Raw genomic sequence first — 56,281 nt, 5'->3', positions numbered from 1 at the left:
TGCCGGCGACGGACACGATGCCGTCGTTCGCCCCGAGAACCCCGGCCCGGAGCCAGTTCAGCTTCCCGCCCACGTCCTGGTGCGGTTCGTGGGCGTGGCCCACGGCGTCACCGTCGATCGTTTCGGTCACCCGACAAGTGAAACACGAACGGAGAATCGTGGCGAGACTTGTTCTTTTTGTCAGGTACGCCTAATTAACGCGTGCCTTACCTAAGCCGGTCCTGTGTGGACTCTCAGCGATCCTGGGTCATGATGGGCCCATGGAGGATCAGGTTTGGCAGCCACTGGTGACGGTGGAGGGCCTCCCGCTGACGGGCGGCGAAGGCCGGTTCCGGCTGTTGGAGACGGCGGAGAGCGGCCTGGCGTACTTGATCCACTACCCGGCGGGGGTGGCCTCACCGACGCACGCGCACGACCACGACTCGATCGTGTACGTCCTGTCGGGCCGCATCCGCGGCACGGTGGACGGGGTCGAGGCGGAGCTGGAACCGGGGGCTTCGATCCTGCACCCACGCGGGGTGGACCACCACGTCGAGGCGTTGACGGACTCGATGTGGGTGGAGTTCAAGTCCCCGCTGCCCAGGCGTCCCCCGATCGCCTGAGCCGTGTCGACCCGCCAATCACGCGTGTCGACTCCCCAATCACGCGTGTCGACCCTCCGGTCACGCGAGCCGACCCCCGGAAAGCGGAAACGCCCGGCCCCGCGGATGCGGAACCGGGCGCTCCCTGGAGTGAAGCTCAGGCGTCCAGCTCGGCGAGGGCCTGCTTGGCCTTCTCGAGCTCGGCCTCCAGCGCCGCGACCTTCGCCGCCTGCGCCTCGCGGGCCTGGTTGATCACCTCGTCGATCGGGCCGGACAGGTCCGCGTGCAGCTCCTTCGCCGCGCGCGAGACGGCCGCCGCCGGGATCTCGAGGCCCTTCGCGACCCACTTCGAACCGTTCTTCAGCTCGGCCTGCCATTCGCCATCGGCGGTGCCGGTGACGGTCAGGATCAGCTCGACCGTGCGGGTCTTCTTCGCCGTCGACGCCGTCGACGCGCCCTTCGGGCGGCCGCGCTTCGGCTTCGGGGCTTCTTCGGCGACCGGCTCGGCCGGGCTTTCCGAAGAGGCCGGGGACGCGGACTCGGTGACGGTCGCCTCGTCGGCGGAAACCTCCGGAGTCGAAGCCGGAGCCTCGGCCGGAGCCGAAGCCGTTTCCTCGTCGTGCGTCAGGACATCCACGGTCATCGTCGTGTCGTCTCCTTGCCCGGGAAGGGGGTGTGGTTCGCGGCACAGCGTAGAACATGCGTTCGAGCCGCGCCACTCGGGGGTGTCATGACAGAGCCCTTCCGGCGCGAAGCCGGAAGGGCTCTGACGAAGAGAACGCTAGCTCACTCCTCGGACTTGCCCGTCTTCAGGCCCGTCGAGATCAGGTCCATCACCGACGAGTCGGCCAGCGTGGTGACGTCGCCGACCTGCCGGTTCTCCGCGACGTCGCGCAGGAGACGGCGCATGATCTTGCCCGAGCGCGTCTTCGGCAGCTCCGGCACGACCATGATCTGGCGCGGCTTCGCGATCGGCCCGATCTCCTTCGCGACGTGGTTGCGCAGGGCCTGGATGGCCTCCTCGCCGCCGTCGACGGCGTTCCCGCGCAGGATGACGAACGCGACGATGCCCTGCCCGGTCGTCGGGTCGGTCGCGCCGACGACCGCGGCCTCGGCCACCGTCGGGTGCGAAACCAGCGCCGACTCGACCTCGGTCGTCGAGATGCGGTGGCCGGACACGTTCATCACGTCGTCGACGCGGCCCAGCAGCCAGACGTCACCGTCGTTGTCGTACTTCGCGCCGTCGCCGGCGAAGTAGAAGCCCTGGTCCTTGAAGCGCGACCAGTAGGTGTCGCGGAAGCGCTCCTCGTCGCCCCAGACGCCCCGCAGCATCGACGGCCACGGCTTGTCGAGCACGAGGTACCCGCCGCCGCCCGGGCCGACCTCGGTGCCCTGGTCGTCGACGACCTTCGCGGAGATGCCCGGCAGCGCCTTCTGCGCGGAGCCCGGCTTCGTCGAGGTGACGCCCGGCAGCGGCGAGATCATGATCGCGCCGGTCTCGGTCTGCCACCACGTGTCGACGATCGGCGCCTTGCCCGCGCCGATGTTCTCGCGGTACCAGATCCACGCCTCGGGGTTGATCGGCTCGCCGACCGAGCCCAGCACCCGCAGCGACGACAGGTCGTACTTCTCCGGGATTTCCGCGCCCCACTTCATGAAGGTGCGGATCAGCGTCGGTGCCGTGTAGTAGAGGGAGACCTTGTACTTCTGGACGATCTCCCAGTGGCGCCCCTCGTGCGGGGTGTTCGGCGTGCCTTCGTAGACGACCTGCGTGACGCGGTTGGCGAGCGGGCCGTAGACGATGTAGCTGTGGCCGGTGATCCAGCCGATGTCGGCGGTGCACCAGTAGACGTCTTCGCCGGCCTTGTGGTCGAAGACGTTGTGGTGCGTGTACGCCGTCTGCGTCAGGTAGCCGCCGGAGGTGTGCAGGATGCCCTTCGGCTTCCCGGTCGTCCCGGACGTGTAGAGGATGAACAGCGGGTGCTCGCTGTCGAACGCTTCGGGAGTGTGCTCTTCGGACTGTCCGTCGACGAGCTCGTGCCACCACAGGTCGCGGCCGTCGGTCCACGGGACGTCGCCCTCGAGCTTGTCGCCCGTGCGCTTCACGACGATGACCTTCTCGACGGTTTCGGCGCCTTCGAGCGCTTCGTCGACATTGGCCTTCATCGGCGCGGCCTTGCCGCGGCGGAACTGCCCGTCGGAGGTGATGACGACCTTCGCGGCGGCGTCGTCGACGCGGGCGCGCAGCGCCGTCGGGGAGAAGCCGCCGAAGACCACGTTGTGCAGCGCGCCGATCCGCGCGCACGCGAGCATCGCGAAGATGGCCTCGGGGACCATCTGCAGCTGGATCGCGACGACGTCGCCGGCGGTGATGCCCAGCGACGTGAGTGCGTTGGCGGCCCGGGAAACCTCGGTCTTCAGCTCGGCGTAGGTGATGTCCCGCGTGTCACCCGGCTCGCCGACCCAGTGGATCGCGACCTGCTCGCCGTGCCCGGACTCGACGTGCCGGTCGACGCAGTTGTACGCGACGTTCAGCTTCCCGCCCACGAACCACTTCGCGAACGGCGCATTGGTCCAGTCCAGTACCGTGGTCCACTTCGTGTCCCACGTCAGCCGCTCCGCCTGCTTCGCCCAGAACGCTTCGCGATCGGCGTCCGCCTCGGCGTAGAGATCGGCCTGCGCATTGGCCTGAGCAGCGAAATCTTCACTGGGCGGGAACGTGCGGCTCTCGGTGAGCAGGTTGTCCAGGGCTGGGGACTGCTCGGTCATGGTTGCAAGGCCTCCTGTAGTGCGCCGAAACGACGGCTAGCGGCACGCTAGCGACGTTAGTCCGCCTTGTAAAAGGTTGCACCCACGTTGCCCTGTCGTTTCACCGAGCCAGGCGAGCCCCGGTGACTAAGCGTTCGCTCAGACGGGCCTTCGCCGCCGGCCACTCCGGTGCCAGCATCGAATAGGTGACGGTGTCGCGGGACGAGCCGTCCGGCCGGATCCGGTGCGCGCGCAGCACGCCTTCCCGAAGCGCGCCAAGTCGTTCGATGGCGCGTTGCGAACGGAGGTTGCGGATGTCGGTCTCCCAGCAGACCCGTTGCGCGTCAAGGGTTTCGAACGCGTGGGTGAGCAGGAGCAGCTTCGACTCGGTGTTCAGCCCGGTCCGCTGCCAGTCCGCGCCGATCCACGTGTGCCCGATCGAGAGGATCCGGTGCGGCGCGACGACCTGGTAGTACGAAGTCGTCCCGGCGACGCGGCCGGACGCGACGTCGATCTGCGCGAAGGGCTGCCGGTCGGGGTCGGCGAGCGCCTGCTCGACCATGCGCTCCGCCGCGGGGAGATCACCCGGCTGCCGGATGCTCAGCCACGCCCAGATGCCCGGGTCGGTGCCGGCCTCGAACAGGCCCTTGGCGTGCTCGGGCGTCAGCGGCTCCAGGCGGACGTGCTCGCCGGACAGGGTCGGTCGGGTGCTCCAGTCGCTCACGTGATCACCTTAAAGTCGGTTTTGGCTACCTTGGATAGCCAATTTCCGAGCATTTCCGAAGGCCACTTTGGCGTTGCCTATGCTCGGCTGACCACGACGAAGGGCGAGATCGATGGCCGAAGAGCGGGAAGAGCTGAGCTGGGAGCTGTTCGGCACCGCGAGCCGTGAACTGGCTCACACCATCGCCGACGACGGCTTCGCGCCGGACCTCATCCTGTCCATCGCGCGCGGCGGGCTGTTCGTCGCCGGCGCGCTCGGCTACGCGCTCGACGTGAAGAACCTGCACGTGATGAACGTCGAGTTCTACACCGGCGTCGACCAGCGCCTCGACCTCCCGGTGATGCTGCCGCCGGTGCCCAACCTCGTCGACCTGACGAGCAAGAAGGTGCTGATCGCCGACGACGTCGCCGACACCGGCGCCACGCTCAAGCTGGTCCGCGACTTCTGCCTCGAGCACGTCGCCGAGGTGCGTTCGGCCGTCGTGTATGAGAAGCCGCATTCCACGGTCAAGTGCGAGTACGTCTGGCGGCACACCGACCGCTGGATCAACTTCCCGTGGTCGGTGCTGCCGCCCGTGGTCTCCCGCGAAGGCCAGGTCCTCGATGCCTGATCCGCTCAAGCCCCTCCTCGACCTCGAAGGCGTCGCGGCGGCCGCGAAGTCCGCGCAGGACGCCGTCTTCGCGGTGCACCGCCTGCCCGCCAACCTCCGCGGCGGCGCGGCGACCGCGGCCGAAGCGTCGGTGCGTGCGGCTCGCGCGTCGGCGGGGATCGAAGGCGCCAACCCGGAGCTGCCCGCCGACGGTTCGGTGGCCGACCCGGTGCTCGCCGGCGCGCTGCGCGTCGCGGAGACGTTGGAGACGCTGCTCCCGACGTGGCGCCGCGCGCCGATGCAAGCGTTGGCCCGCATGCACGTTCTCGCCGCGGCCGACCTGGTCAGCGACCCGGATGCGTTGGGGCGCCCGCATTCCGGCGGTGGCCGGTTGGAGCTGCTGGCCCAGCTGGTGACCGGCGCGACGTCGGTGCCGGGCCCGGTCCTGACGGCTGTCGTGCACGGGGAACTGTTGGCGCTCAAGCCTTTCGGCAGTGCGGACGGCGTCGTGGCGCGGGCTGCGGCGCGGCTGACGATGGTCGCGACGGGCCTGGACCCGAAGGCGCTGAGCATTCCCGAGGTCGCGTTCTTCCGCCGTGTGCCCCGGTATCTGGAAGCCGCCGAGGGATTCGCGAGCGGGACGCCGGACGGCGTACGCGCGTGGCTGCTCTTCAACTGCGAAGCGTTCGAAGCCGGTGCGCGCGAAGCGAAAGGCATCTCGGATGCGGCTTCTTAAGCGGACAATTTCGCCGACCATTTCTCTTCGATGCGCCCGAACCGCCACACCGCCAGTGCGATCACCCAGGTGAGCACGAACAACCCGACGATCCCGAAGCCGACGTAGTCCAGGTCCACCGACGCGATCGCGGCCAGCGGCCCCGAGGTGATGTCCAGCTTCTCGGTGAGGATCGAGACGAGCTCGATCGTGCCGATGACGAACGCGACGGCGACCGACAGCGTCGTCACCGTGATGTTGTAGAAGATCTTGCGCACCGGCTTCGCGAACGCCCAGCCGTACGCGAAGTTCATGAAGCAGCCGTCCACGGTGTCGAACAGGCTCATGCCGGCGGCGAAAAGGATCGGCAGCACGAGGATCGCGTACCAGGGCAGCGCGAACGTCGCGGCGCCCGCGGCAAGCACGAGCAGGCCGATCTCGGTCGCGGTGTCGAAGCCCAGCCCGAACAGCAGGCCGACGGGGTAGATGTGCCACGGCTTGCGCACGGCCTTCGTCGCCCCGCGCAGCACGCGGTTCAGCAGGCCGCGGTTGTTCAACTGGTGCTCCAGCGCGGCCTCGTCGAACTCGCCGTGGCGCATCCGCCGGAACACCCGCAGGATGCCGATCAGCACGACGAGGTTGAGGATCGCGATCACGTACAGGAACACGCCGGACACCGACGTCCCGATCAGGCCGGTCGTCCGGTGCAACGCCGACGAGTCGTCCTCGACCGGCCCGGCCAGCGCGCGGACGCCGAGGGAGAGCAGCAGGCACAGCGCGAAGACGATCGTCGAGTGCCCGAGGGAGAACCAGAAGCCGACCGAGAGCGGCCGCTGGCCGTCGGCCATCAGCTTGCGGGTGGTGTTGTCGATCGCGGCGATGTGGTCGGCGTCGAACGCGTGCCGCATGCCGAGCGTGAACGCCGTGACGCCCAGCCCGATCCCGAAGACGCCGGACGCGCCGAGCGCGTAGTGCCGGGGCGCGACGAAGACCGCCAGCACCACCCAGCCCACGACGTTGAGCAGCAGGATGAACCCGGCCATCCCGCCGATCGACACCCACTCGCGGCGCGACAGCCCGCGCCGCGAGTCCTCTGTGCCCTCCATCGGCCACCCGCCTTCCCTCTCATCTGAGAGGTTAGACAGGTGAACAGATGAGATCTAGCTCGCGCGGACCCGCACCAGGTCGAGCGCCTTCCGGACGTGCCCGCCGGAGACGTGCAGAGCCTTGGCGGCGCTCTTGACGTCCTCCCCGGACAGCAAGTGCACCAGCGCCACCTTGAGGTCGCCCCCGGCCTCGGTGAGCGCGTCCGAGCAGTCCGCCATCGTCATGCCGGTGGCTTCCTGCAGGATGCGGATGGTCCGGCCGCGCAGCTTCGCGTTCGTCGCCCGCATGCTGACCATCAGGTTGGAGTAGGTCCGGCCCAGCTTGATCATCGTCGCCGTCGAGAACGACGTGAGGATCATCTTCTGCGCCGTACCCGCCTTCATCCGGGTCGACCCGGCGATCGCCTCCGGACCGGTGTCGACGGCGATGAGCACGTCGACGCCCGCCGGCTTGGCGGCCTTCGCGTTGCCCGACACCAGGCCGGTGTGGGCGCCCTGGCGCTGGGCCGCGAGCAGCGCACCCAAGACGTACGGCGTCCTGCCCGACGCCGTCAGCCCCAGCACGAAGTCGCCCGGCTGGACCATGGCGGCCATCTCGGCCGCGCCGGCGCCGTCGTCGTCCTCCGCGTTTTCGACGGCCTGGCGCAGCGCGCGCTCGCCGCCGGCGTGGTGCGCGATGAACCAGTCGGCCGGCACGTTGAACGTCGGCACCAGCTCGGCCGCGTCCAGCGTGGCCAGGCGCCCGGACGTCCCCGCACCGACGTAGTGCACCCGGCCACCGGCCCGCAGCGCGTCCACGGCGTAGTCCACCGCGCGCGCCACCTGGGGCAGCACCGCGGCGACCGCGCCGGCGACCGTGCGGTCCTCGGCGTTGATCGCGCCCAGGATCCCCGCGGTGGACATCAGGTCGATGTCCGTGGTGCGGGGATTGCGGGTTTCGGTCGGCGAATCGACGTGCACCGCCTGCACGGGGACGGTCATCATGCGCCTCACATTTTCTCCGGTCACTATTTGCCGGTTTCCCGAGGACGGCGACGACCGTCCGGCCTGACCCCCAGGCGGTGCGAGCCGACCGCGTCCCTGGTGGCGTCCAGGGCGTTGACCGACGCGTCCATGTGCCGCTGCGCGACGCCGATGAACAGGCAGTCGATGACGGTGAGCTGGGCGATGCGGCTCGCCGTCGCCCCCGAACGGAACGTGGTTTCCCGCGCCGCGGTCGTCAAAACGTAGTCGGCGACCTCGGTGATCGGGGACCGCGGGAAGTTCGTCACGGCGATGGTGATCGCGCCGTGCTCCCTGGCTACCCGCAGCGCCTCGACGGTGTCGGTGGTCGCGCCGGTGTGCGAGACGCCGATCGCGACGTCGCCCGGGCTCAGCACCGCGGCCGAGGTCAGCATGATGTGCGTGTCCGACCACGCGAAGCACACGCGGCCGATGCGGTGCAGCTTCTGCTGCAGGTCCGCGGCGACGAAGGCGCTGGCGCCCACGCCGTAGACGTCCGCGCGGCCGGCGCTCGCGACGACCTCGATCACGCGCTCCAGCGTGGCGACGTCGAGCTGGTCGGCCGTTTCCTCGACCGCACGCGCGTCGGCGAAGCTGACCTTGCCGATGACGGCCGCCAGGTCGTCGTCCGGGCCGATCTCGCCGCCGAGGTTGCGCGTGGTGCGCGCCTCGGTGCGCGCGGTGTCCGCGGCCAGCGCGATGCGCAGCTGCGGGTACCCGCCGACGCCGACGGCCTTGCAGAAGCGCGTCACCGTCGTTTCGCTCGTGTTGGCGGCCAGGGCCACCTCGGTGATGCTGCGTCTCGCGACGTGCGCGGGATCCTCCAGTACGACCTTCGCCACGCGCTGCTCCGCGCGGGCCAGGCCAGGGAGCAACGACCGGATGCGCACCAGCGGGCTGGAGTCCGCGTCCCGTGCGGCCATCTGGACCGATACGGGCTCGGACGGTGCCGTGCCGACTACGGATTCGGTATCACTCACCGTCGGAAAGTTACTAACCGTTGGCATCTGCGACAAGGCTACCCACACCCTTCAGTCCTCTCGCAACCCATCCGTGTCTGCGGATCTGGATTTGCGATTAATCACTGACCAGAAAGTCGCCAACCAGGTCGGTCTTGTTAACGAGGTCAAGCTAACGACTTGGCAACTTAGTGTCGCTGTGCAAACGGCAAGGAGACGGTTAACTGGGGTCAGAGTTGGACGGTGCGCGACAGGTCGGTCACCTTGCGCTCAACTGCCAACCCTCTGCGACGAAAACCGCGGGGTTCCGTTCACCGTCGAGGAGTGATCGGCCGCTCTCGGTGACTTTCACACCGTCGACCGAAACACCGCGGCCCGTGTAGTTCGGATCGGTGCTGTAACGCCAGCGGAGGCTCACCGACGCGCCTTGGGGCAGCACGCCGCTCGCCTTCCACCAGGCACGGTGTCCGTGTCCGGAGAGCGACGTCACATCTCCGGAGGGTGCGCCCGGCCCGGAAACCGATAGCGCGATCGGTTGCCAGTTCACCCCGTCGGTGGACGCCTGCAGCTGTAATGGATCAGTGCTTCCCTCGGTGTCCACGAAGGCGTAGAAGGACACGCGTGCTTGATCACTTTGCGTAGTAAACGGACGCGTACTGAGCGTGGCGGCGCTCGCGTTACCCAGCGTGCTCGTCCAGGCGTCCTTCCCGACGGCCGGCCGGACGGCCATCGCCCTGGCCAGCGACGTCGCCCAGACCTGACGCGCGGTGTTGATCGAGCCCCAGCTCCGGCTCGGGTGCACACGGTTGGTCAGCAGGATCGCGAAGGAGCGCGACTCGGGGTCGATGACCAGCGTCGTCCCGGTGAAGCCGGTGTGCCCGGCGGTGACCGGGGAGGCCAGCGCGCCCATGTACCAGGGCTGGTCGAGCTCGAAGCCCAGGCCGTGCGCGTCGTCCGGGAACTGCTGGTTGTAGTTCGTCAGCATCATCTGCCGCACGGTCTCCTCGCCGAGGATCCGGTGCCCGCGGTAGCTGCCGCCGTTGAGCATCGTCTGGGCGAGGACCGCCATGTCGGTCGCGGTGCTGAACACCCCGGCGTGCCCGGCGACGCCGCCGAGCGACCACGCGTTCTCGTCGTGCACGCTGCCGCGGACCATCCCGCGCGGCGGGTTCGCCTCGAACTCCGTCGCGGCGACCCGGTTCAGCTTCGACGCCGGCGGGTTGTACCCGGTGTCGACCATGCCCAGCGGCGCGGTGATCCGGTCGTGGACCACCTTGTCGAGCGGCTGCCCGGTCAGCTTCTCGACGACGAAGCCGAGGGTGAGCAGGTTGATGTCGGAGTAGAGGTAGGTCGTGCCCGGCTTGTTCTTCAGCGGGCTGTCGAGCACGGCCTGCCGGCGCGACGGGATGTCGGGGTAGCCGGCCCACAGGGACGGGATCGGGTCGGCGTCGAAGCCCGAGACGTGCGTGAGCAGCATCTTGATCGTGATGGCGGCCTTGTCGCCGGTGGCGAACTCCGGGAAGAACCGGCTCACCGGGGTGTCGATGGTGAGCTGGCCGCGTTCGACGAGCTGCAGCACGGCGATCGAGGTGAACAGCTTCGAGATCGACGCCATGTCGAAGATCGTGTCGTTGCGCATCGGGACCTGCTGGTCCGCCGGCAGCTCCGTGCCCGTGGCGTCGGCGTACCGCAGCGCGCCGCCGACGGCGTACCGGTCGACGACGACGCCGTCGTGGGCCAGCAGGCCGACCGCGCCGGAGAAGTGCGGGTGCCCGGTGGCGTCCGGCTTCGTCCAGCTCGCGAGGAAGTCCTCGGCGGCCTTGATCGGCGCCGGGTCGAGGTCGACGTCCTTCGGCCGGCCGTCGCGCAGAGTCGTCCACGGGGACGCGAAGCCCTGCTGCGGCCGGTCGAAGCGGCCCGCGTCGTCGTGGCGTCCGATGGCGCTGGCTCCCGAATCCGACACAGTCAACGTGGTCAGCGCGACCAGCACTCCGGTGGCCGCGGCGATGACCTTCCTAGCACGCACGAGTGCCCCCTCAGCGGTAGAGCAGGTAGTGGCGACGTCTCTTGTCGAACTCGGCGAGCTCGGCCCGCCAGGCCCCGGTGACCTCGTCGACGCCCGCACCGGCGTCGACCATGGTCCGGAGCCGGTCGGACCCGGAGAGCTTGTCGATGTAGTTGTCGGGGCGCCAGGCGAAGACGTCCGGGTGCAGCGCCTTCGCCGTGACGAGCATGGCGACCGCGGTCCGGATGGCGTCGAACGCCCGGGGGTCGTCGACGCTGACCTGCACGCCTCCGCAGGTCTGGTTGACGAACTTGCTGAAGGTCGGCACGAAGTAGATCTCGCGGAACTTCGCCCCGGGCAGCCGCAGGTCCTCGAGCTTCTCGCGCCAGCGCCAGTCGAGCCCGGGCGCGCCGATGATCTCGAACGGCCTGGTCGTGCCGCGGCCCTCGGAGAACACCGTGCCTTCGAACATGCCGGTGCCGGGGTAGACGAGCGCCGTGTCCGGGGTCGGCATGTTCGGGCTCGGAAGGACCCAGTTGAGCCCGGTCTGCGCGAAGAGCGTGTCGCGCTGCCAGCCGCGTACCTGGACGACGTCCAGCTTTGCGAGCTTCACGCCTTCGCCGGGGAGGAACTCTTCGGCGAAGAAGCGCGCCAGCTCGCCGACGGTCATGCCGTGCTGCTGGACGATCGGCTTCTTGCCGATGCCTGACGAGAACTTCGGGTCGAGCAGCGGGCCGGCCGCCCGGCCGCCGATCGGGTTCGGCCGGTCGAGCACGACGAAGGCGGCGTTGACCCGCGCCGCGGCCACCATCGCCGTGTAGAGCGACCAGATGTAGGTGTAGAAGCGCGCGCCGACGTCGGCGATGTCGAAGACGACCGTGTCGACGCCCGCCTTGGTGAACAGCGAAGCGAGCTTCGTCGCGTCGACGCCGTACGCGTCGTACACCGGGACGCCGGTCCTCGGGTCGGTGTAGTCGCCCTCGGAGCCGCCGGCCTGCGCGCTGCCGCGGAAGCCGTGCTCCGGCCCGAAGGCCGCGACCGGCCGCACGCCGGCCGCGACCATCGAGTCGACGATGTGGTCGCCGTTCAGCAGGACCCCGGTCGGGTTCGACAGGACACCGAGCTTGCGGCCCTTGAAGGACCGCCAGCCCTGCGCGGCCAGCTGCTCGGCACCGGTCAGGACGCGGCCCGGGTGGGCCTGGGGCTGCGCCTGGTCCTGGGGCTGGGCCCCGGCGACGGCCGAGCCGCCCGCGAAGACCGGGACCGCGAGCGCACCCGCGCCGAGGAAGTGGCGCCGGTTCAGGTTCACCAGGTCAGCCCGTGGCCGAAGGGGTACTTCACGGTGTGCACGTCGGCCCCCGCCGGGATGTCGACCGGCAGCTTCCCGACCGGCTTCGTCTCGCCGAGGATGACCTTGGCCAGTGCTTCCAGCGTCGGCCCGATGTAGCCGTAGGTCGCCAGCCAGGTCTTGACGGTGCTCGCGTAGCCCGCGTCGTACGGGATCTGCGCGGCGACCGCGACGACCGGCTTTCCGGTGGCCTGCAGGGCGTCGAGGAGCTTGGTCTGCAGGGGGAAGCCGCCGATGTTGTTGGTCAGCACGACGACCAGGTCGACGTTCTTGGCGTTCGCCACCGACTGCGCGATCTGGGCGTCCGTCGGGGCCTGACCGGTCTGGTACGCCGTCGCGGCCGTGCCGTGGGCGGTCAGCTTCTGCGCGAGCGTCGCCGTCGTGGTGGCGCCCCAGCCGGTGACGAGCGCCGTGGCGGGCTTCTGCTTCAGCGGCAGGAGGCCGGCGTCGTTCGCGACGGCCGTGATGCCGCGGTCGGCGATGTCCTGCGCGGTGGCGAGGTTCGCCGGCGTGCCGACGGTCTTCATCACCCGGTTCGGGTCGACGAACGGCGCGAAGAGCATGCCGCTCTTGAACTTCAGCGTCAGCACGCGCAGCACGCTCTGGTCGATCCGCTGCATCGGGATCTCCCCGGACTTCACGGCGGCGAGCACCGAGTTGACGGCGACCTCGAGGTGCACCGGCATGAGCAGCTGGTCGACGCCGGCCTTGAGCGCGAGGACCGGGATCTCGGCGTCGCTGTGCATTTCGCGCACGCCCTGCATCTCGAGGGAGTCGGTGATGACGACGCCGTTGTAGTGCAGTTCGTTGCGCAGCTTGCCGGTGACGATCGGCTTCGACAGCGTCGCGGGCTCCAGCGACGGGTCGAGGCTCGGGAACTGGATGTGCGCGGTCATGATCGAGTCGATGCCGGCCTGGATGGCGGCCTTGAACGGCGGCACGTCGGTGGCCCGCCACTGGTCTTCGGTGCTGTCGATCCGCGGCAGCCCGGTGTGGCTGTCGGTCGGCGCGGCGCCGTGGCCGGGGAAGTGCTTCGAGGTCGCGGCCACCGACTTCTGGAAGCCCTTGATCTCGGCGGTGACGAAGTCGCCGGCCAAGCCGGGCTGCCCGGCGAAGGACCGCACGCCGATGACCGGGTTGACGGGATTGGAGTTGACGTCCGAGTCGGGCGCGAAGTCCTGGTTGATCCCGACGGCCCGCAGCTCCTGGCCGAGGATGGTGGCGGCCTTCGTCGCGCGGCCGGTGTCCCGCCCGGCGGAGATGGCCATGGCGTTGGGGAACTCGGTGGCCGGCGCGCCCATCCGGGTCACCGTGCCACCCTCCTGGTCGGCGGCGATCTGCAGCGGGATGTGCGCCCCGCTGGTGATGGCGGCCTTCTGGAGGCCGTTGGACAGCTTCGAGACCTGCACGGGGTCGTCGAAGTTGTCGCGCGAGTCGTTGTTGAAGTAGATGACGCCGCCGAGGTGGTACTTCCGGATCACCTGCGCCGGGGTGTCGACGCCGAAGTCCGTCTGGTTCTTCGGGTTCACCTCGTCGGCCGTCTTGCCGTTCACCCAGGTGACGAACAGCTGCCCGACTTTCTGCTCGAGCGTCAGCCCGCGCAGCGCCTGCGTCGCGGCGGCTTCCGCCTGAGCGTCCGCGCTCATCCGCGGCGCGCTGGCCGCGGTCGCGACACCCACACCGGTGAAGGCGAGCACCCCCGCGACGGGCAGGGCGAGCGCATGGAACCTCCGATTTCGGGTCGTCACGACCAGCCTCCCAGAAAGTTGCCGGCGCTCGGCGGACGTCAGAAGTCCACTCGGAAGCGCCAATATCGGGAAGCTACTCACCGAATCCGTCGATGTCCATCGACCGACCGCACCAACGGAGGAGTTCGTACCCGGATCGGTAAGAAAGTCGCCGTTCGCAAGGTGCGAGGGGGCCGAACGGGTGGTGCGGCGGGGGCTGTTCCGCCCTACCCCGGACATAAACGAGGCGGCGCCCGTGGCCAAGGGCCAACGGGCGCCGCCTGCAAGCGCGAACTTCTCGGGCGACCAAGCGTGCAACTCTGGTCGTACCTACATGGACTCGGCGTGCGGCGTCCCGCTACGCAGTCCCTAGACGACGAGCCTCCCGCGGCGCGCTGCGCGTGGGTACCCGGAGTCCGCGCACGGAGGTTTGCCGGGGTGGAACAGGCTTCTCTTCTACCTGTTCCCTGGCCGACCGAACGTCCGCACCTACTTTCTACGCCGTGAGCCCGGTCACTTCAAGTGCGCGGATGGGTGCACCGGTACAGAGGCTGGATCGGGTGACACGGGCACCCTCCGCGACGGACAATTCGGGGCTGGGCCAAGCAAAGCGGAGACCGTACGGCCGTGTGGGTGGCGGCCCGGGCGGCTACCGGGACCGACGGCGACGATTGAGGCCGTACCAGGTCGCTCCGGCGGCCACCGCGCCGACGCCGAGGGCCACCATTCCCGCCGATCGTGTCGGGATCCGGCTGCGCAGCGACATGGGCCGGTCGAAGGCCAGGATCGGCCAGCCACGGTCGAGGGCCTCGCGCCGCAGGAGCTTGTCCGGGTTGACCGCGTGCGGGTGCCCGACGACCTCGAGCAGCGGGATGTCGGTGCTCGAATCGGTGTAGGCGAAGCACTCGGCGAGGTCGTAGCCGTGCGTGGCGGCGAGCTGCTTCGCGGCGACGGCTTTGTTGGCGCCGTAGCAGTAGAAGTCGACTTCGCCGGAGTAGCGGCCGTCGACGATCTGCATCCGCGTGGCGACGCTCTGGGTCGCGCCGAGCATTTCCGCCACCGGCGCGACGACCTCCTCGCCGGTCGCCGACAGCACGATGACGTCGTGCCCGTCTTCGCGGTGCCGCGCGATCAGTTCGGCCGCCTCCACGTACACGAGCGGATCGACGACGTCGTGCAGGGTTTCCCGGACGATCGACGAAACCTGCGCGACGTCCCAGCCGGCGCAGAGCGCGGAAACCTCGGCCCGCAGCCGCTCGGTCTTGTTCTCGTCGGCGCCGGCGAGGGAAAACACCAGCTGCGCGTAGGCGCTTCGCAACGCGGCGCGACGGTTGATCAATCCTTCTTTGAGCAATGGTTTGCTGAACGCCAGCGCGCTCGACGAGGCGATGATCGTCTTGTCCAGGTCGAAGAACGCGGCCACCGCGTGCTCCGGGCCCGGGTTCCGGATGCGCGACGGGGCGCTGCTCGGTTCGGCCACATGCCCAGGATAAGAGCTTGATCGCGGCACGTCCCGTTGATCCACCACCTGCGTGCCGTGTCGGGCGGAAAATCCATGACAGGAAGGCACTTCCGGCGCGCCGTGCCGTTATCGAACTGTGTGCCTCGCCCGGTGCGCGAACCGGCCACCGGCGGAGTTACAGTGAGGGAGCCCGGTGTCCAACCGGGCCGGTTCAGTCCGACCCCCCGGGGCTGAACCCACGGCGGCCCCCGTCCCTCCCCCCTGGCGGGGGCCGCCCTCTTAACCTTCTTCTTACCTTTCCGCTCGCGCCCCTCGGTGCGCGTCGTCTTGCCTTCCGCTTACCTTTCTCGATTCCGTTTCCGCGAGCCGGTTCGCCATTTCTTCGGCGCGGAGGAATCTTCGGACGCGGGTATTTCCCGCGTTTTCCGCCGCGCGTGCGTCGCGGGCGGGCGCGATCCTGCCACAGACCACCGGCAGAACCGGTCCACGAGCCGTCCGCGGGGCGGCAGTTGTCCACAACACCCCGGTTGTCCACAGCTGCCCGCCCGGCCCATTGCGCCCCCGGCCCGCCCCCCGCGACGGTGGAACCCGGGCCACCCACGGCCCGCACCGACGACGGGGGAGCAACGCATGACGGGGGAACGACCAATCGTGGTCGCCGCGGACGAAACCGTGCTCGACGAGATCCTGCGGGTGGCCGCGGTCGCGGGCTGCGAGCTCGACCGGGCACCGGACCTGACGGCGGCCCGCGGGCATTGGGCCCAGGCCCCACTGGTGGTCCTCGACGAAGAAGCCGCCCGGCTTTCGCCCGTCCTGCCCCGGCGGGGCGGGATCCTCCTGGTCTGCAAGGGCAGCCCGGGGACCCGGACGTGGGAGCACGCGTTCCGCGTCGGCGTCGAGCGCGTGATCTCGTTGCCCGAGGAGGAAACCGAGCTCGCCGGCGCGTTCGCCGACGTCGTCGAGACCCCGGCGGAGGAAGCCGGCCTGGTGCTCGCCGTGGTCGGCGGCCGGGGCGGCGCGGGCGCGTCCGTCTTCGCGGCGACGCTGGCGCTGGCGGCCGACCGGGATCCGGGCGGCGCCCTGCTGGTGGACTGCGACCCGCTCGGCGGTGGCCTGGACCTGTTGCTGGGCCTGGAAAAGGCGCCAGGGCCACGCTGGTCGGAGGTGCGGCTGAGCGGCCGCGTCTCGGTACCGGCACTGGCCGCTGCGCTCCCGCAGCGGAGGCATCGCGGCGGCAGCCTGCCGGTGCTGGCGTGCGGCCGGGAGGGCGAAGGCCCGGCGGTCGAGTCCCTGTCGGCCGTCCTCGCGGCCGGGCGTCGTGCGGGTCGCACCGTGGTCTGCGACCTCCCGCGCACCTTGGGCGAGGCGGCGGCGGAAGCGGTCGCCGTAGCCGACCTAGTGGTCTTGGTGGTGCCCGTGGAGTTCCGCGCCTGCATGGCGGCGAAGCAGGTGCTCCGGCCCCTGTCGGAACTCACGGCCCGCCTGGGTGTGGTCGCGTGTGGACGGTCCCGGGCCGGCGTCTCGCCCGTCCGGACGGCCGGTCTCCTCGGCCCGCCCCTGCTGGCGTCGATGGCTCCGGAGCGGGGCTTACCGGTGGCGATCGAGCGCGGCGAGTTCCCGGCCAAGCCGTCCGGCCCGCTGGCGACGGCGGCCGCCGACGTCCTGGCCGTGGCGCGTCGCGAGGCCCGGGCGGCGGCCCGATGACCGCCCGGCTCCGCCCACCGGGCCCGCCGCTGAGGGTGGCCGAGCTTCTGCTGCCCACGGTCCTGACCCTCGCCGGCCGCGGCCCGGTGAGCGCGGAGAACTTCCTGGCCGTGCTGGCCGGCACCCGGGTGACAGCCCTCCGCAGCCGGACCGAGGCGGCGAAGTCATGACTACCGACTTCGTGGACCGCGTCCGCAACCGCCTCGCTGGCGATCGCCGTCAAGCCGACCCGGTCGCCGTCGCGACGGCGGTCCGCGCGGAAGCCGGCGGTGCCCTCGGCCACGACGCCGTGCTCGACGCGGCCCGCCTGGCCCGCGACGAGTTCGTCGGCGCCGGCCCGCTGGCGCCGCTCCTCGAGAACCCGGCGACGACCGACGTACTGGTCACCGGCCCGGACGAGGTCTGGACGGACGGTCCGGACGGCCTCACCCGCACCGGAATCCGGTTCACCGGCGGCGAAGAAGCCGTCCGCCGCCTCGCCCAGCGCCTCGCGCTCGCGGCGGGCCGCCGGCTCGACGACGCACAGCCCTATGTGGACGGCTGGCTGCCCGGCGCCGGCCCGCACGGCCGCGTCCGCGTACACGCCGTCCTGCCCCCGGTCGCGGCCGGCGGCACCTGCCTGTCGCTGCGCGTCCTCCGTCCGGCGACGCACGACCTCACGACGTTGCGGGAGCTGGGCGCGTTCGACGCGAACGGCGCGAAGCTGCTGGAGATGGTCGTCTCACGGCGGATGGCGTTCCTCGTCACGGGCGGCACCGGCGCGGGTAAGACGACGCTCCTGGCCGCCCTGCTCGGCGCCGTCGACCCGGCCGAGCGGATCGTCTGCGTCGAGGACGCCGGTGAACTGCAGCCCGCGCACCCGCAGTTCGTCAGCCTCGTCGCCCGCCCGGCCAATGTGGAGGGTGCGGGCGCGGTGGAGCTGCCGGAGCTCGTCCGGCAGGCGCTGCGCATGCGTCCCGACCGCCTGGTGGTCGGGGAGGTCCGCGGCGCCGAGGTCGGTGCCTTGCTCACGGCCTTGAACACGGGCCACGACGGCGGCGCGTGCACGGTCCACGCGAACTCGCCGGCCGAGGTACCGGCCCGCATCGAGGCACTGGCGGCCCTCGGCGGCTTGGGCCGCGAAGCGGTGCACAGCCAGCTCGTCGCGGCGATCCGCGTAGTCCTCCACATGCGACGCGAGCCCGGCGGCCGACGCCGTCTCGCGGAGGTCGGCGTGCTCCGCTCGGAACACGGCCGGGCGCGAGTCGTCCCGGTGTGGCGCGCGGGCCGCTGGACGGTCGACCGGCACCTGTTCGTCACGAAGGGAGCGCTCGCGTGCTGATCCTGCTGCTCGTGCGCATCTCCCTGCTGGTGAACATCTTCCCGCGCCGGAGAAGGAGCCCGCGATGATCACGGCGTGGTTCCCGCTCTGCGTCGGCGCCGCCTTGGCGTGCTGGCCGGCGGCACCGACCCGGCTCCAAGCCGCGGTCGAGCAGCCGGCGACGGTCCGCATCCCGGACGTGTGGGCCGTGGTCCGCTGGCTGCTCCCGGCGGCCGTCGCGGGCTTGCTCGCCGGAGCCGGGGGCGCGATCGCCGCCGGCGTGCTGACGTTGGCGTGGCGCCAGGAGCGGCAAGCCCACCGGCGGGCGACCGCGGACCTCGAGATGGCGGCCCACACCGCGACGGCCTTGCGCACGATGGTGTCCGAACTGCGCTCCGGCGCCCACCCGGTGACGGCGGCGGAAGCGGCGGCCGAGGTCGTCCCGGCGGTGTCGGGCGACCTCCACGCGCTGGCGACGTCGGCCCGCCTCGACGGCGAGCTGCGGGCACCGGCCCTCCCGGAGCTGGCCGCGGCCTGGACGCTGGGCAAGCGCTACGGCCTGCCGATGGCGGACGTCCTGAACGCGGCCCGCTGCGACGCCGAAGCAAGCCTGACATTCGCCCGCCGGGCGCGCGCGAAGCTGGCAGGTCCCCGAGCCAGTGCGGCGGTCCTTACCTGCCTGCCCGCGTTGTGCGTAGTGCTCGGCCAGGCGATGGGCGCGTCTCCGCTGCCCGTGCTGACGGAAAGCGCGCCAGGCCAGCTGCTGCTCGTGGCCGGCAGCATCCTGCTCTGGGCCGGAACGGCCTGGTGCCGTGCCCTGACGGGCCGGGTGCGACTCCGATGAACCCGGCCGCGCTCCTTCTCTTCGCCGCGGGTCTCCTCATCTGGCCAAGCGACTCAGCCACCGCCCGGCGCTTCACCTGGCTGGCCGGCAGCGCGAGCCCCGAACCACGTAAGTGGTCCCGAGCGGTCCCGCACCTGGCGATCACCCTGGGCGGCGTATCGACGGCAGTGCTCATGGGCGGACTGCCCGGAGTGGTCGCAGGTGCGCTGGCGACCGCGGCCGGCTGGTGGGCGATCCGCCGCACCCGGCAGCCACGAGCACCCACCGTCGACCTGGCGGCCAAGCTCCGCCTCGCCGGAACGCTCGATCTCCTCGCGGCCTGCCTCCGCGCCGGGCTACCGGTCCCGTCGGCCCTCGACGCGGTGGCGGACACCGCGCCGGCCGCGGCAGGTGCGGCACTGCGCTCGACCGCCGGCCTGCTCGCCCTCGGCTCCGGTCCGGAAGAGGCCTGGGCGCCGGTGAAGGCCATTCCGGGCCTCGGCGAACTGGCGGCCACGGCGATCCGGACGTCCCGCTCGGGCGCGGCGTTCGCCGCGGCGAACACCGACCTGGCCGGACGCTTCCGCGAGGAGCTGGCCACCGAGGCAGAGGAGCGCGCGGAACGAGCCGGGGTGGCGCTGGCGCTCCCGGTCGGCCTGTGTTTCCTGCCGGCTTTCTTCTGCCTGGGCGTCCTCCCGGTAGTCCTCGGCCTGGCCACCCGCCTCGGCCCGCTCTTCTGACCCCGACAACCACCGAAGGAAGTCCCATGCGCACGTCCCACCGCAGCCCAGCGCCCGACGACGGCTCCACCACGGTGGAGTACGCGATAGTCACGGTCGCCGTCGCAGCGTTCGCGGCTGTCCTCTACACGCTCCTCACCGGTGACTCGGTGGTCTCATGGCTGACAAGCCTGGTCATGAAGGCCCTGACGGTCCCATCATGACCGGCGACGACGAAGGCGCGGTGACGGTCGAAGCGGCGCTCGGCCTGGCGGGCCTGACGGTGGTGACCGTCCTGCTGGTAGCGGGTCTAACGCTCCTGACAAGCCAGCTGCGCTGCACGGACGCGGCCCACGAGGCAGCGCGCCTCCTGGCCAGAGGCCAGCCCCACGAGGCAGCGGCAGCGGTACACCAGATAGCCCCACCAGGCGCGAACCTGGAAGCCCACCGAACCGGCGACGCGATAACGGTGAAGGTAAGTGCCCACCCAACAGGAGGCCTGCTCCCGGCGATCGACCTGAACGCAACGGCGTACGCAGTGGCAGAGCCAGGCGTGGAGGCCCCCGATGCGACAGGGTGACGCAAGCCAAGACGCCCAGCGCCCGGATGACAGTAGGAAGCCCAGCCGACCCGACCACCAGAACGCCGCAGGTGGCCGGCTCGCAACCCGTCAGGACAGCACCGATTCGGGACGGTCCCGCCAGACCACCACCGGTCAGCCGCGCGAGCCCCGGCAGGTCAGCACTGCGATGGGTCAGTCAGGCCGCCGGCACGTGGCTCGCCAGGAAGGCACCAAGGCGGCCAGGTCCCGCAGCCAGGCCGCCGCCGGATGGCAGCGCGCGGCATCGCAGGGGAGCGCTGAGATGGCCCGGGCTGGCGGGAACGTTGCCGGTCGGCAACGAGCGGCGCTGCATGTCAGCGCTGACCCGTGCCTTGCCGATCGCCGGAGCGCCGTCGGTCGGCCGCGCGCGGCTCGGCACGTTTGTACTGACCCGTGCCTTGCCGATCACCAGAGCACCGTCGGTCGGCAGCGCGTGGTTCGGCACGTCTGTACTGAGCAGGGTCGGGCTGGCCACCGGAACACCGTCGGCCGGCAGTGCCCCGCCCGGCAGGACGGCGGCGTGGCCACCATCTGGACAGCCATGGCGGTGGCCGCGCTGGCGGGAGTGGCGGTCCTCGGCTGCTGGCTCGGCGCGGCGGTCCTCGCCCGCCACCGGGCGGAGAGCGCCGCCGACCTGGGCGCGCTCGCCGCCGCCTCGCACGCCGCGGATGGTCCGGTCCGAGCCTGCGAGCGTGCCCGGTGGGTTGCCGATCGGATGGCCGTCAGCCTCCTGACCTGCCGGTGGCAGCGGCTGGATGCCTTCGTCGAGGTCCAGGCGCCGAGTCTCGACTTCGCCGGACTGCCGGGCCCGTCCGCGAGGGCCCGCGCCGGACCCGCCGGCCCACCACCGTGAGCGGCTGCCCCGCGCGACCACTGGACCCCGAGCACCCGCATTCGTAGCTGACCGGCCCGCGGTCCTCCGCCCGATGCCGGCCGCCACACCCCTAGCGGCGGCTCCAGCCGTCCAAGTCAACCGGGGCTACCCGTTCACCGGGACGCCACTCACCACCGCCGCCCGGCGGACGCCGACCGGTCGGTATGCCACGGTGACCGGCTGATCCGCCGGGGTGGACGATGAGCGGCGGATGGTCACGGGCAGCGGTCGGTCATGCACGGCGAGCGGTCGAAACCCCCGCTCACCTGGGCCGATAAGGGGCGCCCCGACTCCCGTCAGCGTGGCTTACGGGCTCTCGACGCTGGGGTTTCCCACGACGAACGGTCCTTGGGCGGTTGCCGTTCACCGTCGATCCGCGCCGTCGGGTTCGGTCGGGCGGTAGGGACTACCGGGCGTTCATCGCCGCGTAACCACCGGTTGTCGCGTGGGGGTTCCGGGCAATGTGCAACTTGCCGTTAAGTGAGATGTGCGACACCACGGCAGGGTTTAACGGGTCGCGGAGAACCAGATCCCCTAAGGCAGGAAAGACAATGTTGGACGCGAATTGGCCGGACAGCTGGCGCGGCGCCTTCCGCATCGAATTGCGGGCGGAGGCGATCGGTCTCGCCTGGCGCGGCTGGCCGGTGCTCCCGGGTGTCGACCCCGCTCCGCTGACCGGCGGCGACGACCTCACCTGGCGACGCCCGGTCCCGGCCAGTGACCACTGGCGCGAGCAGATCGGCACCCACGCCCACGAAGTCGCCACCTGGTTCTCCGACCGCACCCACAGCCTGCTCGTCGCGACCGGCACCGTGCTCGACGCCATCGAGGTCGACGACGAACTCGGCAAGCGCGCCTGCCGCCTGCTCCGCGCCCTCGGCCACCCCGCGCCCATCGTCGCGATGCCGAACGGCCGCTGGCTCTTCCTCACCACCGTCGCCGACCACATCCCGGCCGAGCTGGCGACCCGCGCGTCGATCCAGTGGCACGGCAAGGACAGCTACATCCCGCTGCCCCCGTCGCCGTTCCAGCACGGTGTCGTGCACTGGCGCGTCAAGCCCGAGGTCTGCGGCTGGCAGCTGCCGGACGCCGCCGAGGTGCACGACGTGCTCGTCCGCGCCCTGGCCGGTGCCGACGCCGCGCAGCTGGTTCAGACCACTGCGGCCTGACCCACCCGAACGACCGCCGCCGGCCGGTCCCAACCCGGCCGAGGCGGAGCAGGACACAACTCCATGAACCACCAAAGTGGCCGTCTAGGCACCGTGTTGACGCAACGCCCCGAGCACGGTGCTCAAGACAGCCACTGCCCCCGCCTTGTCCAGCGGATCGTTGCCGTTCCCGCACTTCGGCGACTGGACGCAGGACGGGCATCCCGCCGGGCACTCGCAGGAGACGATCGCCTCCCGCGTAGCGACCAGCCACGGGACAATCGCGGCATAACCGCGTTCGGCAAATCCCGCACCCCCGGGATGGCCGTCATGCACGAACACCGTCGCCTCCCCGGTGTCTTCGTGCCACGCGGTACTCACCCCGCCGATGTCCCATCGGTCGCACGTAGCGAACAGCGGTAGCAGGCCGATCGCCGCGTGCTCGGCGGCATGCAGGGCACCGGGGACCCGTGCCGGAACCAATCCGGCACTCCCCGGTGCCCTGCCACCCTCGTGAACGGGCCCCCGACCGTTCGCCAGGGATTCCTCCCCGGTCCCCACCGGCCCCACAGATTCGGTCCCCACCCGATGGCCCCCGGTCCCCGCCTCGCCATCAGCCGAAATGCCCGAGCCGCTCAAGCGACCATCAGTCGCGGTGCCGGCCGCAACGCCCGAGCCGCTCGAAGTCGCCAAGCCGCCCGCCGTCGCAGCGCCGGCCGAAGCGATCGACTCACCCGAGGGTGCCGGACCGCCGGCAGTCGCCGAGCCGTCAGAGTCGCCCGAAGTCGCCAGGCCACCGTCATCACCGGACCCGCGCGAACCACCAGCGCCCGAAGCCCGCGGCGCTCGCACTCCATCGGTCCCGAGCAACCCCGACGAGATCGTGTACCAAACCGCCCGCGTGCGCAGACTCTGCTCCGGCAGGTCGAGCGGCGTGTGGTCCAGCACCTCACCCGACGGACGTCGCCGCAGGTAGCCGACCACCTGGGACGTCACCGCCACCTCGCCGAGGCACACGCTCACCCCGCCGAACTCCTGCTTCTCCTGCGTGCTCAGCACCGCGATGTCCACGATCTCGCGCGGCGTCGTCGTCCAGTCCGGGTTCTCCGCGTGCACCATCGCCAGCCCCTGATCCAGGTCCAGCTCGTCGACCACGTACGACGACCCCTGGTGCAGGTACACCGCGCCGGGGTGGACCGCGAAGCACGCCGACCCCGGATCGACCGTTCCCAGCATCCGCCCGGAGTCCGACTCGACCACCGCGATCTGCTCGCCGCCCGTCCCGCGGATCCCGACTTCGGCGTGCGGCCGTTCCCGGGACGTCCAGTACCAGCCGCTCGACCGGCGCCGCAGCAACTGCTGCTCCGCCAGCTCGGTCAGCACCTCCTGCGCCGCCGCGCCGCCGAACATCTCCAGTTCCGGGAGGGTCAGCGGCAGCTCGGCCACCGCGCACGCGAGCTGCGGCGCCAGCACGTACGGGTTCGCCGGGTCGAGCACCGCCGTCTCGACCGGGCGGTCGAGCAGCGCCGCCGGGTGGTGCACCAGGTACGTGTCGAGCGGATCGTCCCGCGCCACGAATACCACCAGCGCCGAATCGCCCGAGCGGCCCGCCCGCCCGGCCTGCTGCCAGAACGACGCGAGCGTGCCCGGGTAGCCGGCCAGCACCACCGCGTCCAGCCCCGCGATGTCGACGCCGAGCTCCAGCGCGTTGGTCGTCGCGACACCCAGCAGGCGCCCCGTCAGCAACGCCGCTTCCAGCGCCCGACGCTCTTCCGGAAGATAGCCAGACCTATACGCCGCAACAGTTTCCACCAATGCGGGGTCCACTTCGGACAATATGCGACGCGCACCCAGCGCGGCCAGCTCCGCGCCCCGCCGCGACCGGATGAACGCCAGTGACCGCGCGCCTTCGACGACCAGGTCGGCCAGGATCCGCGACGTCTCCGCGCCCGCCGAACGCCGGACCGGCGCGCCGTTCTCCCCGGTCAGCTCCTCCAGCAAGGGCGGCTCCCACAACGCGACCGTCCGGGCGCCGCGTGGAGAGGCGTCATCCGTCACGGCGAGACAAGGCACCCCCGTCAACCGCGAAGCGAACGAAGCCGGCGAAGCCGTCGTCGCCGAAGCGAGCACGAAGACCGGCGAAGCGCCGTAATGCTCGGCAACGCGCCGAAGCCGGCGAAGCAGCAGCGCGACATGGGAGCCGAAGACGCCCCGGTAGCTGTGGCACTCGTCGACCACCACGCAGCCGAGCCGCCGGAAGAACGGGGCCCACCGCCCGTGCTGCGAAAGGATCCCGCGGTGCAGCATGTCCGGGTTGGTGAACACCCAGTTGGCGTGCGCGCGCACCCAGTCGCGCTCCACCATCGGCGTGTCCCCGTCGAACGACGCCGCCCGCACGCCCGGGATGTCCAAAGAGGACACGGACCGCAGCTGGTCCGCTCCCAGCGCCTTGGTCGGCGACAGGTACAGCGCGTTCGCCTTCTCGCCCGCGGCCAGCCGGGACAGCACCGGCAGCTGGTAGGCCAGCGACTTTCCCGACGCCGTGCCGGTCGAAATCACGACGTGGCGACCCTCGTACGCGTGCGAAGCCGCCTCCGCCTGGTGCGTCCAAGGGGCCGAGACGCCGCAGTCACGCAGCGCAGTCACGACGGCCGGATCCACCCACGACGGCCACTCTGCGTAACGCGCGTTTCGGCCCGGCAGGTCCGCGACGTGCGTGACCGGATCCTCGCGCGACGGGATGCCGGCGGTCACCCGCCCCAGCAGCCGCCGTCCCCGTGAGTCGTCCACCAGCCGAGCTTCGCACAGGGGTCCGACAGTTCTCGCATCCCCGAGCGATCCTCAACCGCGCCAACGGATCGGCGGATGAGTGATCGATCAAGTGAGGAGCCTCACAAGGTAACGGAATGTACCGTCACCGGGACGGCGTGAAGACGCTGGTTGCGATACCAATACACTCCCGCAATCCACACCCTCTGTGGTGAGCGTCATGTGAGACGTGCGTTGCTGCCCGGCTAGCGTGTCGCTCCGTACAGGGTCCATGCCAGCGCCGGCCGTGTCGAACCCTCGGCTCGTCGACGCTGGCGATCGGCGACGTCTCCTGGAGGACGAATGTCACGGCAGTTCCTCGCGGAGGGCGCAGGCAGTATTGCGCTCACCGGAGGTGGCTACACGATTGTCGGTGTAGTCGCCGTGGTCGCGCTTGCCGCACTCGTCATCGGCTACGTCCTGCTCAAGGAGGTGCTGGCCGCGGGCCAGGGCACCGCCAAGATGCAGGACATCGCCAAGGCGGTGCAGGAAGGTGCGGCCGCTTACCTCAAGCGGCAGCGGAACACCCTCGCCATTTTCGGCGTGATCGTGTTCCTCCTGCTCTTCGCACTTCCCGCCGACGACTGGAACGAGAAGATCGGTCGTTCGATCTTCTTCCTGGTCGGTGCGGCGTTCTCGTTCGCGATCGGCTACCTCGGCATGTGGCTGGCCACGCAGGCGAACCTGCGCGTGGCCGCCGCGTCGCGTGAGGAAGGCGGCCGCGAGATCGCGATGCGCGTCGCGTTCCGCACCGGTGGCGTGGTCGGCATGATCACCGTCGGTCTCGGCCTCTTCGGTGCCGCGGTCGTCGTGCTGGTCTACACCGGCCAGGCGCCCAAGGTGCTCGAGGGCTTCGGCTTCGGCGCCGCCCTGATCGCGATGTTCATGCGTGTCGGCGGCGGTATCTTCACCAAGGCCGCCGACGTCGGCGCGGACCTGGTCGGCAAGGTCGAGCAGGGCATCCCCGAGGACGACCCCCGCAACGCCGCGACCATCGCGGACAACGTGGGCGACAACGTCGGCGACTGCGCCGGCATGGCCGCGGACCTCTTCGAGTCCTACGCCGTCATGCTGGTCGCCGCGCTGATCCTGGGCAGCACCGCCTTCGGCGTGCACGGCCTGATCTTCCCGCTCATCGTGCCGGCCATCGGTGTCATCACCGCGGTCATCGGTGTCTACATCACCAAGGCGCGCCCGGGTGAGGGCGGTCTGGTCACGATCAACCGCTCCTTCTACATCTCCGCGGTCATTTCCGCGGTGCTGTCGGCGATCGCGGCGTTCGTGTACCTGCCGAGCAGCTTCTCCGACTTCGGCGCGGGCTTCGAGAACTCGGGTAACCCGGCGGTCATCGCGACCATCGCGGTGATCATCGGCATCGTGCTCGCGGCGGTCATCCTGAAGCTGACCGGCTACTACACCGGCACCGAGTACAAGCCGGTCAAGGACGTCGCGCAGACGTCGGAGACCGGTGGCGCGACCGTCATCCTCTCGGGCATCTCGGTCGGTTTCGAGTCCGCCGTCTACACCGCGCTGGTGATCGGCGCGGCCGTGTTCGGTGCGTACCTGCTGGGCGGCGGCGTCGCGCTGTTCGCCGTGGCGCTGGCCGGTACCGGCCTGCTGACCACCGTCGGCGTCATCGTCGCGATGGACACGTTCGGCCCGGTTTCGGACAACGCGCAGGGCATCGCCGAGATGTCGGGCGACGTCGACGAGAAGGCCGCGCAGATCCTCACGGAGCTGGACGCGGTGGGCAACACCACCAAGGCCATCACCAAGGGCATCGCGATCGCGACGGCCGTCCTCGCGGCGACCGCGCTCTTCGGCTCCTACTCCGACGCGATCACGAAGACGCTGTCGGGCATGGGCAACGGCGTCGTCACCGGCCTCGACGCGACGAAGTCGTTCGTCAACTCGATCGTCAGCCCGAACACGCTGGTCGGCGTCATCATCGGTGCGGCCGTCGTGTTCATGTTCTCCGGTCTCGCCGTCAACGCGGTCTCCCGCGCCGCCGGCGCGGTCGTCTACGAGGTCCGTCGCCAGTTCCGCGACATCCCGGGGATCATGGAGGGCACCACCCGCCCCGAGTACGGCAAGGTCGTCGACATCGTCACGCGCGACTCGCTGCGTGAGCTGACGACGCCGGGTCTGCTGGCGGTCTTCGCCCCCATCGCGGTCGGCTTCGGCCTGGGCACCGGCGCGCTCGCCGGCTACCTGGCCGGCGCGATCGCCTGCGGCACCCTGATGGCGATCTTCCTCGCCAACTCCGGTGGCGCGTGGGACAACGCGAAGAAGCTGGTCGAGGACGGCAACCACGGTGGCAAGGGCTCGTCCGCGCACGAGGCCACCATCATCGGTGACACCGTGGGTGACCCGTTCAAGGACACCGCCGGCCCCGCGATCAACCCGCTGATCAAGGTGATGAACCTGGTCTCGGTGCTGATCGCGCCCGCCGTCGTCCAGTTCTCGATCGGCCCGGACGAGAACACCGCGGTGCGCATCATCATCTCGCTCGTCGCGGTCGCCGTGATCGTGGCGGCGATCGTGGTGTCGAAGCGCCGGGGGACGGTCCTGACCGACTCCCCGACGGAGATCAAGGCCTGACGCACATCCCCGTCCACAGGCCCGGCACGCAGCGTCGCGTGCCGGGCCTGTGTTCGTCCCGGGGCTCCTGAAAAGCGCCGAGGCGTGTCGGGACATCCCACACTGGCTCGGCGACTTGCGAAGCGGCACCGAGTCGGTACCGTCGGGCCTTCCGGGACGTCGTCGAGCAGGAGGTCTTGTGCGGCCGCGGTCAACCGTCTTCGCCGCCGTAACCGCGACGATCACCATCGGCATCGCCGGTTGCGGGCAGCAAGCCGCGCAAGCGCCGGCGCGGGACCAAGGTCTGTCGGTGACGACCGTGGTGCCGCAGGCCGATCCCGCGGCGAGATGGGCGGACTCCTACTGCGGCGCGGTGACGCACCTGGTCCGCACCCTGGCGGCGTTGCCGGTCGTCGATCCGAGCACGCCTCAGCAGGCCTCCCGGACCTCCAGCGACCTGCTTTCCTCGGTGGTCGGCGGGCTCGACCAGAGCCTCGCCGGGCTGAACGCGCTCGGCGCGCCACCGGTGCCGTCGGCCGACAGCGGCCGTGAGGACGTCATCGGGCAGTTCGCCGACATCCGTGAGCACGCCGAGAACGCGCGTCAGCGCATCGACGCCGTCCGCGGCGACGCGGCGGCGACCAAGGAGGCCCTCGGCGAGGCCAAGGCCACGCTGGACCGCATCGACGCGCTCGACTACCTCAAGGGCCTGAAGGACGTCCCAGCCCTCGAAGCGGCGGAGCAGCGCGCTCCCGCCTGCCGTCAGCTGGATCAACCGCCTCGGTGAAGATCGGCGTGACTATCGCCACGAATCGAACTTGTGTTCTAGTATGGCGCGGTGGATCGGACGATCTCCCTCTTTTCCGCCGAGGCCAGCGGGCCGGGTCTGGGTGACCTGGCCGGGCTGTTGTGCTGCCACGGCCAGATCACCGGCTTCGGGCGCACGGCCGCCCGGCTGTCGGTGGTCGTCGAGGAGCCGTGGCGGGCACACATCCTGGCGCGCGAGTTCCGCTGCCGCGGCGCGGACGCCCAGGTCTCGAAGGCCGACTGCGGCAATCCACAGGTCCGTACGTCGTTCCGGGTCGACCTGCTCCCGCTGGCGCTGAGGTGGCTGCGTGAGGGCTGCGCGGGCCCGGTCGAGGACGACTCGGGCAAGGCGGTGCCGGACGGCTTCCGGCTGAGCGGGGCGATGCTGCGGATGTGGGCGCTGGCCAGTGGCCGCCCCGGCACGCAGGGCTACCTGCTGGGCGTCGACCCGCTGGCGCCCGGCATGCACGAGCGGCTGGTCGAGGCGCTGACGCCGTTGGGCGTCGCGGCGAAGCTGACCGGCCCGAAGGTCGAGGTCCCGGCGGTCAAGGTCACCGGGAAACGCCGGTTGGAGGCGCTGCTGGAGCTCATCGGGGAACCGCCACCGGGCGCCGAGGCGGTGTGGCCCGGCGCGGCGCCGCGGCCGGTCCCGCACCCGGAGGCCGTGACGAGCACGGCCTGACCGGGCGCGGGCGGCGCGTCAGGGCCGGGGCAGGGTGCAGCCGGCCTGGGTGAGGGCGATTTCGTTGGCCGCGGTGAGGCAGGCGGGAATGCCGTAGGTCTCCTGGCCGTAGTTCGTCTTGTAGCGGACGGTGACGTTCCCGGCCTGGTCGACCTCGCACGGGTTGTTCTCCGTGCACCGCTGGCCGTCCTCGTTGCCGGTGTTGTTCACGCCGACGACCTTGCCGCCGGAGACGATCGGCGAGCCCGACGTGCCGCCGATGGTCTGGCAGGCGGACGTGTAGCGGATCGAGTCCTTCCAGGTCCAGCTGCCCTCCTTCAGCCGGTAGACGAAGCCGTCGACGTTGCAGGAGTAGATCCGCTTCCAGTAGCCCGAGACGACGTCGATCGCGATGCCGGCGGCCGGGTGCGCGTTGGACAGCTCCAGCGGCGAGATCCCGTAGCTCGACTTGATCTGCGCGTAGGTGGTGGTGAGCTGGTAGAGCGACACGTCGGTGTCGGTCATCGTCCCGTAGACGATCTTCTTGGCCCGCAGCGTGCCCGCGTTGCCGCCGCTCGCGTTGAGCAGCGTGAACGTCCGGCTGGACGTCCGGTTGGTGATGACCTGGCCGGGACCGGGGAACCCGGTCTCGAGGCAGTGCCCGTTGGACATCACGAGCGCGGGTGCGGTGTCGGGGGTCGCGGCGGGCTTGACCACCGAACCGGAGCAGTTGGACAGGGCTACCGTGCCGGCGAAGTTCGCCGCGGCCGCACTCGCCGGAGTGGTCCCCAGTAATACTGTGGCGGTCGCGGCGGTGAGCAGGGCGCCGAGGAGGCGTCGGGACATGGCGGATCCTTTCGGCTGGGCGGGGAAACCAGTGAAGCGGTGACGTCCCCGCCCCCACCACCGTCGAACGGAGGGTATCCGGACGGTCACGCGCTAGGCTGCGCGGGACGTGGCCGAAATCACGTGGCAGGTACGTTGGGGAAACATCGCCGAGGTCAGCGGCGATGCGCTGGGCACAGGACCGGCGGCGTGTTGGGCCACCTCCGCGCCGTCCCGGCCGGAACAGCGTGCACACTGACAGGTCGAGACACGGGCCCGGACCCCCAGGGGGACGGGGCGCGGTGCAGTCCCGCGGCGGCGGGACGAGATGAGCGGAGAGCAGGACAGCGTGGCAGGAGCACGGACCAAGAAGAACGGAGCCTCGGCGGACAACGGCGCCGGGCACCGGCGGCTGGTCATCGTCGAGTCGCCGACGAAGGCCCGCAAGATCGCCCCCTACCTGGGCGGCGGTTACGTCGTCGAGTCCTCCGTCGGGCACATCCGCGACCTGCCGCGTGGCGCTGCCGACGTGCCCGCCCAGTACAAGGGTGAGTCCTGGGCACGCCTCGGCGTCGACGTCGACAACGACTTCAAGGCCCTCTACGTGGTGACCCCGGACAAGAAGTCCAAGGTCACCGAGCTCAAGAGCCTGCTCAAGGACGTCGACGAGCTCTACCTCGCGACGGACCCCGACCGCGAGGGCGAAGCCATCGCGTGGCACCTGCTCGAGACGCTCAAGCCGAAGGTCCCGGTCCGCCGGATGGTCTTCCACGAGGTCACCGAGCAGGCCATCCTCGCGGCCGCCGACTCGACCCGTGAGCTGGACGCCGACCTCGTCGACGCGCAGGAGACCCGCCGCATCCTCGACCGCCTCTACGGCTACGAGGTCTCGCCGGTGCTGTGGAAGAAGGTCATGCCGAAGCTTTCGGCGGGCCGTGTGCAGTCGGTGGCGACCCGGATCGTCGTCGAGCGGGAGCGCGAGCGGATGCGCTTCACGTCGGCTTCGTACTGGGACATCTCGGCGACCATGGACGCCGGCGAAGAGGCCACGCCGCGAAACTTTCCCGCTCGGCTGGTCGCCGTGGACGGCGCGCGCCTGGCCACCGGCCGCGACTTCGGCTCGGACGGGCAGCTCAAGTCCTCGAACAACGAGATCCGCGTGCTGGCCGAGGCCGACGCGCGGCGCCTGGCGGACGCGCTGAAGCAGCGTGACTTCAAGGTCTCGAGCGTCGAGGAGAAGCCGTACACGCGGAAGCCGTACGCGCCCTTCATGACGTCGACGCTGCAGCAGGAGGCGGGCCGCAAGATGCGGTTCACCTCGGAGCGCACGATGCGGATCGCGCAGAAGCTGTACGAGAACGGCTACATCACCTATATGCGTACCGACTCCACGACGCTGTCGGAGTCGGCGATCTCGGCGGCGCGCAGCCAGGCCACGCAGCTGTACGGCAAGGAGTACGTCTCGCCGTCGCCGCGCCAGTACACGCGCAAGGTCAAGAACGCGCAGGAGGCGCACGAGGCGATCCGCCCGTCGGGCGAGGTCTTCCGCACGCCGGGCCAGGTCGCGAGCGAGCTGGACACCGACGAGTACCGCCTCTACGAGATGATCTGGCAGCGCACGATCGCGTCGCAGATGGCGGACGCCAAGGGCACCACGATGTCCGTGCGCATCGTCGGCAACGCGACGTCGGGCGAGGAATGCACCTTCGCGGCTTCGGGCCGCACGATCACCTTCGCGGGCTTCCTCAAGGCGTACGTCGAGGCGGTCGACACCGAGACCGGTGGCGAAGCCGACGACAAGCAGAGCCGCCTGCCGGTGCTGGAGAAGGACCAGGACCTCACCGCGACCGAGCTGAGCCCGGACGGGCACACGACGTCGCCGCCGGCCCGGTACTCCGAGCCGAGCCTGGTCAGCAAGCTGGAAGAGCTGGGCATCGGCCGCCCGTCGACGTACGCGTCGATCATCAAGACCATCCAGGACCGCGGCTACGTCTGGAAGAAGGGCTCCGCGCTCGTTCCGTCGTGGGTCGCGTTCGCCGTGATCGGCCTGCTGGAGCGGCACTTCGAGCGGCTGGTCGACTACGACTTCACCGCCGGCATGGAGGACGAGCTCGACCGCATCGCGTCGGGCAACGAGCAGCGCGCGCAGTGGCTGTCGAAGTTCTACTTCGGCGGTGACATGGGCGTCGACGGCTCGATCGGACGGCTGGGCGGGCTGAAGAAGCTCGTCGAAGGCAGCGTCGAGGACATCGACGCGCGGGAGATCAACTCGATCCCGCTGTTCAGCGACGCCGACGGGCACACCGTCGTCGTCCGCGTCGGCCGCTACGGGCCGTACCTCGAGCGCGAGGTCAACGGCGAGTCGCAGCGCGCGAACCTGCCCGAGGACCTGCCGCCGGACGAGCTCTCGCAGGAGATCGCGGAGAAGCTGTTCGCGACCCCGCAGGAGGGCCGCACGCTGGGCACCGACCCGGTGAGCGGGCACGACATCGTCGCGAAGGAAGGCCGTTTCGGGCCCTACGTGACCGAGGTGCTGCCGGAGATCGAGATCCCCGAGGATGCCACTCCGGCACAGAAGAAGGCCGCGAAGGCGAAGGCGCCGAAGCCGCGTACGGGTTCGCTGTTCAAGTCGATGGACATCGAGACCATCACGCTCGAAGACGCGCTGAAGCTGCTCTCGCTGCCGCGCGTGGTCGGCAAGGACCCGGAGTCCGGCGACGAGATCACGGCGCAGAACGGGCGCTACGGGCCGTACCTGAAGAAGGGCACGGACTCGCGGTCGCTCTCGACCGAGGACCAGCTGTTCTCGATCACGGTCGAGGAAGCGCTGAAGATCTACGCCGAACCGAAGCAGCGTGGTCGTTCTGCCACGGCGAAGCCGCCGCTCAAGGAACTCGGTGAGGACCCGGCGTCGAAGAAGCCCATGGTCGTCAAGGAAGGCCGGTTCGGCCCGTACGTGACCGATGGCGAGTACAACGCGACGCTGCGGAAGGGCGACGAGATCGAGTCGCTGACCGCCGAACGGGCGTCCGAGCTGCTCGCGGAGAAGCGGGCGAAGGGCCCGGCGCCGAAGCGGAAGGCGCCGGCGCGGAAGCCGGCTTCGACGACGGCGAAGACGGTCAAGGCGGGCACGAGCAAGACCGCCAAGGCCGCGACCGCGAAGTCCACCACGACGAAGCGCAGCTCGACCGCGACGAAGGCCAAGTAAGACCGCAGGTTTCCGCTCGTGAAGGCCCCCGGTGCGCCGGGGGCCTTCACGGCGTCCGGCCACTCTTTCGGGTGACACCTCGAACGGATGTTCGGGAAATTGTCGGTGGTCCCGGGTTTCATGAACGCGTGACCACGACACCACGCACCGTGCACACGGTGACCACCAAGATCCTCAAGCCGGTCCGGGCGGCGGCCGCCGGCAGTTCCACCGCCACGGACCTGATCGAGTCGCTCCCCGGCTTCCTGGGCAGCGGCGGCGTCTGCGGCGTGGCCGTCGCGGTGTTCGACGAGCCGTGGACATCGGCGTTCTTCGACGACCGGACGCGGTTCGGCGTGGCCGGGGAGGGCTTGCGCCTGTCCGGGCCTTCGCCGGGGTCGGTAGCGGAGTTCCTCGCCCTGGCATTGACGCGGCTGCCGCCTCGTCCGCCGGCGCCGGGCGAAGGGCTGTGCCTCGATGCCGACGAGCGCGGAGTGCTCGAGCCCGAGCAGGAGTGCCTGCTCCTCGATCTGATGGACGACCTGCGCCGGCCGCGGCTCGGCACCGTCCAGTTCGACATCACCAGCGACGGCTCGCGGCGGCCGTGGGAGATGCTGGCGTTCGTCGACGACGACCGCGGCCGGCACCTGGCGGCGCTGGGCAGAGCCAGGGGCGGTCACCGCCGGTTCTGGTGGCTGCCCGGAAGCGTGGCGGGGCTCGCGGAACTCGTCGAAGGGCGGGTGCCGGCTCATGGCTGAGCCGCTCGCCGACCGCTCACCGAACGAGGTCACTCACTCGAACATATGTGCGAGAAATTGTCGGTGCCAGGGTGTTCAATCTAGGGGTGAACACTTCAGTCGCCGTCTTCGACGTCATCGACGAGGTCATCGCCCCGCTGTCGGCCGAGGTGCCGGAGCGGCCCTCGGTGATGGAGTTCTACGACCCCGAGTTCGAGATCCCGCCGGTGCTGGCGGACACCGAACCGCTGCCGGGACGTCGCTCGTCGCCCGTGCGGAGCCTCGCCGACGAGGTGGAGCAGTACACCCGGTTCGTCGCCGGCATGTCCGCGATCGGCCTCGCGCCCGGCGGCGAGGTCACGCCGGAGGCGGTCGGGCTGTACCGGGCGCTGCGGGGCGGTTTCATCCGCGGCGTGGTCACCGGTGTCTTCCCGGCGCGGCAGGAGCCGTGGGAGGTGCGGTTCTTCGGCGACGAGGACTACACGACGGTGCTGCACAAGCTGGGCAACCGCGCGCGCCTGCGGTCCGGCTTCCTGAGCGAGCTGCCGGGCTGGGTGTTCGACGGCCTGCCCGACCGCCCACCGGGTCCCGGTCAGCACGTGCGCATCGAGACGGACGAGGGTGGGCTGATCCCGCGCGGGTGCGAGCGAGCGGTGGAGCAGATCCGCGAGTGCGCGGCCCGTCCCCGGCTGGGCACGGTGCTGGTCGACCTGGCGGTGCGCAACGCGATCCTGGCCGAGTACCCCCACGGAGCGTTCGGCCTGGTGGACAACGACCTGGGCCGCTACCAGTTCAGCGCGGCGGTCGGCCGCACCGGCCGCTGGACGGTCACGTGGGGCCCTGCCTCACGGAGCACGGCCGAGCAGTGGATCGTCGAGGCGGTGCAGAGCCATGCGTGAGCAGGGGTTCTCGAAGGGAGTGGAGGAAAAACCGGCCCAGCTGGGCCTGACCGTGCGCGACGCGATCCTCGAGGCGGCAGAGCTGATCAGCGACGTGCCCATCCCGCGGAGTCCGGCGGCGATCCGCAGCACCCCGTCGGTGGCCGAGGAGGGTCGCCGCTCGCCGGCGGCCGGACGAGGTTTGTCCCGCAGTCCGGCCGGGTTGCCGGCTGCCGATCGGACCTCGCCCGGTGGTGAGAACGGGTCGCGGGGCAGTGGGCTGGGTTCACCCGGGAGAGGCGGGTCGCCGGCGGTCGAGCAGAGGGTGCCCGACAGCCCGGGCGGGCCGCCGCCCGCCGGGCGGGGTGTGCCCGCGCGCGGTGGGCTGCCGGTTGCCGATCGGGGCCTGGCCGATGCTCCGAGCGGGCCGCCAGTCGTTGAGCCGCGTGCGCCGGATCGTGGCGGGTCGTCGAGTGTTGCGCGGGGCGAGCCCGGCCCGGCGGCCGGTCCGGGCGAGGGTGAGCGAAGCCCGGGACAGGCGGTGCGAAGCCATGGCTGAGCGCACGGCGGCCCGGGAACTCCTCGAACTGGCCGCCGGACCGGTACTGGCCGCGATGCCGGACCGCGAGCCGGTCGACCGGTTCTACAACCCGGACGTCAGCGACCACGACATCCTGGTGCACGGACCAGTCTCCGACGACCCCGCCGACCTGGTCGAGGAGGTCGAACGGCACACGGCGTGGGCCGCCTGGATCGACGGCACGCCGTTCGGCGTGGACGGTGAGCTCAACGATGTCGGCTTCGAAGTCGTGTCGCTGATGCTGCGCGGTTCGGTCCGGGCGGCGCTGTGCGGTGTGTTCGACCAGGGACCGGAGACGGCGGACATCCGCTGCTACGCGGACGGCGAACGGGCCTTCATGATGGGCTCGCTGCCCGGCCGCACGGCGATCCACCTCGCCGACTTCGAGGAGCTGCCGGAAATGCTGGTGGCGGAGCTGCCGGAGGCCCCGTTCGGCGCCTCGCCTCGCGCGATCTGGCTGTCGGTGGACGACGACGGCCTGGTCCGTGACGGCCAGGACGACGACGTCGGCGCGATACGCGAGCTGCTCCGCCGCCCGCGCTCGGGTACGGCGGTGCTGGACATGCTCGCGTTCGGCGGCCTGTGCGCGGAGTTCCCGGACCACGGGTTCGTCCTGGTGGACACCGACCTGGGCCGTTTCGCGCTGGCCGCCCTCGATCGCGGCGACGGTCGCCGTCAGCTGGTCCTGAGCCCCTTCAGCCGCGGCATGCTCCGCGACTGGTGCCGGAAGATGATCGACCTGGGGTACGAGGAGGTGCCTTGAGAGAAGCGTCGCCCCAGCGCGCCATCGGAACAGTCAGTCACGACGCCCACCCCGAGCCGATGCTCCGACCGGCCGCGGCCGAACCGCCAACCGGCGCACCTCGCCCGTCCGGCGCCTCCAGGCAAACCCATCCCCAACCCGATCGGAAACCGGCAAACTGGTCACCGAACGGCCACTCCCGGCCGGCCCCTCCCGACGGCTCCTGTGACCCGACTCACTACGATCCGTCACCATTGGCGGTCGACCGGACCACCGGCGGACTGGACACTGCAGGGGGTTCGGGTGCGGGCTTGCGCTGCGTGACCGACCCTCCATTACAGACAGAGCCATTGGGCGGATGCGTTATCCGCCATCGTCGCTACCCTGGAAAGGCGAGGACATTCAGTAGTGAGGTGGTCACCATGAGCGCGAACGGTGAGGCTCCCTTCTTCAATGCCCCCGAGCTCACTCAGCGCGACGGCACGTTGTCCGAAGCCCCCGGCGAGATGTTCGCCGACCCCGTCTCGGGACTGGTCACGGCGGCACCCGAACCACGCTCCGCCGGCGCCCATGGCCACGAGCCCGCTGCCTTCCCGGTAGCCGGGCCCGTGCCGCACGACGACGAGGCCGTGCGGCGGATGGTCGAGGAAACCCTCCGGGAGGAGGACGGCGGGACCCCGAAAGCGATCCCGCCGGCCGGCACCACGGGCGGCTTCGGCGAAGACGTGGCGCCGCCGATGGGGCTCCTGCCACGCCAGCGGAACCGGCGGCGTACGTGGCCCACGAGGCCGCCGATGCTGCAGCGGCCCGTGCGGCAGAAGGCACCCGCCGAGGACGACTTCGACGAAGACCTCGAGGTGGTGCCCGTCAAGCGGCGGCGCCTGCCCGCGGTGTCGATGCCGGCGTTCAACCGGCCGTCGTCGAGTGCGGCGGGGGTCATGCTCGCGGTGGCGTTGCTGATCGTGTTCGGTTTCGTCGCCATCGAACTGGTGTCGAGCCTGGTCAGCAGCGTGACCGGACTGTTCGACTAGCATTCGCTCGCTGTTCCCCACCCCACCGGCACCTCGGGGCCGTCCGCGAGGCAAGGGCCGATCGGGCTACCCTGGCTTCACGGTCGGGCGACCTCACGAGGGCGCCCGGCGCCGCGGTGACTAGTGGGGTGGGCGTATCAGCGAGGGCGTGCGATCGGTACCCGGGTCCGGCCCGGGTAGGTCGTCGGGCGCCGAGGCGTCCACGATCAACCGGGTCCGGCGGGTGCTGGCGATCAAACCGTTCCGGCGCCTCTGGGGCGTCACGTACCTGTGCAGCGTGGCCGACTGGCTGAACATCCTCGCCCTGACCGGCCTGGCCACGAAGCTGACGAACAACTACTTCGCGCAGAACTTCGCCTTCGTCGGCGTCGTGCTGACCGGCCTGGCGCCGGGACTGTTGTTCGCCCCGGTCGGCGGGCTGCTCGCGGACCGGTTCGACCGCCGCAAGGTCATGGTGGTCGCCGACCTGCTGCGCTGCGGGTTCCTGCTGTCCATCGCCTTCGTCAGCGCGCCGTGGTGGCTGCTCGTCGGCAACTTCCTCGTCGGCAGCGCGGCGAGCATGTGGATCCCCTCGAAAGAGGCCGCGGTCCCCAACCTGCTCCGCCGCCCCGACCAGGTGGAGACGGCCAACCAGCTCGGCATGGTGATGACCTACGGCCTCGCCGTCATCACCGCGGCCGGTGCGAACGCGATCATCACCGGCGTCAACACGACCTTCCACCTCTTCCCCGGCGAGAGCGCGAGCCTCAGCATCGCGAAGCTCGTCGTCATCATCACCGGCCTGCTCTACCTGGCCAGCGCGATCCTCATCGCCACCCGGATCCCCGAGCTTTCGCTGCGCAACGTCCACGAGCTGCCGGAACAGAAGGTCAAGCCGGCCGACGAGGAGAAGACCGGCATCGGCACGATGATCGCCGACGGCTTCCGGTTCATCCGCAGCACGCCGCTCGTGCGCGGGCTGCTGGTCGGCGCGTTCGGCGCGTTCGCCGCGGGCGGCGCCGTCATCGGCTCGGCCAAGCCGTACTCCTCGAGCCTGCTGGCCGGCGACTCGGCGTTCAGCCTCCTGGTGCTGGCCATCTTCCTCGGTCTCGCGTCCGGGATGGCCTTCGCGCCCAAGCTCTCCCGCCGGCTCCCGCACGACCGGTTGTTCGGCGTCTCCATCATCGCGGCCGGGCTCTCGCTCGCGCTGGTGGCGTTGTCGCCGCACCTGTCGATCTCGCTCGTCACCGTGGTACTGGTCGGTTTCTGGGCCGGGACGGCGTTCCTCACCGGTGTCACGATCATCGGCTCGCGGGTCGAAGACGCCATCCGCGGCCGGATCAACGCGATCTACCAGCTGATGATGAAGCTGGTCCTGTTCGGCACCACGGTCACCGTCCCGGTCCTGGTCGGCGTGGTGGCGCCGCACACCATCAACGTCTGGGGCAGCCCGGTCACGATCGACGGCACCCGGCCGATCATGCTCGCCGGCGCCGCGATCGCGCTGGTCGCCGGGCTCTTCGCCTACCGGCAGATGGACGACAAGCGCACCGAGCCGATCCTGTCGGACCTGCGCAACGCGCTGCGCCGGACGCCGAGGCGCGTCAACGGCTTCCTCATCGCCGTCGAAGGCACCACCGCGATCAACACGGCGATCCAGGCCGTCAACCTGGCCGACTGGATGCGCGGCGGCACCCGTCCCGTCGTGGTCGCCGCCGATCCGGCCCTCGACGACAAGCGGCTCACGGCGCTCGTCGCCGGCGCTTCGTTGACCGGGGCGCGGGCCCAGGCGCTGGCCGCCGCCGCGGTCCGGGCCGACATCGTCGAGCGGCACGTGCAGCCGGCGCTCGACGCCGGTTCGGTCGTGGTGATGGAGCGGTTCGTCGACTCGCCGCTGGCGCACCTCTCGGCCGTCGCCGGGCTGGACAGCGACGAGCTCGAAGGCCTCGCCGACTGGGCGACCGGGCGGTTGCGGCCGGACCTGACCGTCCTGCTGGACTCCGCACCGCCTGGCGCGCCGCGCGACCGCGCGACCACGATGAACGACCAGTGGCGCGTCCAGCACCTGCTCACCGAGATGGCCGCGGCCGACCCGGAACGGTACGTCGTGATCGACGCCGACGGCTCGGACACCGAGGTCGCCGAGCGCATCCGCACCGCGCTGCGTGCCGTGTTCGTCGGCCGCCTGTCCGCGCTGGCCCCGGCGGCCGACGCGCCGACCAGCGGAAACCCGGCGACCACCGACGCCCCGGCGACGGACCGGCCGTCGATCCTGCCGCTGGACCTCGACGACCCCCTGCCCATCGAGACGCCGGAAGAGCCTCGCGTGGAGGCGAAGTGACGACGACCGAACGCATCGGTGTCTGGAACCAGCTGGTCGGCCAGGAGCCCGCGGTCGAAACGCTGGCCTCGGCCGCGGCGGCCGCCGCGAAGATCGTCGCCGGCGAGCCCGCGCCGCCCGGCGCGATGACGCACGCGTGGCTGCTCACCGGCCCGCCCGGGTCCGGCCGGTCGGTGGCCGCGCGAACGTTCGCCGCCGCTCTGCAGTGCAGCACCGGCACCGGCTGCGATGCCTGCCCGGGCTGCCACACGACGATGGCGGGCACCCACGCCGACGTCCGGCTCGTGGTGCCGGAGGGCCTGTCCATCTCGGTCGCCGAGATGCGCGCGCTGGTGCAGGCGGCCGCCCGCCGGCCGACGACCGGCCACTGGCAGGTCGTGATCATCGAAGACGCCGACAGGCTCACCGAAGGCGCGTCGAACGCTCTGCTGAAGGCCGTCGAGGAGCCGCCGGAGCGCACGGTCTTCCTGCTCTGCGCGCCGTCCGACCACCCCGACGACGTCTCGGTGACGATCCGTTCGCGCTGCCGCCTGGTGACGCTGCGGACGCCGCCGCCGGAAGCGATCGCGGACGTCCTGATGCGCCGCGACCACGTCGACCCGGAGCGCGCGCAGTGGGCCGCCGCCGTCTGCGGCGGCCACGTCGGCCGCGCGCGCCGGCTCGCCACGGACGAGGCCGCGCGGCAGCGGCGGGCGACGGTGCTGCGGATCCCGACGGGCCTGCGTCGGCCCAGTGACGTCTTCACGTGCGCCGACCAGCTGATCAGCGCGGCGGAGGCCGACGCCGGAGAGGCGAGCAAGGGCCGCGACGAAGACGAGCGCAACGAGCTCCGGACGGCGATGGGCGGTGACGGCATCGGCAAGGGCGTCGCCGGGGCCAAGCGAGCCGCCGAAGCGGCGGTCAAGCAGCTCGAGAAGAAGCAGAAGTCCCGCGCGACGCGCACCCAGCGCGACACGCTCGACCTGGCCCTGATCGACCTGGCCGGCTTCTACCGCGACGTCCTGGTGACGACAACCCGCTCCGGCGCGACGCTCAACCACCCGGACCACGCCGACCAGATCGCCGAAGCGGCTTCGGCGTGGACACCGGAATCGACGCTCCGCCGCCTCGAAGCGGTACTGGAATGCCGGGACGCGATCGACCTGAACGTGAAGCCCCGCATCGCCGTCGAGGCGATGGTCACGACGCTTCGCCAAGGCTGAACGCGAAGGAACCCACCAGAAAGCTTCCTGGTGGGTTCCCTCACCGCCCCCCGGGGGCTGCCTCAGGTCACTCGCGCGGACGCGGTGACGGCTTGAACGGTTTCTCCTCGACCGCCACGGCCAGCGGACGACGTCGCGTCCCCGGCATCGCGGCCACCATCACCACGCCGAGCAGCAGCATCGCGGTGCCCGACCAGAACAGCGGCACCGTGTCGTACGCGCCGCCGGTGTAGGCGAGGTTCTTCACCGGTCCCTTCGGTGCCTGGCCGCCCGCGGGTGGCGTCGTCGCGGTCCCGCAGACCACGCCGCCGGTCGGCGCGTAGGCCCGCGCCACCTGCTCGCCGAGCGACAGCTGGGCCAGCGACGACGGCAGGTTCTTCGCCTGGTCGGCGGGCAGCAGGCTCTTGAGCTTGGTCGTGGGCAGCAGCTGCAGGTCGAACAGCCGCGCCGACGCACCCAGCTGGAAGCCCTTGAACGGCGTGGTCATCTGCGCGGACTTCTGGTCCAGCCCGGCGATGCTCAACCGCAGGACACCGAGGTCCAGCACGGTCCCCGCCGTGTTGCCGACCTGCTGGATGCCCTTGGTGAGGGTCGAAACCAGGCCACCGACCACCGGGATGTCGTTCAGCTGCCCGAACTGGTCGCTCAGCCCGGTCAGCGGCAGCCCGATCGGGATGTCCTTGGTCGGGTGCGCCGCGTCCAGCGTGTACAGCGTCTTGCCGGCCGCCTCGATGGTCAGCACCGGCGCGGTGTAGTCCACTTTGGACGTCTTCGCGTCGCCGGTGGAGGTCACCTTCAGCGTCGGCTGGCTGGCCACCTTGATGCTCAGTGCCAGCGGCGTCCCCTTGAGGATCTCGATGTCCGCGGCCTGCAGCGTCGACGTCGACTGCACGGCCTTGTTCTTCGAGCCCGGGACGTCGACCAGCTTCACCTGCGAACGCGACGAGAGCGTGTTCGGCAGGCTCAGCAGCGAGCCGGTGCCGTTCGCCGCGGTCTGGCCGCCGCCCTGCAGCAGCCCGCCGAGGCTCTGCAGGCCCTTGGTCAGGTCGAAGCCCTTCGCGAGCGTGCTCGGGTCCAGGGCGAGCTTGTCGAGGCCCAGGTTCGGCATCGACGGGATGACGTTCAGCAGCGACAGGCTCGCCACCGACGTGCTCGCGTCGGCGATGGTGTCGACGCACGGACCGAGCGTCGGGCTCCACCGAGCGTGCGCGCTCCCGTTGAGCAGACCGACGTTCAGCAGCGGGTTCGGCGGCGCGTTCAGCCCGCCGCTGATCGGCTGCGGGTTGTCGGGCAACGCCGTCTGCACGACGCTGCCGGGCGTCTGCGGCGCGTTCCCGCCCACGGACAGCCCGAACGGCGAGGCCTGCGCGATCGACTTCTCGTAGCTCAGGTAGGCGTCGGAGTTCGCCGACGCGTTCGAGAGGCCCATCCCGGCTTCGAGCGCCGACTGCTTCGGCAGGGTGTCCCCGAACCCGGGCAGGATCGTCTTCGTCGGCACGGCGTTGGGCAGCAACCGGATGATGCCGAGCGCGGTCCCCGCATCCCCGACGGCCTGCCCCAGCGGCTGCGGCCCGATCGGCGCCGAGATCGGCGCCTGCCCCGGATTCGCCGGCTGCGGGATCGGCGTCGTCGGATAGGTCGGATCGGCATTCGCCGGCGCCGCGCTGAACAGGAGCAACGCCGCGGCCGCCGGCAGGGCCACCGAACGGGGCAGTCTTCGCCGCATGTGCCAGAGCCTCCAGATAGGTCGATCGGGGGATGAGACCGACGTCATAGGCCCTAACGACAGTCCCCCCGGAAAGTGACGCGCACAGCCTCCGCTACACTTGGGCCCGTCGCCAGCGCGAGCCGGAGACATGCCGCCTTAGCTCAGTCGGCCAGAGCGATTCACTCGTAATGAATAGGTCAGGGGTTCGATTCCCCTAGGCGGCTCCGCAGGTCAGGCCCCATCCGAGAGTTCTCGGGTGGGGCCTGACTGGTCTGGTGGGTGACTAAGTGGGTGACTAAGACGCCTGGTCGGTGGGAGAAGAAACTTCCGCAGGTTCACCCGTCACGGGGAAGCTGGCTCATCGCGGTCGCGTCTAAAGCGGGTGCGCGTCCGATGCAGCGCCTTCGAGCGTGCTGCTGCTAGCTCCTCAACTCACCGTCCGCGACGAGTCCGTGCGGGGTCCAGAGCAATCGAGGGGTTCCCGCCAAACTCGGGGTTACTTGCCCATGCGGTGGTTGCCACCCCGAACGCCCCACGATGACCGCGATAAGCAAGCCGATCAGACCAATGGCTGGCACGTGGCCAGGTGGGGTCTGGGCATCGCCCCAGCAGTATCGCCACTCCCGCTCGGCAAGCCAGTCTGTCTGGCCGGGGTTGTAGGTGACACGACGGTCGCGCATTGCTATCGGCAGGTAGTTGGTTACGCGTTGTTCGTCATCGCTCATGTACCAGACGGGGCGAAACCCGATTTCGATAGCCTTCTCTCGCCCAAGCACTACCGCCCAGGGCTCGTAAGGACCGCGGTTGGTGACTCCGGTGCTGAACAACGCCGTCAGTCCTGCTGACGTGACCTCGGAGGCACAGGCCACCCGGCCGACACTGCCGAAGGTCGGGAACCCGAGGATGTAGCCCAAGTTCATGATGTAGGCCAATCGGGCCTCAGGTGCAACCGGGACGCCGTCTGGTGGCGGATAGCCACCCCGTGGTCGGCCAGTGAAGTGCACCAAGTAAGGCGGAAGATCCGGATGCGTGCCGACGCCGTAATGCTGAGTCACGTCTGCCATCTCCTCGTCTCGACTGCTGTAGGGCAACCGAGCCCATGAGGTAAAGATCGCGGTGACCCACGAAAAGGTTTCCAAGCTGTGGCCAGGGGCGACGACGAGGGCGGACCGCCCGTCAGTTTGGCGAGGTCCGCCCTCGTCTTTCGGGCGGTTAAGACACCTGTTCGGCGGGTGGGAAAAGCGTCGTGCGTTCTCCCGTCGCCGGGAAAAGCCGGTCCATCGCGACCGCGCCCGACTCGACCACCGGCCTGATCTGCTTCCGGTAGACCAGCTCCGTCACGGCGGTGCTGCTGTGCCCAACCAACCGCGAGATCTCCTCGATCGGCATCCCACCGTCCGAGAGGATCGAAACGAAGCTGTGCCGCAGCTCCCGGGGCGTCCACTGCGTCGGCTTGAGCCCGGCAGCCTTGATCACCCGGCGGAAGTCCCGCCGGACATTGTTGACGTCCCGCTCGGTGCCGACGTTGGTCGCGAAGACCAGGCCCTGTTCGCGCCAGTCGTCGCCCGCGACGGCCTTCACAGCCTTCTGCGCCACCCGGTGGTCCTCCAGCGCCCTCACGGCCCGCTCAGGCAGCGCCAGCGTGCGCCGGGACTTCCGCGTCTTCGTCTCGCCCTTGGCTCGGACCGAACGCCACACCTTGACGTTCGGCGGGATCGCCGGCGATGCGTCCGGCTTGCCGACCAGATCCACGTGATCCCACGTCAGCGGCCGCATCTCCTCGGTTCGTGCGCCGGTCAGCAGCGACACCACGATGTAGGCGCGCATCGGCGACGATTCCGCCGCGGTGAGCACGGCTTCGGCCTGCGCGAGCGTGAGCGCCTTCGAGGGCCGGCCGGTCCCCTTGCCGGCGGGCAGCTCCTCGCACAACAACACCACATTGTGCCGAACCCGCTTGCGCACCTGGGCGCGGTTGATCGCCCTCCGGAGGATGGAGCGCAGATTGCGCAGGGTCGAGGTGACCAGCACTTCCGCCTTCTCCGCTAGCCACTCCTCTACGTCGTCCACGTCGAGCTTCACCAGCGGTCGGGCGCCGATAGCCGGGATGATGTGGTTGTTCGCCAGCGACCGGACAGCCTTGACCGTGTTCGGGTCCCGCTCGCCCCGCCCGTAGCTGTCCAGCCAGTCGTTCACCGCCTGCGCGACCGTGTAACCCGCCGACGCGTTGACCGCGCCCTCTTCGACGTCGCTGAGCAGTTCCTTGAGCTTCGTCTTGGCTTCCGTCTTCGTCTTGCCGCGTGCCTTCCGCACGATGCGCTTACCGTTCGGCCGAAAACCAACGGTGACCTCTGCGGTCCAGCGCTGGCGCGACTCATCCCAGTAGAGCCCGCCGTCCCCACGACTACGCCGCGTGGCCATAGCCGGTCACCTCCGCTTCACTGATGAGAAGATCCACGTACTGCTGAATGGCTTTTGCCGGAATGAGCCGTGCCCGGCCCTGCTTCACGGACCCGAGGCGTCCGGCGCGCAACTGCTCGTAGATCACCGAACGGCTCATGGACAGCAGGCGCTTGGCTTCGTCGACCGTGTACAGATGCCGCGCGGGTACCGCGGCCGGCGTGATGGTGGCGTCCATCGGGTGTGTCCCCTCGGGTCGTGCTGCAGGTCGGTCGAGGCGATGAACACGTGTGGTCCTTTCGGCAGGTGTCACTCGGGTGTCACTCCGGTTTGGCCTGGTCAGGCGATGTGGAGTGACGGAGTGACAGGTGTGACAGGGGCGGAGTGGTCGCGGGTGTCACCCCGCGCCGGCGCTGTGACAGCTGGCGAAGCTGTCACTCGGGGTGTCACTCGGAATCGGGCTGGTCAGCGGCCTGGGGTGACACCGGTGACAGGTGTGACAGGGGCGGTGTGGTGCCGGTGTCACTCGCGCCCGGCGCGCTGTAGATGCCGTCCACGGTGCGGGCGAGCTGGCCGGCGTCGCCCATGCGCTTGCAGGTCTGGCGGATGGTGCCCGGGTTGGCGTCGAGTGCATCGGCGATCGCCTTCGGGGTGAGCGGCCCGTGGTCGCGGAGCAGGCGCAGGATCTGCGCGCGGGTGTCGCCAACCAGGTGATCGGCGGCCGGCCCGTCGAGCTTCGTCCACCGGCCGGCGGTCGCGTCGAACGACATCGCGTAGTCGGACTCTTCGACGTCGCGGCCGGTCACATGCAGCACCCCGTCGGCCTGCCCACGGCCGCGCTCGAGTACGAGCGTCGCGTCGACCGCGCCGGTGAGGCCGTTGGTGCCGGAGACCAGGTTCTGCCAGTCCTCCGCGCCCTGCTTGCGGACGTGGTGAATCAGCAGGAACGGGACGCTGTAGTGGTCGGCCAGCTGCTTGAAGCGGCCGGCCGCGGCGTAGTCGCCGGCGTAGGCGGACATGCCCGAGGCGTCGGAGCCGCGCATCTTCTCGTAGGTGTCGATGATGACCAGCCGGGCGTGCGGGTTCTCCTCCAGCCACTCGACCAGAACGGCGTCTCCGCCGTTGGTCATGGTGGGGCAGGCGGTTTCGAGGGTGAGCAGCGGCGCGGCCCGTCCGCCGGCGGCGAGCATCTGCCGCCGGCGGCGCTGCAACCGCCGGCCGGTGTCTTCCAGCGCGCAGTACAGGACCGGGCCGCGCTCCACCTCGATCGAGCCCAACACCTGATCACCGTTCGCGATATCGGCCCCGAGCCCGAGCGACAGCCACGACTTGCCCAGCTTCGGCGCACCGGCCAGCAGGTTCAGCCCTTCCGCCAGCAGACCGGGCACGGCCCACTTCGGCGGCGGGAACTCTTCTCGCATCAGCTCAGCATCGGTCCACCGGGTGCGGCGGGCGGGCAGTGTCGGCACGGCGGCTAGCGGCCGGGGCGTGGTCATGGTTCGGACCTCCGAGATAGTGCGGGTGGTTAGGCGATCCGGCGGGGACGGTTCGCGCCGGCGCGCAGACCGGACGTGATCGCGTTGTGGGCCTCGCGGGCGGTGAAGTGCCGTGTGCCGATGTGCCGTCCGGCCGCGGTCATCAGTGCCGCGCGCACCTCGTCTTCGGTGAGCGCTCCGCCAGCCACCAGCTGCCCGAGCGCCACGGCCGCGGCGTAGAGCGTGGCGTTGCGGTTGTCCTTGGCGTCGGCGACCTTCCCGGCTTCAGCCCGAATCGCGACGTCGAGGTAGCGGGAGCGCCTACTACCGGCGGGACGGATGGGCACCACCGGCGCGGCCGGCAGCGGTGCCGGAGTGAGCCGTTCGACCAGCCACGCCGGCAGCTCCGCCACTGGCCCGTCCCAGACGAACTCGTAGCGGCCTGCGTCGGTGACCGTGCCGGGGCCGACGACGTAGCCGCCCCACGCGCGGGTGTCGACCTTCCAGCCGAGCCCGTTCCCGCGCTCCCCGCTGGTGTTGCGCAGCACCACGCCAGCCGGCACCCGGTAGTACAGGTGCAGCCCGCCGGACGGCGTCCGGACGGTGAGCGTGTCGCCGGGCAGCTCGCGGCCGGCCTCGTTGGCGACGACGGCGAGTACGTCCTCACCGCTGTGCACGCCGGCCGCAGCCCACCGGTCGGGGATCTCCTCGCCAGGCTTGAGCGTGTCGAGGTCCAGCACGCACAGCCCGGACGGGCCGGCCGCCACGCCGATGCCGTACGGGGCGTGCGTCCACGCGGCGCGGATCTTGTCCGGATCGGTGGTGGCGCGCTGCTCCGGAGTGCGGTGCCCACCGGCGCACCGGCCCATGCCGGGACACCGGTCCTCCGGGTGCCCGGCGGGGCGCTTGGTGCCGGGCCGCAGCGGGAAGACGTGCCAGCCGCGGGCAGCGGCGTCGAGCGCGGCGTCCACTGTGGTCGTGTTGTTCATCGGGGCACCTCCGGGGGGAAGCGGGCCAAGACGGCGGTGGCGTCGGCGAGGATGTCGGCGTGGTCGAACGCGATGGCGTCGCGGTTGCGGGCCAGCCACGAAAGCGGCATCCACACGGCGACGGCGGCGTCGTCGCCGGCGGTGGGCTTGACCGGTCGGCGGACGACGGTGAAGAACGCGACGGTGATGTAGCGGCCGCGGGGGTCGCGGTCGGGCCGGTCGTAGATGCCGAGCTGGCGGAGGTCGGTGGCGCGAAGTCCGGTCTCTTCGGTCAGCTCGCGCGCGGCGGCGGCGCGGAAGGTCTCGCCGGGGTCGACGTGCCCGCCGGGCAAGGCCCAGCGGCCGGCGAAGGGGTCCCAGCGGCGCTGGATCATGAGGACGTTCCAGACGTCGTTGCGGCGGGCGAACGCGAGCACGTCCGCGGTGAGCCGGGCCGTTTCGAGGGCGTCGTGGGTGTGTTCCATCGCGGGTGAACCTTTCGGTTAGTGACTGTGTGTGGCTGTTTTGGACAGAGTCGGCCGGCGCGGCGTCCCGGGAGGGAGGCGCGTCACGGGGTGTTCAGGTAGCGATTTCGGGCCGTGATCAGGGGTTCGCGCGGGTGGCTCCCTCGCCTCCCTGGTCAGCGTCGGCGCTGGTCAACTGGGGGAGGCAAGTCCGGGGAGGCGGTAAGGGAGAACTCCCCGGATCTCGCGGCCTCCCCTACTCGGCTCCCTGCGGTTCGTCGTCGTCGAACTCGCCGTCGTCGTCACGCTCCGCGATAGCATCGCGGACGCGGGCGGCGGAGACCTGCATGTGCCCGCCGGTCTTGTACGGCTTGGCCGACTCCGGCAGCGCGCCGGCGAGGTCGGCGAAACCCCACTCGCCGTAGGTGCCGCGGTCGCGTTCGGTCAGCCGCTGCAGCACTTCCTGGGTTCGCATCCGCGCTTCGGTGCCGAGCACGCCGGCGATGTTCGCGAGGTGGTCGACCGGTCCGGCCGGGGCCGGCGCGTCCGGGCCGGCGGGCAGCGCCGTCTGCTCGCGCAGCACCATCGCGCGCTTGGTTACGGCGTGCGCGTCCTTCGGCGAGACGTAGAACGACCGGAGCAGGCCCGGCTTGGCGGTGAAGCCTCGCGCCATGCAGGTGCCGACGTCGCCGGGGCCCTCGTCGGTCTTCGGCGTGAGGCCCACCGCGGAGATGCCGGCCTTGTAGGACCCGGTGCCGAGAACGGCGTCGTTGGCCATCTGGTCACCGATGGCAAAGCACGCCTTGTTGCTGGCCACCGACGTGATCTTGCGCGGGAGAGCGTCCTTCGACGGCTCCGGCGTGAGGAAGATCAGCGTGATGGCGTACTTGCGCGCGGTGCTCATCAGCTTGGACGCGACCTCGATCGCCTTCTTACCGTCCTTGCCCATGAACAGGTTCTGGCACTCGTCGATCACCACGACACGCGGGCGGAGCCGTCCGTCCTTTTCGGCCAGTGCCCGGGTCACCGCGCGGTCGGTGGCGTGCTCCTTGAGCGCCTTACCACGCACGGAAAGGTCGTCGTACAGCTCGTAGAGCAGGTTCAGGCACGCGTCCACGGTCTCGTCACCGGCACCGGTCGTGAGCGTCCGCAACCGCGGCTTCATCGGGTCGTAGTCGGTGTTCTCCGCCATGACCACGACGTCGATGTCCACCACCGGGTCCAGCATCGCGCCCAACACCAGGTCGATCGCCAACGTGGACTTGCCCGAACCCATCATGCCGCCCAGGGCGTAGTTCGCCTCGAACAGCCGGCCGCGCACCACATCGCCCTTGAGCGTCACGCCCACCGGGACGCCGGTGAAGTAGTCCGCGACGACGTTGTCCAGGTCCGTGAGCAGCGGCCACGGGTCGACCGGCTCAGACAGCACACCCGGCTTGGCGACCCACAGGTCCAAAACGGACGGTTGCGGCTCAGTCGGCCACACCTCCCGCGGGAAGCGGACCAGGTTGTGCGCCAACGTGGTCTTGCGCTTGACGATCTCCTCCACCGGGCACGCCGGCGGCAGCGCCACCTGCGCACGCCACCCCTTGCCATCCACGTGCGGCGGGGTGATGAACTTGATCCGCCACCCCTCCTTGACCGCGCGGTTGAACCCCGGGATGTTCAGGTTCTTCAACGCGTTCAGGATCGTGTTCTCGTCCGGCAGCTCGTCCATCGTGTCGCCATCGACGGGCGGGGTGAGCCACTGCGGGACCTCGCCGTGAGTGCGGCCCTGCTGGTAGAGGTAGCCGGCGCCCACGACGGTGCCGGCGACCAGCAGCAGCACCCCGTAGCTGGTCAGGAACCACACCACGAACGCGACCGCGTCGAACACGCCAGTGATGGGCGTGAGGATCTCGCCGATCTCGCCGTCGTTGATCGCCAGGATGATGCCCAGGACCAGCAGAAACCCTGTCACACCAACGGAACCGATGAACGCGGCCTTGATCCACTGGCCAGGGGCCTTGAGCCAATCCATGGTCCGGTCGTGGCGACGCTGCTTCTCGGCAACGTCGCGGGCCTCCCATTCGAGGATCTTGTCGTGGTCGCCGGCCGCTTCCGCGGCGCGCATCATGCGCTCGTAGCGGTTCGCGCCGTGAGTGTCGCGCCACCGGGTCACCACGACCTTGACGCCGGCCGCGGGGTAGGCGACGCCGTGCCGGAACGCGGTCTTGGTGCGCTCGTGCTTGACCACGTTGCGGGTGGCGCGGGCGACGGTCACGACGTCGTGGCCGTAGCCGCGGTAGCGTGCGATCGCCCGCGCCTTCTGGGAGGTGAGGCGCTGGTACTCCTCATCGGTGACGATCTCGCCCTCGATCACCTCGCCCTGCTCCGGGACGGGCAGGCGGTGGACGGTGGCCAGCTCGCCGGCGGCCGGGGTCTGCTCGGTGTGCTCGTTCATCAGGTCCTCCGGCTCACTTGCGGTTCGGGTTGGCGTGTTCGTCGCGCAGCTGGCGGGCGTACTTCGGCGCGCAGTGCAGCGTCTTGCGGATCGACTCCGCCGACTTCGGGTTGATCGCCACGTCGGGGTTGTCGATCGCGGCGGTGAACGCGACGCGCAGGTCCTCGATCGAGCGCGTCTTCGGTGCCCGCGGCGGACGGGGCTTGCGGGTCGATTTCGGCTGGTCCGCCGGGCGATCGAGGGTCAGGATCGGGGTATCGGAGATCGGGCCGTCATCGGCTCGGCTCGCCTGGTCCTGCTCGGCGAAGAACGCGGCGATCTCGTCGTCGAGCACGTCGGCGGTGTGGCTGTCGAGGTCGACCACGGCAGCCAGCCGGCGACCGTCGAGGGTGTAGCGGCCCGGGGTGAACACCAGCCGCGCCGTCCCGTCCGCGGCCAGCTCCGCCACCGCCGTACGCACCGCGGCCCGGCGGACCCGAGCGACCTTGCGCAGCGCCTGCCGCTCGATCCGGGCCGCGGCCCGCTCCGCCGGCGACCGCGGCGGCGAGGCCACGGCGAGCTGATGCGCGATGACCCCGGCAACGGACACGATGCCCATCACCACCGCGGCGTCCCACCCGCGGCCCAGGCCGTGCACGACGTTCAGGCCGAACCCGACGCCGGCGAACACCCACGTCCCGACCTGCAGCGCCCACACCGGCCGGTTCGGGTGACGGTGCCGGGTGACCTCCACGGCGAGCGCGAACGCCCACATGCCCAGCTCCGACAGCGCCGGCAGCGCCGCGCCGGTCGCGTCCCCGTAGGTGGCCAGGCCGTAGCCGGCCATCGCCGGAACTGCCATGCCCGCGGAGACCAGGGCGAGCAGGTAGATCGGCAGCCGCACCCGGTTCGTCGACAGCCACCCGGCGACGCGGGCCAGCGCGGCGGCCCGGCGAGCCCGGCTGGCCTCGCGCTGCTTGTCGGCCAGCTTCACCGCGGCCGCGGCGTCGGCGCGGCGCAGCTCCGCGCGGGCGGACTGCTCGCGCAACTTCCGATCGGTCGCGGCGGCCGCGTCCTGGCGGCGCTGCTCCGCAGTGGCCGCGTGGTTGGCGCGGCGCTCTTCGGCCCACGTGCTCATCGGGTCACCTCCCGGCTCTGGTGTTCGGTCGTCTCGTCGTCGGCGGCCGGCGTCGCCGGCAGCTGCTTGCGCTCCGCGGTGCCGGCGCGCAGCCGGGCCTGCTCGCGGTGGTCGCGCACCTCGTGCACCGCCCACCCGACCGCGACCACCGCGGACACCAGGGCGAACCACGGGGTGAACACCACGGCCAGGACCAGCGGCCCGAAGACGCCGGCCAGCTCGCCGAAGTGCCACACCGCCCACTCCATGGCCTGCTCCAGGCGGGTCCGCTGCTCACGAGCCACGTTCATCGGGGCACCTCCTGCCCGGTCGGGAAACCTGCGGGGAAGAACTGGTTGACGCGTCGGCGCGGCGGCCGGGACGCCTGCCGCGTGGCGGCCCGGTCGAGCCGGACCAGCACGCCGGCTAACACGCGTTCGGCGATGACCAGCGGGATGCGCATTAGGTGCAGGACCAGGAACAGGCACACGGTGCCGGCGAACCGGAGCAGCGCGAGGGTTCCGCGTTCCTGCAACACCTCGAACGTGTTCACCGGGACCTCTCCTTTGCCTCGCGCCGCGCCTTCTCGGCTGCTTCCTGGCCGGCCTGTACGGCGTCGTGCCAGGCACCGGAGTCGCTCATCGGGCACCTCCGATGCCGTCCAGCTCGGCCAGGGCCAGCAACCGCAGCTGTGCGGAGACGTCGAGGTAGACGCGGGCGCGGTCTCGCTTGGCCGCGGCCGGGACGGTGTCGTTGGCCAGCAAAAACGCGGCGTTGGACATCAGCGACATGCCGAGCTCGTGCAGGCGGCCGCAGAGCTCGCGGGAGATCAGGCGGTTCAGCTCGGCCGGGGTGTAGGTGAAAGCGACCTCGCGGACCGGGGTGGTGGTGTCTACCATCTGGTGTTCCTCCGTGCGGTTTCGTGACTGGGCGGTGGAACCCGGCGCGGTCGGCACGTTCTTGCCGGAAGGGGCCGCCGCGTCGGGGCTGAAAATCAGGCGAGCAGCCATCACGCGGCCTCGCCGTCGAACGTCCAGGCGGCCGGCAGCGTCCACAGCGCCTTGCGAGCGGCGCGGCGACGTGCCCGGCTCGCCCGGCGCTGGTCGTTGAAGTCGTGCCGGATGGCCCGCTCCGCGGCGTGCTCGTCGGCGGCCAGCTCGCCGTAGACGTCCTGCAACAGCGCGTCGATCGACGCTTCGGTCAGTCCGTCCGGGTAGACGGCCTCGCCAGCGAACTCGTCGGTGGCCGAGACGGCGGCGTCGATGCGGCGGCGGTTGACGTTGGTGTCCATTGCGAAGTCCTCTCGAAGAAACGTGCTGGTCGGTGAGGTGTCAGAGCGAGCTGAAGAACGTGGTCAGGCTGTGCACGACGTGGCGGACGTGGTCGGCCGCCTCCAGCGGCGAGGACACGACGAACGTCAGCGCCGCGGCCACCACGACCAAGCCGATGAGCTTCCGACCGACACCAGAACCGGTCTTCAGGACCGGGAGTCCCTGCTGCTTCCGTGCCATCGCTGCCTCCTTGTGCGGTGGTGAACCTTGCGGTTCGGCCGGAGTGATCCGGACCACCAAGAAGCTAACAGTTGAATGGTTAGCAGGTCAACTGTTAGGCGTGAGATTGGACAAAAGTGGGTCATGACCTGCGAGAACATGGCAACCAACTGATAGGTTCTGGTACGGTGACCGTTCAGTTGAAGCGATGGGCTACCCGCCCGGCGAGGAGTAGGCATGTCGCGCCCGAGGTCGCCTGTGGCCAGGTCTGAGCCACTCGCGCAGCAGATCGCCCGGAACGTCGAGAACGACATCGAAGCTGGCCGGCTACGGCACGGTCAGCGGCTGCCGTCGTCTCGTGAGCTGGCGCAAGAGTGGGACGTGAGCGTCTTCACGATCAACGAAGCGATGGACCTGCTCGCCAAGAAGGGGCTAGTGGTGAGCAAGCCGAGAGCGGCCCGCACGGTGAACGCGCCAGATCAGGAGATTCGCGGGGAGGTTCGGCCCGTGGCTCCGCAAGTGGTCATGATCGGCGGCTACGCCGGCAGTGGAAAGACGGAGCTGGGGCGCATTCTGGCGCGCGAGACCGGCTGGCCAATGCTTGACAAGGACACCCTGACTCGGTTCGTGGTTGAAGCGGCGCTTGAGATGCAGGGCCTGTCGAGGAATGACCGCGAGTCCGAGACATACCTAACCAAGATCAGGCCGGCCGAGTACGACTCGCTGCTTGAGGCAATGACCGAGAACCTGCAATGCGGGAACAATTCGATCGTTACTGCGCCGTTTGTTCGCGAGTTCGCCGATGAGGGTTGGATTCGACAGCGGGAGTTGCTGTGCCGCAACCTTGGTGCCCAGTTGACGATCGTCTGGGTTTACTGTGATGCGGATACGATGCACACGTACGTGCGCCATCGCAACGCGCCGCGCGACGCCACGAAACTTGCCAATTGGGAGACGTACATGGAGGGCGTAGATGTCGACTTCCGCCCTCCGGTTCCTCACCTCGTGATTGACAATTCGGTTTCCGGGGGAGTCATGGCTGAGCAGGCGCGTCAGCTCATCGATCAGCTCACGTCGAATAGCAAAGGGAAGTAATGGCTGCTGCGGCGGTGAAGATTCTCGTTAGTGACGAGGCGGACGATGTTGTCGGCCATAGCATCCTTGGCGACCTTCAGGGTGTCGAAATTATGCCGTACGACCCGAACGTCGCGGAGCTAACTTCGAGCCAATCGGACGCTGCAGTCCTGTTGCCGCCGTACCGCGGTAGCCACCGCCCTATCCGGCTACTCGGCCAACTTCGCTCTCTTCGGATGGTGCAACTCCTGTCTGCTGGGGCCGACGAATGGTCAGGGGATGTGCCCGGCAGGGTAACCCTGGCAACTGCTCGGGGCGCGCACGCCGGCCCCGTAGCTGAATGGGTCTTATCGGCGATTCTGACGCAGTTTCGTCAGTGGCCTGCGCTCGTCCGTTTTCAGGATCAAGGCGTTTGGGCGCATCGCAAATACGAGGCGGACACCTTGGCAGGCAAGCGTGCGCTCATTGTCGGTGTCGGTGCAATCGGCAGCGAGGTCGCGCGACGGCTTGAAGTGTTCGGGGTAGATTCCACGCTCGTTGCGTCCCGTCGCCGAGATGGCGTCTTCGGAGCGGATGTGTTGCCCGAAATCGTGTCGGGTCACGCCATCGTGGTTATAACGGCTCCGCTAACCGAGAAGACGCGAGGGCTGGTCGGCCCGCGTTTCTTGAAGCTGATGGACGACTCCGCACTCTTGGTCAATGCAGGCCGTGGTCAGATCGTCGACACGGATGCGTTGCTCGTCGAATTGGCCTCAGGACGCTTGCGTGCGGCGCTTGACGTGACCGATCCGGAGCCCCTTCCAAGCGGTCATCCCCTGTGGGCGCAGCATGGCGTGGTGATCAGTCCTCACTCCGCCCGAACCGTTCCCGGGACCAACCGGCTGTGCTATGAAGTCGCTGCGCAGCAGGTCGCCGCGTATCTAAGGGGGGAGCAGCCGTCCAACGCCGTTCAGCTTGGCTAATTACCGCATGAGCCGTTGAGAATCGTTCTAATATCTGGTCTTCGTTGGAGATTTTGAGTGGTCGCAAGCTGCAATACCATAGAGCTTGCGAGCGTCGCGGCAGCCTTTTCCGGGCAACCCTGTGCGGTTCTGGGTGCCTAAGTGTGCTTTACGCATTGCCGTTAAGTCGCTCGACTATGTCAGAGGCTGGCATCCAAGCGTTCGCTCGCCCACTCTTGGTCTTAATCAGCAATCCGGCGTCCTCAAGTCCCATTAAGTCTTTTCGTGCTGTTTCAGGTGATGCTCGATGACTATGGGAATGTGACTGGACAGTGTACATTTGCGCCTTGTTTTCTACAGCATTTTGCAGAAGTGCGAGTTGGCGATGATTAAAGTGCTTGTTCATTGCCGTGATCGAACGAGCAATCTCGCGAACTTCGTCCATTTTTCTCGCGAGGTGCTCGTGCAGGGCCTTGATTGAGCGCTCTATTACGCCAAGCTGATAGATGTAGAAATACGTCAGGTCGTTTCTGTCATGCTCTGTGAGCAGGTAACTTCGACCGTATTTAGAGGGCGCCTTCTTGAGAATTCGGGAAACTGTAAGGTATTCAGTAAGCCAGTAACCCTGATTGAGCATAGACCAATAAAAGAGGGTCCTTGCCGTTCTGCCATTTCCATCCTCGAATGGATGAATGTATCCAATCATAAAATGAACTGTTATGGCTCGTAGCACGGGAGGCAGGTAAGCCCCTGTCTCGGCCCCGTTTGCGAAATCGCAGAGTTCTTGAATTCGATCCGGGATCTCTGAGGCTGGCGGCGGTGAGTGCAGCAACTTATTGTACTCGTCGTAGACGGCAATACGGTCTTCCGACTCTAGTTGGAATCTTCCGGCGGCATCAGGGTTTTCCAGTGTGCCTTCGGTGACAATTCGGTGGATCTCGCGTATGAGGTCTACTGTTAATTTCTCGTCTCTGTAATCGCCGATCTGCCGCATTGCAAGGTAATTATTGTAGATCATTTTTTCGCTGCGATCGCGCGGGCTTCGACCGCTTCGAAGCATCTCTTTTGCGACGCGATGTTCGGTAGAGGCGCCTTCCAGTTGGCTAGAGGTGATCGCCTCTTCAATTAGCGAGCTTACGAGGTATCGGTCTCGCGTTTCATGATTTGTCACTTGCTCGCTAATGGTGATTTGTCCGCGCGCGTTGGTGTTAATGTAGTCGATGGACTTAAGGATTCCATCTGGCAGTGCGTATGTGAACTTCCCGCCCGCCATATCGTGAAGAGAGGTCTCTCGTTGGATCGATTCGCGCCACACGCGCGTTACGAGCCACCACTCTTCGTGGGTTAGCCCTTCCGGGGGCGTCTTGTAGCGCATCTTGTCCCATGGAAGGTACGAGCGCTCAGCATCATTCCGATGTTTCATGAGTAGCTCAACCATTCGCTGGCTATTGCCGGAAGCGAACAGTTCGCCGATGTCCGGCGGAGGCATAGGCGTCTTCATGGCCACGGTCCGATGCGTAGTTGACGTGGAGCCTCTTGAACTCCAACTCCTAGGAAGGCTAGCAGTTGGAGTTCGTCGAGGGGTGCTGTTGATCGTTTAGGGGTGTGGCAACGCAGCTGTGGCTGGGGCTGCAGCCCTGGCTTGGCTCCGTTGCTCTGTGTCGCCCTGGCTCTGATCAGGTCTGGTTCTGTCCTGTTTTTGTCCGGTCGAACTCCCAGCGAACTCCTAGTT

Annotated in this window: 54 protein-coding genes and 1 tRNA gene (1 of these 55 cut by a window edge); 25 read left to right on the top strand and 30 right to left on the bottom strand. The window is 69.7% G+C overall.

The window, feature by feature from the left end; all coding sequences use genetic code 11:
• Window positions 1-130: the 5' end (the start) of a VIT family protein gene (locus ABZ342_RS22775; RefSeq protein WP_155547828.1), read on the bottom strand. Its footprint begins 599 nt before the window's first position; 130 of the gene's 729 nt are visible here — the first part of the coding sequence; the start codon lies at window positions 128-130; its stop codon lies off the left edge, out of view.
• 130 nt (window positions 131-260) lie between these two features.
• On the opposite strand from ABZ342_RS22775, the gene ABZ342_RS22770 reads away from it, so the two are divergent.
• On the top strand, window positions 261-602 hold the full coding sequence (locus ABZ342_RS22770) for a cupin domain-containing protein (RefSeq protein ID WP_155547827.1): 342 nt from the start codon (window positions 261-263) through the stop codon (window positions 600-602).
• 136 nt (window positions 603-738) lie between these two features.
• Here ABZ342_RS22770 and ABZ342_RS22765 read toward each other — a convergent pair whose 3' ends face one another.
• The 3 genes from ABZ342_RS22765 to ABZ342_RS22755 all read right to left on the bottom strand — a co-directional run bounded on the left by ABZ342_RS22765 (window position 739) and on the right by ABZ342_RS22755 (window position 4,053).
• A complete protein-coding gene (locus ABZ342_RS22765; protein WP_155547826.1) occupies window positions 739-1,224 on the bottom strand; it encodes a DUF6319 family protein in 486 nt (161 codons plus the stop codon).
• Window positions 1,225-1,367: 143 nt separating this feature from the next.
• Window positions 1,368-3,350, bottom strand: coding sequence for an acetate--CoA ligase (gene acs / locus ABZ342_RS22760; protein ID WP_360476253.1), 1,983 nt, complete (start codon window positions 3,348-3,350; stop codon window positions 1,368-1,370).
• Window positions 3,351-3,450: 100 nt separating this feature from the next.
• On the bottom strand, window positions 3,451-4,053 hold the full coding sequence (locus ABZ342_RS22755) for a GNAT family protein (RefSeq protein ID WP_360476250.1): 603 nt from the start codon (window positions 4,051-4,053) through the stop codon (window positions 3,451-3,453).
• Window positions 4,054-4,165: 112 nt separating this feature from the next.
• On the opposite strand from ABZ342_RS22755, the gene ABZ342_RS22750 reads away from it, so the two are divergent.
• Both ABZ342_RS22750 and ABZ342_RS22745 read left to right on the top strand, forming a co-directional pair.
• Entirely contained in the window at window positions 4,166-4,663 is a 498-nt protein-coding gene (locus tag ABZ342_RS22750) for a phosphoribosyltransferase (protein WP_360476247.1), read from the top strand.
• A complete protein-coding gene (locus tag ABZ342_RS22745) occupies window positions 4,656-5,378 on the top strand; it encodes an oxidoreductase (RefSeq protein ID WP_360476244.1) in 723 nt (240 codons plus the stop codon). Before ABZ342_RS22750 ends, ABZ342_RS22745 begins: the two co-directional genes overlap by 8 nt.
• Here the strand turns inward: ABZ342_RS22745 and ABZ342_RS22740 are convergent.
• The 7 genes from ABZ342_RS22740 to ABZ342_RS22710 form a co-directional block, all read right to left on the bottom strand.
• Window positions 5,375-6,463, bottom strand: coding sequence for a HoxN/HupN/NixA family nickel/cobalt transporter (locus ABZ342_RS22740; protein ID WP_360476241.1), 1,089 nt, complete (start codon window positions 6,461-6,463; stop codon window positions 5,375-5,377). The two genes, ABZ342_RS22745 and ABZ342_RS22740, sit on opposite strands and share 4 nt — an antisense overlap.
• A gap of 54 nt (window positions 6,464-6,517) precedes the next feature.
• The gene (locus ABZ342_RS22735) at window positions 6,518-7,447 is read right to left on the bottom strand and encodes an N-acetylmuramic acid 6-phosphate etherase (RefSeq protein WP_155547819.1); all 930 of its coding nucleotides are present in this window, start codon (window positions 7,445-7,447) and stop codon (window positions 6,518-6,520) included.
• A gap of 23 nt (window positions 7,448-7,470) precedes the next feature.
• Complete coding sequence (locus ABZ342_RS22730; RefSeq protein ID WP_196425912.1) at window positions 7,471-8,388, bottom strand: MurR/RpiR family transcriptional regulator; 918 nt, start codon at window positions 8,386-8,388, stop codon at window positions 7,471-7,473.
• 295 nt (window positions 8,389-8,683) lie between these two features.
• Window positions 8,684-10,414 (bottom strand): serine hydrolase, encoded by a 1,731-nt coding sequence (locus ABZ342_RS22725; RefSeq protein WP_360476318.1) that lies wholly within the window; start codon window positions 10,412-10,414, stop codon window positions 8,684-8,686.
• A gap of 46 nt (window positions 10,415-10,460) precedes the next feature.
• Window positions 10,461-11,738, bottom strand: a complete 1,278-nt coding sequence (locus ABZ342_RS22720) for a DUF1343 domain-containing protein (RefSeq protein WP_360476237.1) — start codon at window positions 11,736-11,738, stop codon at window positions 10,461-10,463.
• Window positions 11,735-13,474 (bottom strand): glycoside hydrolase family 3 N-terminal domain-containing protein, encoded by a 1,740-nt coding sequence (locus ABZ342_RS22715; RefSeq protein ID WP_360476315.1) that lies wholly within the window; start codon window positions 13,472-13,474, stop codon window positions 11,735-11,737. Before ABZ342_RS22715 ends, ABZ342_RS22720 begins: the two co-directional genes overlap by 4 nt.
• A 679-nt stretch (window positions 13,475-14,153) precedes the next feature.
• Window positions 14,154-14,984 carry an HAD family hydrolase gene (locus tag ABZ342_RS22710; protein ID WP_360476234.1) on the bottom strand — a complete coding sequence of 277 codons (831 nt, stop codon included), beginning with the start codon at window positions 14,982-14,984 and terminating at the stop codon, window positions 14,154-14,156.
• 612 nt (window positions 14,985-15,596) lie between these two features.
• Between ABZ342_RS22710 and ssd the strand changes: the two genes are divergently transcribed.
• The 7 genes from ssd (at window position 15,597) to ABZ342_RS22675 (ending at window position 20,092) form a co-directional block, all read left to right on the top strand.
• Window positions 15,597-16,670, top strand: a complete 1,074-nt coding sequence (gene ssd / locus ABZ342_RS22705; RefSeq protein WP_360476231.1) for a septum site-determining protein Ssd — start codon at window positions 15,597-15,599, stop codon at window positions 16,668-16,670.
• Window positions 16,667-16,840 (top strand): hypothetical protein, encoded by a 174-nt coding sequence (locus ABZ342_RS22700; protein WP_360476228.1) that lies wholly within the window; start codon window positions 16,667-16,669, stop codon window positions 16,838-16,840. Before ssd ends, ABZ342_RS22700 begins: the two co-directional genes overlap by 4 nt.
• On the top strand, window positions 16,837-17,991 hold the full coding sequence (locus ABZ342_RS22695; protein ID WP_360476225.1) for a TadA family conjugal transfer-associated ATPase: 1,155 nt from the start codon (window positions 16,837-16,839) through the stop codon (window positions 17,989-17,991). Before ABZ342_RS22700 ends, ABZ342_RS22695 begins: the two co-directional genes overlap by 4 nt.
• A 64-nt stretch (window positions 17,992-18,055) precedes the next feature.
• Window positions 18,056-18,814 carry a type II secretion system protein gene (locus ABZ342_RS22690; RefSeq protein ID WP_360476222.1) on the top strand — a complete coding sequence of 253 codons (759 nt, stop codon included), beginning with the start codon at window positions 18,056-18,058 and terminating at the stop codon, window positions 18,812-18,814.
• Window positions 18,811-19,533, top strand: a complete 723-nt coding sequence (locus ABZ342_RS22685) for a type II secretion system F family protein (RefSeq protein ID WP_360476219.1) — start codon at window positions 18,811-18,813, stop codon at window positions 19,531-19,533. Before ABZ342_RS22690 ends, ABZ342_RS22685 begins: the two co-directional genes overlap by 4 nt.
• 26 nt (window positions 19,534-19,559) lie before the next feature.
• On the top strand, window positions 19,560-19,736 hold the full coding sequence (locus ABZ342_RS22680) for a DUF4244 domain-containing protein (RefSeq protein WP_155547812.1): 177 nt from the start codon (window positions 19,560-19,562) through the stop codon (window positions 19,734-19,736).
• A complete protein-coding gene (locus tag ABZ342_RS22675; RefSeq protein ID WP_360476215.1) occupies window positions 19,733-20,092 on the top strand; it encodes a TadE family type IV pilus minor pilin in 360 nt (119 codons plus the stop codon). Before ABZ342_RS22680 ends, ABZ342_RS22675 begins: the two co-directional genes overlap by 4 nt.
• A 178-nt stretch (window positions 20,093-20,270) precedes the next feature.
• Here ABZ342_RS22675 and ABZ342_RS22670 read toward each other — a convergent pair whose 3' ends face one another.
• Window positions 20,271-20,588 (bottom strand): hypothetical protein, encoded by a 318-nt coding sequence (locus tag ABZ342_RS22670; protein ID WP_360476212.1) that lies wholly within the window; start codon window positions 20,586-20,588, stop codon window positions 20,271-20,273.
• 45 nt (window positions 20,589-20,633) lie between these two features.
• Between ABZ342_RS22670 and ABZ342_RS22665 the strand changes: the two genes are divergently transcribed.
• Both ABZ342_RS22665 and ABZ342_RS22660 read left to right on the top strand, forming a co-directional pair.
• On the top strand, window positions 20,634-20,966 hold the full coding sequence (locus ABZ342_RS22665) for an Rv3654c family TadE-like protein (protein ID WP_360476209.1): 333 nt from the start codon (window positions 20,634-20,636) through the stop codon (window positions 20,964-20,966).
• Window positions 20,967-21,538: 572 nt separating this feature from the next.
• Entirely contained in the window at window positions 21,539-22,156 is a 618-nt protein-coding gene (locus tag ABZ342_RS22660; RefSeq protein WP_155547810.1) for a bifunctional DNA primase/polymerase, read from the top strand.
• An 84-nt stretch (window positions 22,157-22,240) separates the two neighbouring features.
• On the opposite strand, the gene ABZ342_RS22655 is transcribed toward ABZ342_RS22660, so the two are convergent.
• On the bottom strand, window positions 22,241-24,889 hold the full coding sequence (locus ABZ342_RS22655; protein WP_360476313.1) for a DEAD/DEAH box helicase: 2,649 nt from the start codon (window positions 24,887-24,889) through the stop codon (window positions 22,241-22,243).
• Between the two features lie 357 nt (window positions 24,890-25,246).
• Here ABZ342_RS22655 and ABZ342_RS22650 point away from each other — a divergent pair, with 357 nt between their 5' ends.
• The 3 genes from ABZ342_RS22650 (at window position 25,247) to ABZ342_RS22640 (ending at window position 29,012) form a co-directional block, all read left to right on the top strand.
• Window positions 25,247-27,544 carry a sodium-translocating pyrophosphatase gene (locus ABZ342_RS22650; protein ID WP_155547809.1) on the top strand — a complete coding sequence of 766 codons (2,298 nt, stop codon included), beginning with the start codon at window positions 25,247-25,249 and terminating at the stop codon, window positions 27,542-27,544.
• A gap of 289 nt (window positions 27,545-27,833) precedes the next feature.
• Complete coding sequence (locus ABZ342_RS22645; protein ID WP_360476204.1) at window positions 27,834-28,310, top strand: hypothetical protein; 477 nt, start codon at window positions 27,834-27,836, stop codon at window positions 28,308-28,310.
• A gap of 51 nt (window positions 28,311-28,361) precedes the next feature.
• Window positions 28,362-29,012, top strand: coding sequence for a hypothetical protein (locus ABZ342_RS22640; RefSeq protein WP_360476201.1), 651 nt, complete (start codon window positions 28,362-28,364; stop codon window positions 29,010-29,012).
• A gap of 18 nt (window positions 29,013-29,030) precedes the next feature.
• On the opposite strand, the gene ABZ342_RS22635 is transcribed toward ABZ342_RS22640, so the two are convergent.
• On the bottom strand, window positions 29,031-29,837 hold the full coding sequence (locus ABZ342_RS22635; protein ID WP_360476198.1) for a serine protease: 807 nt from the start codon (window positions 29,835-29,837) through the stop codon (window positions 29,031-29,033).
• 307 nt (window positions 29,838-30,144) lie between these two features.
• Here ABZ342_RS22635 and topA point away from each other — a divergent pair, with 307 nt between their 5' ends.
• The 3 genes from topA to ABZ342_RS22620 all read left to right on the top strand — a co-directional run bounded on the left by topA (window position 30,145) and on the right by ABZ342_RS22620 (window position 34,639).
• Window positions 30,145-33,024, top strand: coding sequence for a type I DNA topoisomerase (gene topA, locus ABZ342_RS22630; protein ID WP_360476195.1), 2,880 nt, complete (start codon window positions 30,145-30,147; stop codon window positions 33,022-33,024).
• A gap of 128 nt (window positions 33,025-33,152) precedes the next feature.
• Entirely contained in the window at window positions 33,153-33,761 is a 609-nt protein-coding gene (locus ABZ342_RS22625; protein ID WP_360476192.1) for a hypothetical protein, read from the top strand.
• 86 nt (window positions 33,762-33,847) lie between these two features.
• Window positions 33,848-34,639, top strand: coding sequence for an ESX secretion-associated protein EspG (locus ABZ342_RS22620; protein WP_360476189.1), 792 nt, complete (start codon window positions 33,848-33,850; stop codon window positions 34,637-34,639).
• A 265-nt stretch (window positions 34,640-34,904) separates the two neighbouring features.
• On the opposite strand, the gene ABZ342_RS22615 is transcribed toward ABZ342_RS22620, so the two are convergent.
• Window positions 34,905-35,171 (bottom strand): hypothetical protein, encoded by a 267-nt coding sequence (locus ABZ342_RS22615; protein WP_360476186.1) that lies wholly within the window; start codon window positions 35,169-35,171, stop codon window positions 34,905-34,907.
• Here ABZ342_RS22615 and ABZ342_RS22610 point away from each other — a divergent pair.
• From ABZ342_RS22610 to ABZ342_RS22595, 4 genes are all read left to right on the top strand, one after another.
• Window positions 35,170-35,961, top strand: a complete 792-nt coding sequence (locus ABZ342_RS22610; RefSeq protein WP_360476183.1) for a hypothetical protein — start codon at window positions 35,170-35,172, stop codon at window positions 35,959-35,961. The genes ABZ342_RS22615 and ABZ342_RS22610 overlap by 2 nt on opposite strands.
• A 401-nt stretch (window positions 35,962-36,362) precedes the next feature.
• Window positions 36,363-36,971, top strand: a complete 609-nt coding sequence (locus ABZ342_RS22605) for a hypothetical protein (protein WP_360476180.1) — start codon at window positions 36,363-36,365, stop codon at window positions 36,969-36,971.
• Between the two features lie 148 nt (window positions 36,972-37,119).
• Window positions 37,120-39,291, top strand: a complete 2,172-nt coding sequence (locus ABZ342_RS22600) for a dTMP kinase (RefSeq protein ID WP_360476177.1) — start codon at window positions 37,120-37,122, stop codon at window positions 39,289-39,291.
• Window positions 39,288-40,493, top strand: coding sequence for a DNA polymerase III subunit delta' (locus ABZ342_RS22595; protein WP_155547800.1), 1,206 nt, complete (start codon window positions 39,288-39,290; stop codon window positions 40,491-40,493). The genes ABZ342_RS22600 and ABZ342_RS22595 overlap by 4 nt, the downstream gene beginning before the upstream one ends.
• A 67-nt stretch (window positions 40,494-40,560) precedes the next feature.
• Here the strand turns inward: ABZ342_RS22595 and ABZ342_RS22590 are convergent, their stop codons facing one another.
• Window positions 40,561-42,219, bottom strand: a complete 1,659-nt coding sequence (locus ABZ342_RS22590) for a hypothetical protein (protein ID WP_196425762.1) — start codon at window positions 42,217-42,219, stop codon at window positions 40,561-40,563.
• Between the two features lie 132 nt (window positions 42,220-42,351).
• On the opposite strand from ABZ342_RS22590, the gene ABZ342_RS22585 reads away from it, so the two are divergent.
• A tRNA-Thr gene (locus ABZ342_RS22585) sits at window positions 42,352-42,425 on the top strand.
• 195 nt (window positions 42,426-42,620) lie between these two features.
• Here ABZ342_RS22585 and ABZ342_RS22580 read toward each other — a convergent pair.
• From ABZ342_RS22580 to ABZ342_RS22520, 13 genes are all read right to left on the bottom strand, one after another.
• The gene (locus tag ABZ342_RS22580; RefSeq protein ID WP_360476173.1) at window positions 42,621-43,256 is read right to left on the bottom strand and encodes a hypothetical protein; all 636 of its coding nucleotides are present in this window, start codon (window positions 43,254-43,256) and stop codon (window positions 42,621-42,623) included.
• A gap of 157 nt (window positions 43,257-43,413) precedes the next feature.
• Window positions 43,414-44,619 (bottom strand): site-specific integrase, encoded by a 1,206-nt coding sequence (locus ABZ342_RS22575; RefSeq protein ID WP_360476170.1) that lies wholly within the window; start codon window positions 44,617-44,619, stop codon window positions 43,414-43,416.
• Window positions 44,603-44,836: a helix-turn-helix domain-containing protein gene (locus ABZ342_RS22570; RefSeq protein WP_285477145.1), complete on the bottom strand. Its 234-nt coding sequence runs from the start codon at window positions 44,834-44,836 to the stop codon at window positions 44,603-44,605. The genes ABZ342_RS22575 and ABZ342_RS22570 overlap by 17 nt, the downstream gene beginning before the upstream one ends.
• Window positions 44,837-45,044: 208 nt before the next feature.
• A complete protein-coding gene (locus ABZ342_RS22565) occupies window positions 45,045-46,094 on the bottom strand; it encodes an AAA family ATPase (protein ID WP_360476166.1) in 1,050 nt (349 codons plus the stop codon).
• A gap of 29 nt (window positions 46,095-46,123) precedes the next feature.
• Window positions 46,124-47,062, bottom strand: coding sequence for a bifunctional DNA primase/polymerase (locus tag ABZ342_RS22560; RefSeq protein WP_360476163.1), 939 nt, complete (start codon window positions 47,060-47,062; stop codon window positions 46,124-46,126).
• Window positions 47,059-47,526 (bottom strand): NUDIX hydrolase, encoded by a 468-nt coding sequence (locus ABZ342_RS22555; RefSeq protein ID WP_360476160.1) that lies wholly within the window; start codon window positions 47,524-47,526, stop codon window positions 47,059-47,061. Before ABZ342_RS22555 ends, ABZ342_RS22560 begins: the two co-directional genes overlap by 4 nt.
• Window positions 47,527-47,761: 235 nt before the next feature.
• Window positions 47,762-49,948 carry a zonular occludens toxin domain-containing protein gene (locus ABZ342_RS22550; RefSeq protein ID WP_360476157.1) on the bottom strand — a complete coding sequence of 729 codons (2,187 nt, stop codon included), beginning with the start codon at window positions 49,946-49,948 and terminating at the stop codon, window positions 47,762-47,764.
• A gap of 13 nt (window positions 49,949-49,961) precedes the next feature.
• The gene (locus ABZ342_RS22545; RefSeq protein ID WP_360476154.1) at window positions 49,962-51,065 is read right to left on the bottom strand and encodes a hypothetical protein; all 1,104 of its coding nucleotides are present in this window, start codon (window positions 51,063-51,065) and stop codon (window positions 49,962-49,964) included.
• Window positions 51,062-51,355, bottom strand: coding sequence for a hypothetical protein (locus tag ABZ342_RS22540; RefSeq protein WP_360476151.1), 294 nt, complete (start codon window positions 51,353-51,355; stop codon window positions 51,062-51,064). The genes ABZ342_RS22545 and ABZ342_RS22540 overlap by 4 nt, the downstream gene beginning before the upstream one ends.
• Entirely contained in the window at window positions 51,352-51,597 is a 246-nt protein-coding gene (locus tag ABZ342_RS22535; RefSeq protein WP_360476148.1) for a hypothetical protein, read from the bottom strand. The genes ABZ342_RS22540 and ABZ342_RS22535 overlap by 4 nt, the downstream gene beginning before the upstream one ends.
• Before the next feature lie 85 nt (window positions 51,598-51,682).
• Complete coding sequence (locus ABZ342_RS22530) at window positions 51,683-51,943, bottom strand: hypothetical protein (protein WP_360476145.1); 261 nt, start codon at window positions 51,941-51,943, stop codon at window positions 51,683-51,685.
• Window positions 51,944-52,053: 110 nt separating this feature from the next.
• Entirely contained in the window at window positions 52,054-52,335 is a 282-nt protein-coding gene (locus ABZ342_RS22525) for a hypothetical protein (protein ID WP_360476142.1), read from the bottom strand.
• Between the two features lie 40 nt (window positions 52,336-52,375).
• A complete protein-coding gene (locus ABZ342_RS22520; RefSeq protein WP_285457738.1) occupies window positions 52,376-52,555 on the bottom strand; it encodes a hypothetical protein in 180 nt (59 codons plus the stop codon).
• Between the two features lie 216 nt (window positions 52,556-52,771).
• Here ABZ342_RS22520 and ABZ342_RS22515 point away from each other — a divergent pair, with 216 nt between their 5' ends.
• Window positions 52,772-53,629, top strand: a complete 858-nt coding sequence (locus ABZ342_RS22515; protein ID WP_360476139.1) for a GntR family transcriptional regulator — start codon at window positions 52,772-52,774, stop codon at window positions 53,627-53,629.
• Window positions 53,629-54,570 (top strand): NAD(P)-dependent oxidoreductase, encoded by a 942-nt coding sequence (locus ABZ342_RS22510; RefSeq protein ID WP_360476136.1) that lies wholly within the window; start codon window positions 53,629-53,631, stop codon window positions 54,568-54,570. Before ABZ342_RS22515 ends, ABZ342_RS22510 begins: the two co-directional genes overlap by 1 nt.
• 148 nt (window positions 54,571-54,718) lie before the next feature.
• Here ABZ342_RS22510 and ABZ342_RS22505 read toward each other — a convergent pair whose 3' ends face one another.
• On the bottom strand, window positions 54,719-56,050 hold the full coding sequence (locus tag ABZ342_RS22505; RefSeq protein WP_360476310.1) for a Fic family protein: 1,332 nt from the start codon (window positions 56,048-56,050) through the stop codon (window positions 54,719-54,721).
• Window positions 56,051-56,281: the final 231 nt, after the last annotated feature.

The sequence above is a fragment of the Amycolatopsis sp. NPDC005961 genome, from assembly GCF_040629235.1.
Taxonomy (GTDB): domain Bacteria; phylum Actinomycetota; class Actinomycetes; order Mycobacteriales; family Pseudonocardiaceae; genus Amycolatopsis; species Amycolatopsis camponoti.
Note: the sequence above shows the minus strand (reverse complement) of the source record. Positions and strands in the feature narration are given on the sequence as shown.

Coding starts and splice junctions, on each gene's coding strand:
- ABZ342_RS22675 (WP_360476215.1), top strand. CDS start 19,733: ATGACCGGCGACGACGAAGGCGCGGTGACGGTCGAAGCGGCGCTCGGC.
- topA (WP_360476195.1), top strand. CDS start 30,145: ATGAGCGGAGAGCAGGACAGCGTGGCAGGAGCACGGACCAAGAAGAAC.
- ABZ342_RS22545 (WP_360476154.1), bottom strand. CDS start 51,065: ATGAGCACGTGGGCCGAAGAGCGCCGCGCCAACCACGCGGCCACTGCG.
- ABZ342_RS22695 (WP_360476225.1), top strand. CDS start 16,837: ATGACTACCGACTTCGTGGACCGCGTCCGCAACCGCCTCGCTGGCGAT.
- ABZ342_RS22700 (WP_360476228.1), top strand. CDS start 16,667: ATGACCGCCCGGCTCCGCCCACCGGGCCCGCCGCTGAGGGTGGCCGAG.
- ABZ342_RS22635 (WP_360476198.1), bottom strand. CDS start 29,837: ATGTCCCGACGCCTCCTCGGCGCCCTGCTCACCGCCGCGACCGCCACA.
- ABZ342_RS22565 (WP_360476166.1), bottom strand. CDS start 46,094: ATGACCACGCCCCGGCCGCTAGCCGCCGTGCCGACACTGCCCGCCCGC.
- ABZ342_RS22750 (WP_360476247.1), top strand. CDS start 4,166: ATGGCCGAAGAGCGGGAAGAGCTGAGCTGGGAGCTGTTCGGCACCGCG.
- ABZ342_RS22650 (WP_155547809.1), top strand. CDS start 25,247: ATGTCACGGCAGTTCCTCGCGGAGGGCGCAGGCAGTATTGCGCTCACC.
- ABZ342_RS22660 (WP_155547810.1), top strand. CDS start 21,539: ATGTTGGACGCGAATTGGCCGGACAGCTGGCGCGGCGCCTTCCGCATC.
- ABZ342_RS22555 (WP_360476160.1), bottom strand. CDS start 47,526: ATGGAACACACCCACGACGCCCTCGAAACGGCCCGGCTCACCGCGGAC.
- ABZ342_RS22735 (WP_155547819.1), bottom strand. CDS start 7,447: ATGATGACCGTCCCCGTGCAGGCGGTGCACGTCGATTCGCCGACCGAA.
- ABZ342_RS22515 (WP_360476139.1), top strand. CDS start 52,772: ATGTCGCGCCCGAGGTCGCCTGTGGCCAGGTCTGAGCCACTCGCGCAG.
- ABZ342_RS22570 (WP_285477145.1), bottom strand. CDS start 44,836: ATGGACGCCACCATCACGCCGGCCGCGGTACCCGCGCGGCATCTGTAC.
- ABZ342_RS22730 (WP_196425912.1), bottom strand. CDS start 8,388: ATGGCCGCACGGGACGCGGACTCCAGCCCGCTGGTGCGCATCCGGTCG.
- ssd (WP_360476231.1), top strand. CDS start 15,597: ATGACGGGGGAACGACCAATCGTGGTCGCCGCGGACGAAACCGTGCTC.
- ABZ342_RS22550 (WP_360476157.1), bottom strand. CDS start 49,948: ATGAACGAGCACACCGAGCAGACCCCGGCCGCCGGCGAGCTGGCCACC.
- ABZ342_RS22765 (WP_155547826.1), bottom strand. CDS start 1,224: ATGACCGTGGATGTCCTGACGCACGACGAGGAAACGGCTTCGGCTCCG.
- ABZ342_RS22540 (WP_360476151.1), bottom strand. CDS start 51,355: ATGAACGTGGCTCGTGAGCAGCGGACCCGCCTGGAGCAGGCCATGGAG.
- ABZ342_RS22510 (WP_360476136.1), top strand. CDS start 53,629: ATGGCTGCTGCGGCGGTGAAGATTCTCGTTAGTGACGAGGCGGACGAT.
- ABZ342_RS22745 (WP_360476244.1), top strand. CDS start 4,656: ATGCCTGATCCGCTCAAGCCCCTCCTCGACCTCGAAGGCGTCGCGGCG.
- ABZ342_RS22770 (WP_155547827.1), top strand. CDS start 261: ATGGAGGATCAGGTTTGGCAGCCACTGGTGACGGTGGAGGGCCTCCCG.
- ABZ342_RS22740 (WP_360476241.1), bottom strand. CDS start 6,463: ATGGAGGGCACAGAGGACTCGCGGCGCGGGCTGTCGCGCCGCGAGTGG.
- ABZ342_RS22505 (WP_360476310.1), bottom strand. CDS start 56,050: ATGAAGACGCCTATGCCTCCGCCGGACATCGGCGAACTGTTCGCTTCC.
- ABZ342_RS22685 (WP_360476219.1), top strand. CDS start 18,811: ATGAACCCGGCCGCGCTCCTTCTCTTCGCCGCGGGTCTCCTCATCTGG.
- ABZ342_RS22690 (WP_360476222.1), top strand. CDS start 18,056: ATGATCACGGCGTGGTTCCCGCTCTGCGTCGGCGCCGCCTTGGCGTGC.
- acs (WP_360476253.1), bottom strand. CDS start 3,350: ATGACCGAGCAGTCCCCAGCCCTGGACAACCTGCTCACCGAGAGCCGC.
- ABZ342_RS22605 (WP_360476180.1), top strand. CDS start 36,363: ATGAGCGCGAACGGTGAGGCTCCCTTCTTCAATGCCCCCGAGCTCACT.
- ABZ342_RS22615 (WP_360476186.1), bottom strand. CDS start 35,171: ATGGCTTCGCACCGCCTGTCCCGGGCTTCGCTCACCCTCGCCCGGACC.
- ABZ342_RS22530 (WP_360476145.1), bottom strand. CDS start 51,943: ATGGTAGACACCACCACCCCGGTCCGCGAGGTCGCTTTCACCTACACC.
- ABZ342_RS22560 (WP_360476163.1), bottom strand. CDS start 47,062: ATGAACAACACGACCACAGTGGACGCCGCGCTCGACGCCGCTGCCCGC.
- ABZ342_RS22525 (WP_360476142.1), bottom strand. CDS start 52,335: ATGGACACCAACGTCAACCGCCGCCGCATCGACGCCGCCGTCTCGGCC.
- ABZ342_RS22680 (WP_155547812.1), top strand. CDS start 19,560: ATGCGCACGTCCCACCGCAGCCCAGCGCCCGACGACGGCTCCACCACG.
- ABZ342_RS22590 (WP_196425762.1), bottom strand. CDS start 42,219: ATGCGGCGAAGACTGCCCCGTTCGGTGGCCCTGCCGGCGGCCGCGGCG.
- ABZ342_RS22610 (WP_360476183.1), top strand. CDS start 35,170: ATGGCTGAGCGCACGGCGGCCCGGGAACTCCTCGAACTGGCCGCCGGA.
- ABZ342_RS22520 (WP_285457738.1), bottom strand. CDS start 52,555: ATGGCACGGAAGCAGCAGGGACTCCCGGTCCTGAAGACCGGTTCTGGT.
- ABZ342_RS22575 (WP_360476170.1), bottom strand. CDS start 44,619: ATGGCCACGCGGCGTAGTCGTGGGGACGGCGGGCTCTACTGGGATGAG.